Below are 57,671 nucleotides of genomic sequence, written 5' to 3'. Positions count from 1 at the left end.
GTTTCGCTCGGCATGCGGCTTTTCGGCAACATGTACGCCGGCGAACTGCTGTTCCTGCTGATCGCCCTTCTGGGCAGCATGTGGACGTTCGGTGCGGACGCTTCTGTGCTCGGCTTTATCGGCCACGTGGTCGCGGGCACGGTTTGGGCGATCTTCCACATTCTGATCGTGCTGTTGCAGGCGTTCATTTTCATGATGCTGACGCTGGTGTACATCGGCCAGGCGCATGACTCACACTGACGCGTTGCGGCACGTTCCGGAATCGTTCAGGTTTTAGGTTTTCGTTTTTTATAAATCCAGTTCCAAAGTCTTTAATCAAAGGAGTGATCATGCAAGCTTTCATCGCCAACATCCAGGGTCTGACCGCCATCGGTATCGGCATCATCATCGGCCTGGGTGCAATCGGCGCCTGTATCGGTATCGGTCTGATGGGCGGCAAGTACATTGAAGCGTGCGCCCGCCAGCCGGAACTGATGAACCCGCTGCAGACCAAGATGTTCCTGCTGGCTGGTCTGATCGACGCGGCGTTCCTGATCGGCGTTGGTGTGGCAATGCTGTTTGCGTTCGCGAACCCGCTGCTCTCGAAGCTCGCAGGCTGAGGTTCCTCGGAACTGTGCGTCTGACTTTTAAAGACGCCTGAACGGAACGGGTGAGGCGCTGATCGAGCTCAACAAGCCGATGAGCGCCTTTTAACCGTTTCACCTCCGATCAAGCAACGTTTAAGGAAACACCGTGAATCTCAACGCAACCCTGTTTGCGCAAATGGTCGTGTTTCTGATCCTCGCGTGGTTCACGATGAAGTTCGTGTGGCCGCCGTTGATCAACGCCCTCGACGAGCGCTCGAAGAAGATTGCCGACGGCCTCGCCGCCGCCGACAAGGGCAAAGCGGAACTCGAAGCAGCGCACAAGCGCGTCGACCAGGAACTCGCGCAAGCGCGCACCGATGGCCAGCAACGCATTGCCGACGCCGAAAAGCGCGCAGCCGCAGTCGCAGAAGAAATCAAGGCCAACGCTCAAGCCGAAGCCGCGCGCATCGTCGCGCAGGCCAAGGCGGACGCGGACCAGCAAGTCGTGAAGGCGCGTGAAACGCTGCGTGCCGAAGTCGCGGCGCTGGCCGTCAAGGGCGCCGAGCAAATTCTGAAACGCGAAGTCGATCAGAAAGCTCACGCCGATCTGCTGAATCAACTCAAAACCGAGCTCTGATCATGGCCGAACTTGCAACCATCGCTCGTCCTTACGCAGAAGCGCTGTTCCGCGTGGCCGAAACCGGCGATCTCGCGGGCTGGTCCACCTTCGTCGAGGAGCTGGCACAGGTTGCGCGTCTGCCCGAAGTGGAATCGGTCGCTTCGAGCCCGAAGGTGAGCCGACAGCAGATCGTCGATCTCCTGCTCGCCGCAGTGAACTCGCCGCTGGCTCTCGGCAACGCTCAGGCGAAGAATTTCGTCGGCATGCTGGTCGAGAACCATCGTCTGTCGCTGCTGCCGGAAATCGCCGTCCAGTTCGACGAACTGAAGAACGCCCGTGAAGGTGCTGCCGATGCTCACATCGTGAGCGCGTTCCCCCTCGAAGGCGAACAGTTGAACGACCTCGTTGCAAGCCTCGAACGCAAGTTCCAGCGCAAGCTGAAGCCGATCGTCGAAATCGACCAGTCGCTGATCGGCGGCGTTCGCGTGACGGTTGGCGACGAAGTGCTCGATACCTCGGTCCGCGCGCGCCTCGCCAGCATGCAGACGGCTCTGACCGCTTAAGCGATCAACCCGTGTCTCATGGCTGGCACGCAACAGAATTGACTATCAGGAGCGAATAATGCAACTCAATCCCTCTGAGATCAGCGAGCTGATCAAGAGCCGGATCCAGGGCCTTGAAGCGAGCGCGGATGTTCGCAACCAGGGCACCGTGATCTCCGTGACCGACGGTATCGTACGCATCCACGGCCTGTCGGACGTGATGCAGGGCGAAATGCTCGAATTTCCGGGCAACACCTTCGGCCTCGCGCTGAACCTCGAACGTGACTCGGTCGGCGCCGTTATTCTCGGTGAATACGAGCACATCTCGGAAGGCGATATCGTCAAGACGACGGGCCGCATTCTCGAAGTGCCGGTGGGTCCGGAACTCATCGGCCGCGTGGTCGACGCGCTCGGCAACCCGATCGACGGCAAGGGCCCGATCAACGCGAAGGCAACGGACGCAATCGAAAAGATCGCTCCGGGCGTAATCTGGCGTAAGTCGGTGTCGCAGCCGGTGCAAACGGGTCTGAAGTCGATCGACTCGATGGTGCCGATCGGCCGTGGCCAGCGCGAGCTGATCATCGGCGACCGTCAGTGCGGCAAGACCGCGGTGGCTGTCGACGCGATCATCAACCAGAAGGGCAAGGACCTCATCTGTATCTACGTCGCGATCGGCCAGAAGGCTTCGTCGATCATGAACGTGGTGCGCAAGCTCGAAGAAACCGGCGCGATGGCGTACACCATCGTCGTTGCGGCTTCGGCTTCGGAATCGGCCGCGATGCAATACCTCGCGCCGTACGCCGGCTGCACGATGGGCGAATACTTCCGCGATCGCGGCCAGGACGCGCTGATCGTTTACGACGACTTGACCAAGCAAGCGTGGGCATATCGCCAGATCTCGCTGCTGCTGCGTCGTCCGCCGGGCCGCGAAGCCTATCCGGGTGATGTGTTCTATCTGCACTCGCGTCTGCTCGAGCGCGCTGCGCGCGTCTCGGAAGAGTACGTCGAGAAGTTCACCAACGGCGAAGTCAAGGGCAAGAGCGGCTCGCTGACGGCATTGCCCGTCATCGAAACGCAAGCCGGCGACGTGACCGCGTTCGTTCCGACGAACGTGATCTCGATTACCGACGGTCAGATCTTCCTCGAAACCGACCTGTTCAACGCCGGTATCCGCCCCGCAATCAACGCGGGCGTGTCGGTGTCGCGCGTCGGTGGTGCGGCTCAGACCAAGGTCATCAAGAAGCTGTCGGGCGGTATCCGTACCGACCTCGCGCAGTATCGTGAACTGGCTGCGTTCGCGCAGTTCGCATCGGATCTCGACGAAGCCACCCGCAAGCAGCTCGAGCGCGGCCGCCGCGTGACGGAACTGTTGAAGCAGCCGCAGTATCAGCCGCTGCAGGTGTGGGAACTGGCTGTCGCGCTGTTCGCAGCCAACAACGGCTATCTGGACGATCTCGAAGTCTCGCAAGTTCTGCCGTTCGAAAAGGGCATGCGCGAATTCCTGAAGACCAGCCACGGCGATCTGATTAAGCGCATCGAAGACAATAAAGACTTGTCGAAGGACGACGAAGGCGCACTGCATGCCGCGCTGAAGGACTTCAAGAAGTCGGGCGCTTATTGATCGGGACTGAGGAGCAACGCGCGATGTCTTCGAACATCGCGCGGCTTCGATCAAGGAGTAAGCAATGGCTGGAATGAAGGAAATTCGCGGCAAGATCAAGAGCGTGCAAAACACGCGCAAGATCACGAAAGCGATGGAAATGGTCGCCGCATCCAAGATGCGCCGCGCCCAGGAGCGTATGCGTTCCGCCCGTCCGTATGCCGACAAGGTCCGCGCGATCGCATCGCACATGAGCAAGGCGAACCCGGAGTATCGCCATCCGTTCATGGTCGAGAACAAGGGCGCGAAGACGGCCGGCCTGATCCTCGTCACGACTGACAAGGGTCTGTGCGGCGGCATGAACACGAACATCCTGCGTGCGTCGCTGAACAAGATCAAGGAACTCGATCAGGGCGGTGTCAAGATCGAAGCTTCGGCGATCGGCGGCAAGGGTCTCGGGTTCCTGAATCGCCTGAAGGCCAATGTCGTGTCGCAAGTCACGCAACTGGGCGATACGCCGCATCTGGAAAAGCTGATCGGCGCGGTCAAGGTGCAGCTCGACCTGTATTCGGAAGGCAAGATCAACGCGGTGTACCTGGCGTACACGCGCTTCATCAACACGATGAAGCAGGAAGCGGTGATCGAGCAACTGCTGCCGTTGTCCGTGGATGATCTCGACGCGAAGGGCGAAGACGGCGACACGCCGAAGACCTCGTGGGACTACATCTACGAGCCGGACGCGCAAACCGTGGTGGACGAGTTGCTCGTGCGCTACGTCGAGGCGCTCGTGTATCAGGCGGTCGCGGAAAACATGGCGTCGGAGCAGTCGGCACGCATGGTCGCGATGAAAGCCGCGTCGGACAACGCGAAGACCGTGATCAACGAACTGCAGCTCGTCTACAACAAGAGCCGCCAGGCCGCGATTACGAAAGAATTGTCGGAAATCGTCGGCGGCGCCGCAGCGGTCTGATTTTGCTGACCGCTTGAAAGAACACAGTATCTAAAGGAAATGCGATGAGTACTACTGCTTTGGTAGAAGGCAAGATCGTACAGTGCATCGGCGCCGTTATCGACGTGGAATTCCCGCGTGCGCAAATGCCGAAGATCTACGACGCGCTCATTCTGGAAGGCACCGAACTGACGCTCGAAGTCCAGCAGCAACTGGGCGACGGCGTGGTGCGCACCATCTGTCTGGGTGCATCCGACGGTCTGCGCCGCGGCACGACGGTCAAGAACACGGGCAAGCCCATCAGCGTGCCGGTCGGCAAGCCGACTCTCGGCCGCATCATGGACGTGCTCGGCCGTCCGATCGACGAAGCGGGTCCGATCGACTCGACCACGCTGCGCTCGATTCACCAGCATGCACCGGCGTTCGACGAGCTGTCGCCGTCGACCGAACTGCTCGAAACCGGCATCAAGGTTATCGACCTGATCTGCCCGTTCGCAAAGGGCGGCAAGGTCGGTCTGTTCGGCGGTGCAGGCGTGGGCAAGACCGTGAACATGATGGAACTCATCAACAACATCGCGAAGGAGCACGGCGGTTACTCCGTGTTCGCGGGTGTGGGTGAGCGTACCCGTGAAGGGAACGACTTCTATCACGAAATGAAGGACTCGAACGTTCTCGACAAGGTCGCGCTGGTGTACGGCCAGATGAACGAGCCGCCGGGCAACCGTCTGCGCGTTGCGCTGACCGGTCTGACGATGGCCGAGCACTTCCGTGACGAAGGCCTCGACGTTCTCTTCTTCGTCGACAACATCTATCGTTTCACGCTGGCGGGTACGGAAGTGTCCGCTCTGCTCGGCCGTATGCCTTCGGCAGTGGGCTATCAGCCGACGCTCGCTGAAGAAATGGGCAAGCTGCAAGAGCGCATCACGTCCACCAAGACCGGCTCGATCACGTCGGTTCAGGCCGTGTACGTTCCTGCCGATGACTTGACCGACCCGTCGCCGGCTACGACCTTCGGCCACCTGGACGCAACGGTCGTGTTGTCGCGTGACATCGCATCGCTCGGTATTTATCCGGCAGTTGACCCGCTCGATTCGACCTCGCGTCAGATCGACCCGAACGTGATCGGCGAAGAGCACTATTCGATCACGCGCGGTGTGCAGCAAACGCTGCAGCGCTACAAGGAACTGCGCGACATCATCGCGATTCTGGGCATGGACGAACTGTCGCCGGAAGACAAGCTGTCGGTCGCGCGCGCGCGTAAGATTCAGCGCTTCCTGTCGCAGCCGTTCCACGTTGCAGAAGTGTTCACGGGCTCGCCGGGCAAGTACGTGCCGCTGAAGGAAACCATCCGCGGCTTCAAGATGATCGTCGAAGGTGAATGCGATCATCTGCCGGAGCAGGCGTTCTACATGGTCGGCACGATCGACGAAGCCTTCGAAAAGGCCAAGAAGATCCAGTAAAGGTCGGGTGTATCGATGCGGACGTCGGCCGGCAAGCCGACGTTCACCCATACACTGCCTCAGGAGTCGACATAAATGGCAACCATCAAGGTAGACGTCGTCAGCGCGGAAGAGCAGATCTTCTCGGGCCAGGCGAAGTTCGTCGCGCTGCCGGGCGAAGCGGGTGAGTTGGGCATTCTGCCCGGCCACACGCCGCTCATCACGCGCATTCGTCCGGGCGCGGTGCGCATCGAGGCGGAAGACGGCTCGGAAGAGTTCGTGTTCGTTGCAGGCGGGATTCTCGAAATCCAGCCGGGCCTCGTGACCGTACTCGCCGATACGGCGATCCGCGGCGCCGATCTCGACGAAGCGAAGGCCGAGCAGGCGAGGAAGCGTGCCGAGGAAGCGATTCAGAACAACACCTCGGAACTTGAATATGCGACCGCGCAAGCGGAACTCGCATATGCGACGGCTCAGCTCGCGGCGATCCAGCGTCTGCGCAAGGCGCACGCGAAGCATTAAGCGTGACGCGCCAAGCGGCGTTCAGCAGTTCAAGGAAAGCAGCCTTCGGGCTGCTTTTTTTATGCTCCAAATCGGCAAATCGCGCAGGCATAAGTGCATATCGGTTATGTGTCCTGCCGCAGGTTCTTCATAACTCGTTGATTCGGCTGAGCTTTGATTGACCTTCTCAGTGCGGCGTTGCGGGGAAACACTCAATGCCCGCGCGCGTCTTTGCGATGCACAATAGCCTCCAATTAGCCTTCATCGGGCGGCGACTCAAATTGGCGGAGACCATCGATGGCAACTGAACCGACGCAGGCCGGCGCGCAGATCGAACCGCGCGACGGCATTTCTTATGTTCACGGCGCGACCGACATTCCCCTGAGCGACGCGACCGTCGCGCGCTTTCTCCTCGAAACCGCGGGCCGCTTTCCTGATCGGCTTGCGGTGGTCTTTCGCGAGCAAAACATCCGCTGGACGTGGCGCGAGTTCGCAAACGAGGTCGATGTCCTTGCGAGCGGGCTGCTCGCGCTGGGCATTCAGGCGGGCGATCGCGTTGGCATCTGGTCGCCGAATCGCGTCGAATGGCTGCTCACGCAATTCGCCACCGCGCGCATGGGCGCGGTGCTGGTCAACATCAATCCGGCGTACCGACTGGCCGAGCTCGAATACGCGCTGCACAAGGTCGGCTGCAAGGCGATCATCGCGGCGGAACAGTTCAAGTCATCGAAATATCTGGAGATGCTGCAGGCGCTCGCGCCCGAACTCGCGGACGCTGCGCCGAATGCGCTCGACGCCGCAAAGCTGCCGGCACTGCGTGCTGTTATCCGCATGGGCGACAACAAAACGCCCGGCATGCTCAACTTCGACGATGTGATGCGTACGGGCCGCGACCAACTCGACACGTCGAAGCTCGACGCGCTCGAAGCGAAGCTGGGTCCGGACGACGCGATCAACATCCAGTTCACGAGCGGCACGACCGGCAACCCGAAGGGCGCGACGCTCACGCATCGGAACATCGTCAACAACGCGCGCTATATCGCGATGGCGATGCGGCTTACCGAGCAGGATTCGCTGTGTATCCCGGTGCCGCTCTATCACTGCTTCGGCATGGTACTGGCGGTGCTCGCGTGCGTGTCGACCGGCTGCACGATGGTCTTCCCAGGCGAGGCGTTCGATCCCGGCGCCACCCTCACCGCCGTCCACGAGGAAAAATGCACCGCGCTGCACGGTGTACCGACGATGTTCATCGCCGAACTCGATCACCCTGACTTCACGAAGTACGACCTGAGCCGCCTGCGCACCGGCATCATGGCAGGCTCGCCGTGCCCGATCGAAACGATGAAGCGGGTCGTTTCGAAGATGCATTTGAGCGAGATCACGATCGCCTATGGCATGACCGAGACGAGCCCGGTGTCGTTCCAGAGCTCCACGACTGATCCGCTCGACAAACGCACGACGACCGTCGGACGCATCCAGCCGCATCTCGAGGTGAAGATCGTCGATGCGCTGGGCAACATCGTGCCCGTGGGCGAGACTGGCGAGCTCTGCACGCGCGGTTACTCGGTGATGAAAGGCTACTGGGACGACGATGCCAAGACGCGCGAGGCAATCGTCGACGGCTGGATGCATACTGGCGACCTCGCGACGCTCGACGAAGAAGGCTACTGCAACATCGTCGGCCGTCTCAAGGACATGCTGATTCGCGGCGGCGAGAATATCTATCCGCGCGAGATCGAGGAATTCCTGTTCCGCCATCCGAAGGTCCAATCGGTGCAGGTGTTCGGCGTGCCGGATCAGAAGTACGGCGAGGAAGTGTGCGCGTGGATCGTGGTGCGCCCCGGCGAGCAGGCAAGCGAGGAGGAGATCCGCGACTTCTGCAAGGGGCAGATTGCGCATTACAAGATTCCGCGCTATATCCGCTTCGTCGACGAATTGCCGATGACTGTCACGGGCAAAGCGCAGAAGTTCGTGATGCGCGCACGGATGATCGACGAACTGAAGCTCGCTGAGGCCAAAACGGCCTGAAGCGCGCCGCAATCGAAATCACCACAACGACGAAGGGAGCGCCGCAGCGCTCCCTTCTGTCATTGGATCAAACGTTCGAGCTCTGAGGTTCTCGAAGAACGCAAACGTTTGTCCGGGCGAAAAAAAAGCGGGCCTGGAGCCCGCTAAAAACCACACGCTACGGGGTTAGCGCGAGGAGACCACACTTGGGATTATTTCGAATGGATTACATTCGAATAACGATCCCAACACCGATGCCCCAATTTGAGAGCTGGCCCACAGCCACCTATCAGACCGCCCGGCTTTCGCACAGCGCAGCCCAATACATCCGTGTTGAAACCGTTTGAACAGATTGTGGGCGAATTGATTAGGCGTCGCCGTAACAAAGTGTTTCAGGTTGTAACCCCCGTCGGATAAGGCGCGCAGGAAATTTTCGCGCGCGATTCTCCTGATTTTCAAGGATATATTGTCTGTTATTCGGATCGTTTATCCGATCGGCCCGATCTTGCCGATAAATGCCGATTTTAGGACCAGCGCAATATTTTGCGTTTTCCGCGAAAATCGAACGTGCGGCCGCATGAAATCGATGCGCATGCGCCCGTAAACCATCATCGAACAAGAGATCCCATGGAGACGCGCATGACGATCGACGCAGCCTTGCTCCGCTACTACCGCGCTGTGGACGAGGCATTTCCGCCTTTGACGCCCGGTGCGGACGCGCAGGCGGTACGAGACCGCTTCAGCAATATTGCCAAAGCTTACGCCCGAGAACGCGACAACGACGTGACTGCGGAAGATATCGAAATCGCTCTCGAAGGGCGCCTGCTCGTCGCGCGGGTCTACAAGCCGAAGGCCGTGCGCGGTCCGCTGCCGCTCATCGTGTACTTTCACGGCGGCGGCTGGGTGGTCGGCGACCTCGACACCCACGATGGGCTCGTCGCACGGCTCGCGCTGGATTCGCAATGCGCAGTGGCGAGCGTCGACTACCGGCTCGCGCCGGAGCACCCGTTTCCCGCGCCGTGCGAGGACGCGCTCGACGCGCTGATCTGGCTGGCGGAGCATCGCTCTCGGCTCGGTTTCGCGACCGACCGGCTGGCCGTCGGCGGTGACAGTGCAGGTGCGCATCTGGCGGTCGTCGCGGCGCGCGGCGCGAACGAACGCGTGGCCGGCCTCGTCGGCCTGCAGTTGCTGCTCTATCCAGTGATGCGGCGTCAGTTCGAAAGTCCCAGTTGCATTGCCAATGCGAACGGTCCCGGCCTCACGAACGATGAAATGAAGTGGTACTGGACTCAATTTCTCTCGGGCGAGGCGCCAGAAGAGCACGACGTGCGCGCGTTCCCGCTCTCCGAGCCGTTCGAGCGCACGCCAGCGCCCGCGCTGATTGTCGCGGCGGCCTACGATCCGCTCTACGACGACGCCTTTGAACTCAAGCGCTTCCTGGAAGCCAACGGAGGCCGCGTCGAGATGATCGACGCGCGCGACATGACGCACGGATTCGCGCGCATGCATGCCCAGTCGGAAGCGGCGCTCGGCTGGCTGGGCAAGATCGGCGCACGCACGGGCGAACTCGTGCGCGCCGAGCGTTGAGCGTTACTTCAACCATTTGTCATACACGGCCTGAAACTCGCCCGACGAACGGGCGAGATGCAGCCACTGATCGACATATTGCTGAAATGGCACGTCGCCGCGCGGCAGCAGATACGCCTTTTCGCCGAACTGGAACGGCTTGTCCGGATGCACCGAGCACAGACCGGGATTGAGCTTCTGCTGGAGCAGCGTTTCAGATGCGTCCGTGACCATCACGTCGGCTTTGCCTTCGAGGATCTGCTTGAAGATCGTCACGTTGTCCGGGTACTCGATCAACTGCGAGTGGGGAAAGAACTGCTTCGCGAAGCGCTCGTTCGTGCCGCCCGGATTGACGATCGTGCGCACGTTCGGCTGATCGATCTGCGCGACGGTCTGGTACTTGTCGACATCGTCGCAACGGACAATCGGCGTTTTTCCGTCTTCCATGTACGGCGCCGTGAAGAACGCGCGCTTCTGCCGCTCGAGCGTGGTCGAGACGCCCCCTACGGCGATATCGCACTTGGCGACGAAATCGTTCATCAGATTCGACCAGGACGTTTTCACGTACTCGGCCTTCGCGCCGAGCGACTTCGAGAGGCTCTCCGCCAGATCGATGTCGATCCCCTCGAATTGCCCGTCCGGGCGCAGGAAAGAGTACGGCTTGTAGTCGCCCGTCGTGCAGACGCGCAGCGTGTGACGCGCCAGGATTTCGTCGAGCCGGGAGGCCGCCGTGACGGGGGCGGGCGCGGCGGGCTTCGCGCCCGCCACGGTGCCGGCCTGAATGGTTTGAGCGTGCGCGACGCTCGTGAGCGCGACCGACAGTGCGAGTGCAGAGGCGGCAAGACTGACAGACGTGCGTTGCATCGATTCTCCTGGTTCTAGTTGTATGGTCCGTCGATGATACCGATGCCTTCGGTCTCCGGACACTCGTCCGAAAGGCATAGGCCGCGCTGCATGAGACATTCCGAATCGCCGGTCTCAGTCGGAGAACGCCTGGCCGGTCCGGTAGAATGAACGATTCTTTGCCTTCAGCATCGAGCGACGTGGCACACACTCTTCTGAACGACACCTTCCTGCGCGCGCTCCTGCGCCAGCCGACCGACTACACGCCGATCTGGCTGATGCGCCAGGCGGGGCGTTATCTGCCGGAGTACAACGCGACGCGCGCCCGCGCGGGCAGTTTTCTCGGCCTCGCGAAGAATCCCGATTACGCGACCGAAGTGACGCTTCAGCCGCTCGAACGCTTTCCGCTCGACGCCGCAATTCTCTTCTCCGACATTCTCACCGTCCCCGACGCGATGGGCCTCGGCCTGGACTTCGTGCAGGGCGAAGGTCCGCGTTTCGAGCGCACGGTGCGCACCGAGGACGACGTGAAGCGCCTCGCCGTGCCGGACATCGGCGGGACGCTGTCCTACGTCACCGATGCCGTGAGCCAGATCCGCCGCGCGCTCACCGATGCGCAAGGCCGCCAAAAGGTGCCGCTGATCGGCTTCTCCGGCAGCCCGTGGACGCTCGCTTGCTACATGGTCGAAGGTGGCGGATCGGACGATCATCGCACGGTCAAATCGATGGCTTATGCGCGTCCAGACTTGATGCACCGCATCCTCGATGTGAACGCACAAGCCGTGACGGCGTACCTGAACGCGCAGATCGAAGCGGGCGCGCAGGCCGTGATGATCTTCGACACCTGGGGCGGTGCGCTCGCGGATGGCGCGTATCAGCGCTTCTCGCTCGACTACATCGCGAAGGTGGTCGCCGGTCTGAAGCGCGAGCAAGAAGGCGTGCGCGTGCCCGTCATCACGTTCACGAAGGGCGGTGGATTGTGGATCGAAGAAATCGCCGCGACGGGTGTCGATGCCGTCGGGCTCGACTGGACCATGAATCTCGGCAAGGCGCGGGAAAAAGTCGGAACGCGCGTGGCGCTGCAAGGGAACATCGATCCGAACGTGCTCTTCGCGCCGCCTGCGGCCATCCGCACCGAAGCGCGTGCCGTGCTCGAGAGCTTCGGAAACTTTCCGGGCCACGTTTTCAATTTGGGCCACGGAATCTCGCAATTCACGCCGCCGGAGAACGTCGCGGAGCTCGTCGACGAGGTGCATCGTCACAGCCGCGCGATGCGCACGCGACAGACACCGTAATAAAAGGGCGTAGCAAAACCGGCGCCGCGACTTATGCTGCGGCGCAGCGTCCATGTGTCGGGGTAAGTAATCAGGGGCTGGAGCATCTCGCTCGGATCGCCCACCTCGGGCGGCGTTCCCCGATGTCAAGACTGACTTATGCACATTTTGTTCGCTGCGGCGCGCCATCAGACGTATGGCCCCCGGCAGCCAATAACATGTCTCTATGTATGCTTTAAGCTCATGATTTTTAAGGAATTCGGAGAGCTTTGCCCGAAATGTGGGCTAACGCACATAAGGCTTTCGTGACATTGTTTGCGGCGCCATCGAATGCACTTCTCAACAAAGTTATCCACAGGCCTGTGGAAAGCATCGGAAATCCAAAAATAATCGACGGTTTACAGGCGATTCTGATGTTTCACTTTAACTTCTCCCCGCTGGCGCACGTTGCAGTGTCAAACCGCCGTAGGCGGGGTCGCGCACGGTGACTGGCCTGTTCCTGCGCGTCGCGGTCGATCAGCCTATGCCCGGGCTGTTCGACTACCGCTATGCGCTGCCGGATGCGCCTGTCGTCGGCATGCTGGTGCAGGTGCCATTCGGGCGACGCGAGGTCGTCGGGCTGATCTGCGAAATCGCCGATTCGAGTGACGTGCCTGTCGTGAAACTGCGCGCGGTTACCGCAATCTGTGACGGTTGCGCGCCGCTTTCCGACGCGTGGATCGCGCTCGCCAGCTTCGCCGCCGATTACTATCAGCGCGGTCTGGGCGAAGTCGCGCTGCCGGCGCTGCCTCAGGCGTTGCGGGATGCCTCGCGCTGGAACCGACTTTTCGCCGCGGAGCCGCGCTATCGGCTTTTGCCGGAGGGGCGCGCGCAACTTCCCGACGCGCTGCCCGCGCGCGCCAGCGCCCTGCGCCGTCTGGCCGATGCGCTCGCCGAACAGCCATCGCTGGGCCTGTCCGACGCCCGCGCGCTGCATCCGAAAGCAAGCGTGACTTTCGACGATTGGCTCGCGCGCGGCTGGATCGAGACGGCGACGGCGCAGACCGATGACACCGTCGACGATGCGCAAGCGCTCCCGACCGGCGCCGCGCCGCTGCCGGTTCTGACCGACGAGCAACGCGATGCCGTCGATGCGATCTCCGGCGCACGAAGCTTCGCGCCCTTCTTGCTCCACGGCGTGACGGGCAGCGGCAAGACCGAGGTCTACCTGCACGCGCTCGCCGTATTACTCGCGGCGCGGCCGGACGCGCAAGCGCTCGTCCTCGTCCCGGAAATCAACCTGACGCCGCAGTTCGAAGCCGCGTTCCGCGCGCGGTTCGCGGCGCTCGCGGACGGTTCGATCGTCACGATGCACAGCGGCCTTGCAGAAGGCGAGCGTGCGCGCAACTGGCTGGCGGCGCACACGGGCAGCGCGCGCATCGTGCTCGGCACGCGCCTCGCGATTCTCGCGTCGATGCCGAAGCTCGCGTTCATCGTCGTCGACGAAGAGCACGATCCCGCTTACAAGCAGCAGGAAGGCTTGCGCTACTCGGCGCGCGATCTGGCGATCTATCGCGCGAAGCAGCTCGACATCCCCGTCGTGCTCGGCTCGGCGACGCCGTCGCTCGAAACCTGGTGGCAGGCCGAGCAGGGCCGCTACACACGGCTCACGCTCACGCGCCGGGCCGTCGCCGAAGCGGCATTACCGGCCGTGAAGCTCATCGACCTCGAAGAGGAAAGACGGCGCGGCCGCGCATCGGTCGACGGACTGGCGGGCCCGCTCATTGCCGCCCTGAAAACGCGCGTCGAGCGCGGCGAACAGAGTCTCGTGTTTCTGAATCGACGCGGCTATGCGCCGATTCTGTCGTGCGACGCCTGCGGATGGGTTGCGGGCTGTCCGCGCTGCAGCGCCTACGCTGTGCTGCACAAGCCGGAGCGCGCGCTGCGCTGCCATCACTGCGGTTGGGAATCGCGCATTCCGAAGTCGTGTCCGGACTGCGGCAACATCGACATCGCGCCGATGGGCCGCGGCACGCAGCGCGTCGAGGAAACGCTCGCGAGCGTGGTGCCGGGCGCGCGCGTGCTTCGCATCGACGCCGACAGCACGCGCCGCAAAGGCAGTGCGCAAGCGCTTTTCTCCGACGTTCATGCAGGCGAGGTCGATATTCTCGTCGGCACGCAGATGATCGCGAAGGGCCACGACTTCCGGCGCGTGACGCTCGTCGGCGTGCTCAACGCCGACACCGCGCTCTTCTCGCACGACTTTCGCGCGAGCGAGCGGCTCTTCGCTCAACTGACGCAGGTGAGCGGCCGGGCGGGTCGGGCGGGCTTGCCGGGCGAAGTGATGATTCAGACGCGCTATCCGCGTCACGCGCTCTATCAGGCGCTATCGCGGCAGGATTACGTGGGTTTCGCCAACTCGACGCTGGCCGAGCGGCGCGACGCGCGACTGCCGCCGTTCGTCTATCAGGCGATGTTGCGTGCCGAAGGCCGCACGCTCGAAGCGGCGCTCAAGTTTCTGGAGGACGCGGCGGCGGCGTTCGCGCCTTTGCCCGGCGCCGATCGCGTGACCGTCTACGATGCGGTGCCGCTCACCATCGTGAAAGTGTTCAATGTCCACCGCGCGCAACTGCTGCTGGAAAGTGCGTCACGGCCCGCCCTGCAAACGTCGTTGCGCGCGTGGCAACCGGCGCTGCGCTCGCTCAAGGGCGTACTGCGCTGGAACGTCGAGGTCGACCCGCTGGACGTTTGATCCGCGGCTCGACCGGCTTTTCAGACTTCGGCGCGGGAAACGTCGCCGGCTGCGCGGCCGCCCTGATCGGAAGCATCACCGGATCGATGCACATGCGGCGACGCGCCCCGCACGAACAGTACGACGCAGACTGCGAACATCGCCCAAACGCTGGCTACCACCACCCAAGTGCTCATGCTCGTTGCTCCCCGAGACCGCGGTGCCTTGATCGACCGCGAATGCCGCGCCGTGCTCGGCGCATTGCGTTTATATCGGCGGCGCTGGGGGATTTACTTAGGGGTTGTCCCAAAAATATCGGATTAGGGAAACTACTAGGCAACAACCGCCAGACACCGGCCGGCGGTGCATCGTCCAGAGCCTTGTGCCATAAGGGTTTCATTGTGGTGCAACCCTAGCGAAAATCTCGGTTGCACCTTTTAAATCAGCGGAGTACGATTCGCCAACTTTTTAGTCATGGCCGGGTTCTGCACGACCGGCAAACGAAGGAAATATGGCGAGCACAACCCTAGGCGTCAAAGTCGACGATCTGCTGCGTTCCCGGCTCAAAGACGCCGCGACGCGCCTCGAGCGCACTCCTCACTGGCTGATCAAGCAGGCGATCTTCGCGTATCTGGAGCGTATCGAGCACGGCCAGCTCCCGCCGGAGCTGTCGGGTGCGAACGGTGCGTCCGAAATGGCCGATGCCGCACCCGTCGACGGCGACGAAGAAGGCGCGCCGCATCCCTTCCTCGACTTTGCGCAGAACGTGCAGCCGCAATCCGTGCTGCGCGCGGCGATCACGGCCGCGTATCGCAGGCCGGAGCCGGAGTGCGTGCCGTTTCTGATCGGCCAGGCGCGCCTGCCCGCGAACGTCGCTGCCGAAACGGAAAAGCTCGCGACGAAGCTCGTCGAAGCGCTGAGGGCGAAAAGCTCGGGCGGCGGCGTGGAAGGGCTGATCCACGAGTTCTCGCTGTCGAGCCAGGAAGGCGTCGCGCTGATGTGTCTCGCCGAAGCGCTCCTGCGTATTCCCGACCGCGCCACGCGCGACGCGCTGATTCGCGACAAGATCAGCAAGGGCGACTGGAGATCGCACATGGGCCAGGCGCCGTCGCTGTTCGTGAACGCGGCGACGTGGGGCTTGATGATCACCGGCAAGCTCGTGACGACGAACAGCGAAGCAGGCCTGTCCTCCGCGCTGACGCGTCTCATCGGCAAGGGCGGCGAGCCGCTGATCCGCAAGGGCGTCGACATGGCGATGCGCCTGATGGGCGAACAGTTCGTCACCGGCGAGACCATTTCCGAAGCGCTCGCGAACAGCCGCAAGTACGAGGCGCGCGGTTTCCGCTATTCCTACGACATGCTCGGCGAAGCCGCGACGACCGAGGAAGACGCGCAACGCTACTACGCGTCCTACGAGCAGGCGATTCACGCGATCGGCAAGGCTGCGGGCGGGCGCGGCATCTACGAAGGCCCGGGAATTTCGATCAAGCTGTCCGCGCTGCATCCGCGCTACTCGCGCGCGCAGCAGGAACGCACGATGAACGAGCTGCTTCCGCGCGTGCGGTCGCTCGCGCAACTGGCGCGGCGTTACGACATTGGTTTGAACATCGACGCCGAAGAAGCCGATCGCCTCGAAATCTCGCTCGATCTGCTCGAAGCGCTGTGCTTCGATCCTGAACTGGCCGGCTGGAACGGTATCGGTTTCGTGGTGCAGGGGTATCAGAAGCGCTGCCCGTTCGTGATCGACTATCTGATCGATCTCGCGCGCCGCAGCCGTCATCGCTTGATGATTCGCCTCGTCAAAGGCGCGTACTGGGATACGGAAATCAAGCGCGCGCAAGTCGATGGCCTCGAAGGCTATCCGGTCTACACGCGCAAGATCTACACGGACATCTCGTATCTCGCGTGCGCGAAGAAGCTGCTCGGTGCGCCGGATGCCGTTTATCCGCAATTCGCGACGCACAACGCGTTCACGCTGTCGGCGATCTATCACCTCGCGGGACAGAACTACTATCCCGGCCAGTACGAGTTCCAGTGCCTGCACGGCATGGGCGAGCCGCTCTACGAAGAAGTCACCGGCCGCGACAAGCTCAACCGCCCGTGCCGCGTGTATGCGCCGGTCGGCACGCACGAGACGCTGCTCGCGTATCTCGTGCGGCGTTTGCTGGAAAACGGCGCGAACACGTCGTTCGTGAACCGCATCGCCGATGAATCCATTCCGGTGAAGGAACTCGTGCGCGATCCGATCGACGAAGCGCAGCAGATCACGCCGCTCGGCGCGCCGCACGCGAAGATTCCGCTGCCGCGTCAGTTGTACGGCAACGAGCGCTTCAACTCGATGGGCCTCGATCTCTCGAACGAGCATCGTCTGGCGTCGCTGTCGTCGGCGTTGCTGGCGAGCGCGCATCATCCGTGGCGCGCGGAACCGATGCTCGAAGGCGGCACCATCATCGAGAACGGCATGCCGGCGCGCGACGTGCGCAATCCGTCGGATCTGCGCGATCTCGTCGGCACGGTCGTGGAGGCATCGCCGGAACAGGTGAGCGCCGCGATCGCCAACGCGGTGGCCGCCGCGCCGATCTGGCAGGCCACCCCCGTCGAAGATCGCGCCGATTGCCTCGCGCGCGCCGCGGACCTGCTCGAAGCGCAGATGCACACGCTGATGGGCCTCGTCGTGCGCGAAGCGGGCAAGTCCTTGCCGAACGCCATCGCCGAGATTCGCGAGGCCATCGATTTCCTGCGTTACTACGCGTCGCAAATTCGCGCCGAGTTCTCGAACGATACGCATCGTCCGCTCGGTCCGGTTGTGTGTATCAGCCCGTGGAACTTCCCGCTCGCGATCTTCATGGGCCAGGTCGCCGCCGCGCTCGCGGCCGGCAATCCGGTGCTCGCGAAGCCCGCCGAGCAAACGCCGCTGATCGCCGCGCAAGCCGTGCGCATCCTGCGCGAAGCGGGCGTGCCCGCCGGCGCGGTGCAACTGCTGCCGGGCAATGGCGAAACGGTCGGCGCGGCGCTGGTAGCCGACCCGCGCACGCGCGCCGTCATGTTCACCGGCTCGACGGAAGTCGCGCGCCTCATCAACAAGACGCTGTCCGAGCGCCTCGACCCGGACGGCCGTCCGATTCCGCTGATCGCCGAAACCGGCGGCCAGAATGCGATGATCGTCGATTCGTCGGCGCTCGCGGAGCAGGTGGTCGCGGACGTGCTGCAGTCGTCGTTCGACTCGGCCGGGCAGCGCTGCTCCGCACTGCGCGTGCTGTGCCTGCAGGACGATGTCGCCGATCGCACGCTCGAAATGCTGACGGGCGCGATGAATCAGCTTGCGGTCGGCAATCCGGATCGCCTGTCGACGGACGTCGGTCCCGTGATCGACGCCGACGCGAAGAGCGGCATCGACGCGCACATCGCCGGCATGCGCGACAAGGGCCGCAACGTCACGCAGCTGCCACTGCCCGACAACTGCGCGCAGGGCACGTTCGTGCCGCCGACGCTCATCGAACTGGACAGCATCGACGAACTGAAACGCGAAGTGTTCGGCCCGGTGCTGCATGTGGTGCGTTACCGCCGTTCGAACCTTGATAAACTCCTCGACCAAATTCGCTCGACGGGTTATGGCCTCACGCTCGGCATCCATACGCGTATCGACGAAACCATCGCGCATGTGATCGCGCGGGCGCATGTGGGCAACATCTATGTGAACCGGAACGTGATCGGCGCGGTGGTCGGCGTTCAGCCGTTCGGCGGCGAAGGTCTGTCGGGCACGGGCCCGAAGGCGGGCGGCGCGCTGTACTTGCAGCGCCTGCTGGCGAAGCGTCCGACCGGTCTGCCGAAGTCGCTCGCGAGCACGCTCGTCGTCGATCAGGCTGCATCGAAGGACACGCCCGCCGCGGCGCTCACCGCGTTGCGCGACTGGGCGATCGGCGAACGCGATCCGCAGACGGCCGCACGCTGCGACGGCTATCTGCAACACGTGATGGCTGGCGCGACGGCGGTTCTGAACGGCCCGACGGGCGAGCGCAACACCTACACGCTCGGCGCGCGCGGCACGGTGCTGTGCGTGGCCGCGACGGCGAGTGGCGCGCGCGCGCAACTGGCCGCCGCGCTCGCGACGGGCAACAAGGCGTTGTTCTCGGGCTCGGCGGGTGAGCAACTGGTGGCGTCGCTGCCGGCATCGCTCAAGCCGTTCGCTTTCGTGAAGAAGGCGGGCGATGCCGCCGCCGACTTCGACGCCGTTTTGTTCGAAGGCGACAGCGATGAATTGCTGGCGCTCGTGAAAGAAGTCGCGAAGCGCCCGGGACCGATCGTATCGGTGCAGGGCGTGGCTGCGGGAGCGTTCGCCGACGCTGGCCACGACGGCGAGGACTACGCGCTCGAACGTCTGCTGACGGAACGCTCGGTGAGCGTGAACACGGCGGCGGCGGGCGGTAATGCGAATTTGATGACGATCGGTTGAGACACCCCTCGAGCGCTCGATTCAAACGAATTCAAACAAGCGGCAGCAGGCACGGCGATCCCGGCACAGGCTGCCATCCACACTGGAACCAGGAGAAGCTATGAAGCACACGATGACCAAGCTGGCAGCAGCCATGACGCTCGCCGGCCTGTCGTTCGCGGGGACCGCATTTGCGCAGCAAGCCGAGGACGTGAAGGTCGGTTACGCCGGACCGCTGACCGGCGCGCAGGCGCACTACGGCAAGGACATGCAGAACGGCATCACGCTCGCTGTCGAAGATTTCAACGCCACGAAGCCGGTGATCGGCGGCAAGCCGGTTCGCATCGTGCTGAACTCGGCCGACGATCAGGCCGACCCGCGCACCGGTACGACCGTCGCACAGCGCCTCGTCGACGACGGCATCAAGGGCATGCTCGGCCACTTCAATTCGGGCACGACGATCCCGGCGTCGCGCATCTACGCGAACGCGGGCATCCCCGAAATCGCGATGGCGACGGCGCCCGAGTACACGACGCAAGGCTTCAAGACGGCCTTCCGCATGATGACCTCCGACACGCAGCAAGGCTCGGTCGCGGGCGAGTTCGCGGTGAAGAACCTGAAGGTCAAGAAGATCGCGATCGTCGATGACCGCACGGCTTATGGCCAGGGTCTCGCCGACCAGTTCGAGAAGGCGGCGAAGGCGGCCGGTGGCACGATCGTCGACCGTGAATTCACGAACGACAAGGCTGTCGACTTCAAGGCGATTCTGACCAAGATCAAGTCGATGAACCCGGACCTCGTGTACTACGGCGGCGCGGATTCGCAAGCCGGCCCGATGGTCAAGCAGATGAAGACGCTCGGCTTCCGCGCACCGCTGATGGCGGGCGAAATGGTGAAGACCGACACGTTCGTCAAGATCGCGGGTGACGCGGCCGAGGGCACGGTGGCATCGCTCGCCGGCCTGCCGATGAACGAAATGCCGGGCGGCGCCGAATACGAAGCGAAGTACAAGAAGCGCTTCAACGAAGACGTGCAGACCTACTCGCCGTACGCCTACGACGGCGCGATGGCGATGTTCAACGCGATGAAGGCGGCCAACTCGACGGACCCGGCGAAGTACCTGCCGTTCCTCGCGAAGACCGACATGCAGGGCGTGACGGCGAAGCACCTCTCGTACGACTCGAAGGGCGACCTGAAGAACGGCGGTATTACGCTGTACAAGGTCGTTGGCGGGAAGTGGACGACGTTGCAGAGCGTGGGCGGGAAGTAAGCGCTCGCGGTCGAGCCAGAAGAAAGCCTCGTGATTCAGGTCACGAGGCTTTTTTGTTTTCCGCGCCGCGCTTATCCCCCGTCACCATCGCTCGGACAAGATTCTCCCGCGTCCACACGCTCATCAGCACCGCGGCCGCGACATGCACGCAAACGCAGACCTCGATCGCAACGGACAGCCACGCATGAACCTCCTGCGGCCAGTCCTCGCCCCAGAACGCATCGAGCCTCATGATCCAGCCGGACACCGCGAGCGCCAGGATGAGCAACCAGAGAAAGAGCGCCATCAACCCGCCGAGCGGATTGTGTGAAACATGGCGCACCGGCTGGCCCTTCGCAAGCGATTGCAGATAGTCGAAGAGATGCGAACGCGTCGGCCACCACGCTGAAAATCGCGCGTGACGCGATCCGATGAAACCCCACACGATGCGCGCGACAACGAGCCCGGCCGCGACATATCCGAGCATGCGATGCGTGGAATCCGTCGGCCCGAACAGATTCCACAAGACGATGCCCGCGACGGCCCAATGCGTGAGCCGCACCCACGCGTCCCAGACTCGCACGCGTGCCACGGACATGACGCTTACTCGACTTCCGACTTCACGACAGCCAGCGTCTTCGTGTCGTAATAAATCTCGACTTTCTTGCCGTTCTTGTCGTGGCCGTAAATCTCGTAGCAGTTGCCATCGACCTTGAATTTGCGAATCTTGTAGCCTTGCGCTTCGAGTTGCGCCTTGGCATCCGATTCCTTCATCCATTCGCTTTTCGGATGCGCGGTGCAATCAGCCTTCGCGAAGGCCGCGCCCGAAAAGCCCAATGCCAATGACAACGCCAGAATCTTAAGCATCGCTAACTCCCAGTGTTTTTGAACTGGCTACTCTACTGCCACCGGGAGTGCGCTGCAAGAAGATTGAAAGTTTGTCTCTTACCGCTGTCCATGCTGGCGAATTTGTTCGAGTGTCGCGCCCGGCGTGCTCTGTTCTTGCGGAATGCGGATCTCGATCACCGCGGGCAAGCCGGAATTTCGCGCGCGTTCGAATGCCGGCATGAACTGGTCCGTCGTTTCGACGAGTTCCCCATGCGCGCCGAACGCGCGCGCATACGCGGCGAAGTCCGGATTCGTGAGCCCCGTCCCATGCACGCGATTCGGATAATGCCGCTCCTGATGCATGCGGATCGTTCCGTACTGCGCGTTGTTCACGACGATGAAAATCACCGGCAATTCATATTGCATGGCTGTGGCGATTTCATGACTCGACATCATGAAGCAGCCGTCGCCTGCGAACGCGATCACCGTGCGTTCCGGATACAGCGACTTCGCGGCGATCGCGGCGGGCACACCGTAACCCATCGCCCCGCTCGTCGGCGCGCACTGCGACCGGAAATGCCGATATGAATAGTGCCGATGCAGCCACGTCGCGTAATTTCCCGCGCCGTTCGTGAGGATCGAATCGGCGGGAATCGTTTCGGCGAGCTGGCGCATGATTTCGCCGAGCTGGACATCGCCAAGCATCGGGCGCGGCTTGCGCCATTCGAGATACGCGGCGTGCGCGGCTTCGGCCTCGCCATGCCACGCGATGTTCGCGGGCGGCGTCAGCGCCGCGAGCATCGACGCGATTTCCGGCATGCCCGAGACGATCGGAAGATCGGCGCTGTAGACGCGCCCGAGTTCCTCCGCGCCCTGATGCACGTGAATGAGCGTCTGCTTCGTCTTCGGGATGTCGAGCAGTGTGTAGCCGCCCGTCGTCGATTCGCCCATGCGCGGGCCGAGCACGAAGAGCACGTCGGCATCGCGCACGCGCGCGGCGAGTGCCGGATTGATGCCGAGGCCGACATCGCCGGCATAGTTCGGATGCTCGTTCGAGAGCGTGTCCTGATAGCGGAATGCGCAGCCCACCGGCAACTGCCATTGCTCGACGAAGCGTGCGAAGTCCTGCGTCGCCTCGAGCGTCCAGCCGCTGCCGCCCGCGATCACGAACGGCTTCTTCGCGTGGGCAAGCAACTCGCGCAACCGCTCGATTTGCGCCGCCGACGGCGATGCCGCCACGCGCTGATAACGCGGCGCCGGCGGCGCGGCTGCGACCGTTTCCGTCAGCATGTCTTCCGGCAGCGCGAGCACGACCGGCCCCGGACGGCCCGACGTCGCGGTGTGGAACGCGTGGCTCATGTATTCCGGCACGCGGCGCGGATCGTCGATCTGCGCGACCCATTTCGCCATCTGCCCGAACATCCGGCGATAGTCGATTTCCTGAAACGCCTCGCGGTCCATGTGTTCCCGCGCGCATTGGCCAATGAGCAGGATCATCGGCGTCGAATCCTGAAACGCGGTGTGCACGCCGATCGACGCGTGCGTCGCGCCCGGCCCGCGCGTGACGATCGCGACGCCCGGCTTGCCCGTCAGCTTGCCGACCGCCTCGGCCATGTTCGCCGCGCCCGCCTCGTGGCGGCAGACGATCGTCTGAATGTGCGAGGTCTCGTCGTGCAGGGAATCGAGCACGGCGAGAAAGCTCTCGCCGGGCACGCAGAACACGCGCTCGACGCCGTGATGCACGAGCGCATCGACGACGAGACGCGCGCCGGTGGTTTGACTTTCGGGAAAAACGGACTGCGCGGAGGGGACAGCGGACGCCATGCGAAGAAGTCTCCTGTGAGTGTCCGGACGCTCGTACAGGCGAGCCGGACGGTGAGCGAACTGCCCTAAAGCTTACGCCGTCGGGCGAGCGTTCGGACAGAAGCAAAGCGGAATCTTTTTCCGGCGCGCGCAACCTTCGCGCGCCCGGCGCCGCATTTCCATCAGCCGAAATACCCCTTTTTCTCACCCTTTATCCAGCGATGGACGAAGGGTGAAGTTCGCAATAATGGCCTCACTGAAAAGCGGACACGGCAATGAGCCAAGTGGGTCCGCTTGCTAAAGATCGCAGTTACACCTCATCGGGGGCAAGTTTGAATATTCGTAAATTCATTGGCGCGAACAGCCGCGACGCATTGCGCCAGGTTCGTGAAGCGCTCGGCCCCGATGCCGTGGTGTTGTCGAATCGAACGCTGGATGACGGCTCCGTCGAGATCGTCGGCGTCGCGGACAGCGATATCGCGTCGATCTCGCCGGCCGCGAAGGAACAGGCAGTGCGTTCGACGAGCACGCCGCGCGCCGCTCTGGCGGCTGCGGCGGCCGCGATGCCGGCAAAACAATCCGCCGCGAATCCCTACGCGAGCGGCGACGTGTTCTCGTCGGTCTTCGGCGCGAACACCGACGCCGACGATGAAGACGAGTTCGCGCACGAACACGACGCGACGTCCGGCGAAGAAGCGCCGCGCACGATGGCCGAATCGAACCCGTGGCTGATCGAGCACGCGAAGCGCATCGCGCAGCAGGCGACGATGCCGTCGAACCGTCCGCTCACGGCGTCCGCCGCGATCGCACGCGGCATGGGCGTGCCGGTGCCGGTCGCCGCGCATGAGACGCGCGCCGACAAGATGCCGGAAGCCGGCAAGTACGCGATTCGCCAGCAAGCGCAGGCGCAGGCTCAAACGAGCCGCGTCGAGGCCGCCGGTCAGACGCGCGCTCAATCGAAGGTCGAAACGCCTGACTGGGCACGCGAGGCCGCGCAGGTCGCCGCACGCCGTGCCGCGCAGAAGATCAACGCGAGCGCGCCGCACGCCGACGCACCGGCGGCAAGCACCGCGACGGCCGCGCCCGAAGGCGCCTTCGAAGGTCTGCCGGCGAACGCGGCGGCCGTCGTGACCGAAGCGATCCGCGCGCGCATGGAGCAAGTCGTCAACGAAACGGTGATGAACGAGCTTTCGTCGATGCGCACGATGATGGAAGAGCAGTTCTCCGGTCTGTTGTGGGGCGAGCGCCAGCGCCGCAACCCGACCGGGGGCCTGCTGACCAAGCGTCTTTTCGCCGCCGGTTTTTCCGCGCAGCTCGTCCGCATGATGGTGGAGAACATGCCGGAAATGGAAAACGTGGAAGGCGCGCTCGAATGGGTGCAGCAGGTGCTCGAATCGAATATCCCGGTGATGGATAGCGAAGACGCGCTGATGGAGCGCGGCGGCGTGTTCGCGCTGATGGGCCCGACGGGCGTCGGCAAGACGACGACCACGGCGAAGCTCGCGGCGCGCTGCGTGATGCGCTTCGGCGCGAGCAAGGTCGCGCTGCTCACGACCGACAGCTACCGGATCGGCGCGCACGAGCAGTTGCGCATCTTCGGCAAGATCCTCGGCGTGTCGGTGCACGCGGTGAAGGACGCCGCCGACCTGCAGCTCGCGCTTTCCGAGCTGCGCAACAAACATATCGTGCTGATCGACACGATCGGCATGAGCCAGCGCGACCGCATGGTCTCGGACCAGATCGCGATGCTGTGCGGCGCGGGCCATCCGGTGCAGCGCATCCTGCTGCTCAACGCGACGAGCCACGGCGACACGCTCAACGAAGTCGTGCAGGCATACAAGAGCGCGGCGGATCAGCCGCCGCTCGCGGGCTGCATCCTGACCAAGCTCGACGAAGCGACGAATCTCGGCGGCGTGCTCGATACCGTCATCCGCTACAAGCTGCCGGTGCATTACGTGTCGACCGGCCAGAAGGTACCGGAGAACCTGTACGTCGCGACCAAGCGTTTCCTCATCAAGAGCGCGTTCTGCATTCCGCGCGACGGCTCGCCGTTCGTGCCGCAGGACGAAGAAGTGCCGGCGCTGCTCTCCGCACTGTCCGCGCGCGCCACGACCGAACTGCATGAGGTGCACTTTGGATAAGTTCGTGCTCGACCAGGCGGAAGGTCTGCGACGGCTGCTCACGCGCGCCGGTTCGCGCGTGGTGGCGGTGGCGGGCGGGCCGGCGGGCATCGGATGCACGTCGGCGGTGGTGAATCTCGGCGCGGCGCTGTCCGTGCACGGCAAGGATGTGCTCGTCATCGACGAGCATCGGGGCGCGGGCTCGGCGAGCCGCATGCTGGGCCTCTCCGATGCAGGCGCGCTCGCCGCTGTGATGTCGGGCCGCCGCGCGCTCGCCGATGTCGTCGAGCGCACGCCGTTCGGCTTCTCGCAGATCGCCGCGCCGCGCGACGAGCGCATCAGTCACGACGCCGCGCAGTGCCGCGCATTGCTCGATGGTCCGGCGGACATCGTTCTCATCGACGCGCAACTGGACCGTCACGGCGCACTGTCGACGCTCGCGGCGCAGGCGCATGACTTTCTCATCGTGACGCGGGTGGCTGCGTCGGCGATCACCGAGGCGTATGCGTGCATGAAGCGCCTGCACTACGCCCATGCGATCGGCCAGTTCCGCGTGCTCATCAATCACGTGCAGAACCCGGCCGACGCGGCGGTCGCGTTCGACAACCTGTCGGGCGTCGCGAGCCGGTATCTGGCCGTGTCGCTCGTGCAGGCAGGGTATGTGTCCGAGGATGCGCGCGTCGCTCGGGCGAAGGAGCTTTCACGCTGCGCAGTCGAAGCGTTCCCGGCTACGGCCGCGGCGCGCGACTACCGCGCGATTGCGGCGGAGCTCCTGCACTGGCCGATGCGCCCCGCGCCGTACATGCGCGCGGCGAACGGTCAGCCAGACGCGCGAATTCCGGTTGGCGACTCTGAACAGGGCGGGCGGGAGGCGGCGCATCGTGTGGCCGCGCTTCACGACTTTGCAATGACCAGCACGGCGTCGATGTGATCAAGATAGGTGACCAAGATGTATAACGCCCAAGGCAAACTCTCACAGTCGGACGTCCTGACGAAATATGCGCCGCTCGTTCGCCGACTGGGGCTTCAGCTCGTCGCCAAGATGCCGGCGAGCGTCGATCTCGACGATCTCATCCAGGCCGGCATGATCGGACTCATGGACGCGGCGAGCCGCTACAAGGAAGATCAGGGCGCGCAATTCGAAACCTACGCGAGCCAGCGCATTCGCGGCGCGATGCTCGACGAGCTGCGCGCGAACGACTGGCTGCCGCGCAGCATGCGCAAGACGTCGCGCGAAGTGGAATCGGCGGTGCACAAGGTCGAGCAGAACCTCGGCCGCTCCGCAAGCGAGACGGAGATCGCCGAGCACATGAACATGCCGCTCGACGAATATCAGTCGATGCTCCAGGATCTGCACGGCAGCCAGCTGATCTACTACGAAGACTTCGACCGCTCCGCCGACGACGAGCCGTTCCTCGACCGCTATTGCGTCGATCGCTCGGACCCGCTTTCGGCGCTGCTCGACGACAGCCTGCGCGGTGCGTTGATCGAAGCGATCGACAAGCTGCCCGAGCGCGAGAAGCTGCTGATGAGCCTCTACTACGAACGCGGTCTGAACCTGCGCGAAATCGGCGCGGTGATGGAAGTCAGCGAATCGCGTGTGTGCCAGTTGCACAGCCAGGCGGTCGCGCGTCTGCGCACGAAGCTGCGCGAGCAGGCGTGGACGAGCGTCGAGGCGTGATCCGGCCTTGAGCCGGGGTGCCCGCCTGCATGCGGGCACGTCGATTCAATTCGCTTCGAAGTCGCGCGTTTCGGCGAAGACGGTTTTCCCTTCGCCGAGACTTTTTGCGCGATACATCGCACGGTCGGCGGCGCGCAGCACGGCGGTGATGCCGGATTGTTGCGCGGCCGTCGCGCTGGAAAGCAGACACGCGCCGATGCTCGCCGATACCGACACCGGCCGCTCCTGCACCGAGGTCATCGCGCCGAGCACCGAGTGAATGCTGTCGGCCACCGACAGCACCGCCGCGCGATCGCGTACCTGATGCGCGAGCACGACGAACTCGTCGCCGCCCAGACGCGCGATCGTGTCCGTCTTGCGCATGCGCTTCGCGAGCGATTGCGCGAAGGCTTGCAGCAGCATGTCGCCGACGGCGTGACCGTAGGTATCGTTCACTTCCTTGAAGCCGTCGAGGTCGATGAGGAGGAGCGCGGCGGCGTGGTCGCCATCGGCATCGCGCGTGCTCATCGCGCGATCGACGACCCGCTCGAGCGCGTATCGGTTGGACAGACCGGTGAGCGGATCGGTCGATGCCTGACGTGCGAGATCGCGATTCGCGTTGCCGAGCCGATCGACGAGCACGCTCAAATACACCGATGCGCCCAGCACGCTCAAGCCCAGCCCGATCGCGGCGGGAAGATTGGCGCGCCACCACGGCTGCCAGATACCGAGCGCGATCACGATGATGAGCGCCGTCGCGCACGACACGGCGAGCGTGCGCTTGCCGTATCGGCATCCCGAGCCGATCAGAAACCAGAACATCACCCAGATGAGCGGTAGCGCGATCGCACCGCCCGCCGCGAGCGCGAGCCCGAGCAGGGTTTGATCGGCGATGGTCGTGACGGTGAGACGCTTCTCCGAAGGCGAACTCATGCGGCTCACGATCAGGAGCGTCACCGCGCCGTAAGACACATAGAGCGCGACGAGGCGTGCAACCAGCAGTGCATCGTATGAAGGGCGTAGCCAGGCGAAGACGCCGTAGGCCAGAAGAACCGCCGCTCCCATCCAGACCCGCAGCGTGGCCTGCTCGCGTTCGGGATTCCGGTGTTCGGACCATGCGAAGGCATAAGTCCGGCGTGCCGGTTGATGCGCCTGCTCCATACTGAACCCCTGGATGGTGATTTCTTTCTTTTATCTTGCTGTCATGTACTGCGGCCCCGTCGCGTGGCATCGGCTGGATGGAGTGGCATCGAATTGCGCCGAGCGAGCGATCCGCTATTTTGCAACGTTTTGTGAAGACGCTGTGTTTCGTGTAATAACGGCTTTCGGACTTCTATTTCTGATTCACTGTGATGCGCGACGAATCTCTTTCTCTGGCTGGCGAATGGCTGCCGGTTTGCAATAGCGAAGACGTTCCCGAAGGCGCTGCGCGCGGGTTCGTCGTCGCCGATGAGCGGATCGTCGTGTGGCGTGACAGTGTCGGCGCGGCGCATGTGTGGCGCGATTACTGTCCGCATCGGGGCGCGCAGTTGTCGCTCGGACATGTGATGCGCGATCAGATCGTGTGCCCTTATCACGGCTGGCGTTACGACATCGAAGGGCAGTGTCTGCACATTCCGTCGAATCCGTCGCTGCGTCCTTCGAAGCGTGCCTGCGCGACGACCTTCGTCAGCGAGGAGAAGTACGGCGTCGTGTGGATGTGCTTGAGCGAACCGGCTTACGCGCTCGATTTCTTTCCCGAAGCCGCGATTCCCGGGGGGCGGCGCATCAATCTCGCGCCGCAGACTGTGAGGTCGTCGGCGCCGCGCGTCGTCGAGAATTTTCTCGATATGGCGCACTTTTCGTTCGTGCATGTGGGGATTCTGGGCGAAGAGACGCATACGGAAGTGCCGGACTATGAAGTCGTGCAGACTTCCGATGGCGGACTCGAAGCGCGGCAGTGTCGATACTGGCAGCCCGCGGGGATTCCGGGGCAGGGCGGCGGCGCGATGATCGACTATGTGTATCGCGTCAAGCGGCCGTTGATCGCGAGTCTCACGAAGATGGCATCGGGCGGGCAGGGCGCGCTGCATATCATGCTGGCGGCGTCGCCGGTGACGCAGACGGAGACGCGCGCGTGGCTCGTGTCGATTCATGAGGACGACACGACGCATTCCGATCAGGCGCTCTACGACTTCAATATGGAGATCCTGATGCAGGACACGCCGATCGTCGAGTCGCAATGGCCTCGGCGTCTGCCGCTCGATCTCGATGCGGAGCTGCATCAGCGGTGTGATCGGATGGCGGTGGCGTATCGGAGGTGGTTGGCGGGGATGGGGTTTGGGTGGGGGACGATGGTGGGCGAATCGGGAGCGTTTTCCGGCGAGCGCTAGTTCAGCCGGGCCGGCGGAATCGCGGACAGAAACAACCAACGAACGACAACCGGATCGAGGGGGAATTCATTGGCGCGCCCGGCTGGGATCGAACCAGCAACCCCTGCCTTCGGAGGGCAGTACTCTATCCATTGAGCTACGGGCGCATCGGAGAAAGGCCTTGCGTGAGGGAGCGCCCGAAAACAAAAGGCGCCTACAAGGCCCATGCGAATCCGAGAGAATACCTGTTTTCCATGACTTCGTCCATCGCACGGGCCTGGACGCATCGCGCGAAGCATCACACGATTCGGGTAAACGCCCGCACCGCCGCCCCGGCCACCTCGCGCCGACAGTTAAGCGTTCCGTCTATAATCGACCGTGCCTTTCCCCAAGGCCCGCGCAAGCGCAATGCGGTAGCTGTCACGCTGTCACTGAACCGACTCACACCAAAAAACGGGAGACGAGACAAGCATGAGCGAAGCACCCCACGGAGCCCCGATCAAGACACCCGGCCAACTCATCGCCGCGGTCATCGCGGGATTCGGCATCCCGGTCGCCATCATCATTCTGCTCGCGGTGTATGTGAACAACTCGACGCGTACCGGCGCGGGCACGGACATCGAGCAGTCGGTGAAGGAGCGCATCGCGCCCGCCGCGCAGGTCGATATCCGCGATGCCAACGCACCGCGCGTCTACAAGACCGGCGAAGAAGTTTTCAAGGCCGTCTGCTCGGCCTGTCACGCAGCGGGCACCGCTGGCGCACCGAAGTTCGGCGATGCCGGCGCGTGGGCCCCGCGCATCGGCGAAGGCTACGACACGCTCCTGCACAACGCGCTCAACGGCAAGGGCGCGATGCCCGCACGCGGCGGCGCCAGCCCCGACGATTACAGCGACTTCGAAATTGCGCGCGCGGTTGTCTATATGGCGAACGGCAGCGGCGGCAAACTGGCCGAACCGGCGCAACCCGCGTCGGGCCCAGCGGCGAGCGCGGGCGCATCAGGTGCGGCAGCGGCTTCGGGCGCGGCGGCTCCGGCGGGAGCGAGCGCGAATGAGAACGCGCAGGCGGCGGCAGCCGTCGCGGCGCTGGCATCGGTGCCGCAGGCTGCATCGGCTGCGCCGGCGGCCGGCGGTCAAAGCGCGGATGCCGCGCAGGCCGGCAAGGCACTCTACGAGCAAGTCTGCCAGGCGTGTCACGCGGCCGGCGTGCTCAACGCGCCGAAGTTCGGCGACAAGGCCGCATGGGCGCCGCGCCTGAAGGAGCCGATGGACACCGTCTATAACTACGCGCTGCACGGCAAAGGCGCGATGCCGCCGAAGGGCGGATCGAACGCGCCGGATGCGGACGTGAAGGCGGCCGTCGATTACATGGTGAACGCGGCGAAGTAACCTTCTCGAGTGCAATGAGAAAAACCCTGCGTCTTGCGGCGCAGGGTTTTTTGTTTGGAGCACGAAGAAGGCATCAAGGTTTCTGCAGCATCGCCTTGAGCATCGCCATACGATCCTTCGGCGACAGCGGCTTTTCCTCGGCGGTCGGTGGCGGCGCATCGTCGAGCAGCATCTCGGGGATGAAGCGCGAGGGCTCGCACACCACCGTCTCCCGCGCGCGCTTTCTCTTCTTGCACCAGTTCAGATGCAGACTGCGCTGCGCGCGCGTGATCGCGACATACATCAGCCGGCGCTCTTCCTCGATGCGCGAATCGTCGACGGGCGCGTCGTCGTCCGAGCTGCCGCGATGCGGCATGATCCCTTCTTCGACGCCCACCAGAAACACGTGCGGATACTCCAGTCCCTTCGACGCATGCACCGTCGACAACCGCACCGCATCCGGATCTTCCTCCTTGCCTTCGAGCATCGACATCAGCGCGACGGTCTGGATCAGGCCGAGCAGGTTCTTGCCTTCATCGGCGAACCCGTCGGCGGTGTCGTAGCCTGTCTGCTCCGTTCCCGGCGCGGCTTCGGGCTTCGTGCCCTTGCGCTTGAGCCATTCGAGAAACTCGAGCACGTTCTGCCATTTCGACTGCGCCTGGCGCTCGTCGTACGCATCGTAGAGATACGACTCGTAGTGGATGGCTTCCATCATGTCGTCGAGCACTTCGGTCGCGGGATCGCGTGCCGCGCGGTCCGACAGCCGGCGAATCCATTCGCAGAAGGTGCGTAGCGGCTCGACCTGCCGCGCAGACAGACGCGCCTCGATGCCGCCCATGAACACCGCCTCGAAGAGCGACACCTTCGCCGCGCCCGCGAACGCGCCGAGCGCTTCGAGCGTGGTATTGCCGACGCCTCGCCGCGGAGTCGTGATCGCGCGAATGAACGCGGGATCGTCGTCGGGATTGGCGATCAGGCGCAGATACGCGATGAGATCCTTGATCTCCGCCTTGTCGAAAAACGACTGCCCGCCCGACAGCACATAAGGAATGCGCTCGCGCCGCAGCACTTGCTCGAAGATGCGCGCCTGAAAATTGCCGCGATAAAGAATCGCGTAGTCGCGGAACTGCGTGCGCCGCTCGAACTTGTGCGCCGATAGCCGGAACACGACGGATTCCGCCTCGTGCTCCTCGTCGTTGCAGCCGGTGACGGTGATCGTGTCGCCCATGCCGTGCTCGGACCACAGTTTCTTTTCGAACAGCTTCGGATTGTTCGCGATGACATTGTTCGCCGCCGTCAGGATGCGCACCGTCGAGCGATAGTTCTGCTCCAGCTTGACGACGTGCAGCTTCGCAAAATCCTTGCCGAGCTGCGCGAGGTTTTCGAGCGTTGCGCCGCGCCAGCCGTAGATGGCCTGATCGTCGTCGCCGACCGCCGTGAACGCCGCGCGCGGGCCGGCGAGCTGCTTCAGCAATTCGTACTGACAGGCGTTGGTGTCCTGATACTCGTCGATCAGCAGATAACGCAGGCGGTTCTGCCACTTGTCGCGCACCTGCTCGTTCTCGGCGAAAAGCTGCGCGGGACGCAGGATCAGATCGTCGAAATCGAGCGCCTGATACGCGTGCAGCGTCGCCGCATAGCTGCGATACACGATCGCTGCCTGGTGCTCGTCGTCGTTGCTCGCGAGCACGGACGCCTGATCCGGCGACACCATCGCGTTCTTCCACAGCGAGATGATCGACTGGATCTTGCGGATCAGCCCCTTGTCGGTCGTGCCGAGTTGTTCCTGGACCATGCCGAAACAGTCGTCCGAATCCATGATCGAGAACTGCGGCTTCAGCCCGACGTGCTCCGCTTCCTGCCGCATGATCTGCACGCCGAGCGAGTGGAAGGTGCAGATCGTCAATTGATTGACGGGAATCTTGCGGCCTTCCTTGCCGGGCGTCGTGAGCGTCTTGCCTTCGAGCAGCTTCGCGGTGCGCTCGCGCATTTCGAGCGCGGCCTTGTTCGTGAACGTGAGCGCGGCGATGTGCTTCGGCTCGAAGCCGCGTCCTTCGATCAGATGCGCGATCTTCTGTGTGATCACGCGCGTCTTGCCGCTGCCCGCGCCGGCGAGCACGAGACAGGGACCATCGAGATAGCGCACGGCTTCGCTTTGCGCGGCGTTGAGACCAGCGGACATCGTATTGGGCTTCTGGAGTTCGGGGCGCGCTTGCTGAAACCCGCGCGCGGAGGAGAGCGCGATGTTAACACGATAGCGGCGGCGCGGTTCCGGCCCTCGTTCGTGCCACAATATCCGATCGAATTTACGACAGGACGATGCCCGCATGAGCACAGCACTGAAAGTCGGCGTGATGGGCTACGGCCTCGCCGGCGCGACATTTCACGCACCCGTCATCGAGCACTGCGGCCGGGCGGAAGTGACGGCCATCGCGACGAGCCAGGCCGAACGCGCGACGGCGGATTATCCGAACGCGCGGATCGTCGCGGACTTCGAGGCGCTGCTCGCCGTCGACGGGCTCGAATGTGTCGTCGTGGCGACGCCGAACGACACGCACTTCGATCTCGCGCATCGCGCGTTGTCGGCGGGCAAGCATGTGGTCGTCGACAAGCCGGTCACGCTTTCCGCGCGCGACGCACGCACGCTCGCCGATCTCGCCGCGCAAGGCGGTCTCGTGTTCGCGCCGTTTCACAACCGCCGCTGGGACGGCGACTTCATGACGGTGCGCGCGCTCGTCGAAAGCGGGCGGCTCGGGCGCATCACGCATTACGAATCGCATTTCGACCGTTTTCGCCCGAAAGTGCCGCAGCGCTGGCGCGAGGAAGCCGAGCGCGGCGGCGGCCTGCTGTTCGATCTGGGGCCGCATCTGATCGATCAGGCGCTGACGCTCTTCGGCGCGCCGCAGACGGTGACGGCGTTCGTGAAGGCGCATCGCGATCACGCGCACGCGCCGGATTACGTGCATCTCGTGCTCGGTTACGACGACAAGGAAGTGATCCTGCACGCCAGCGCGCTCGCGGCGCTGGAACCGCCACGTTTCGCGATCCACGGCACGCGGGGCAGCTATGTGAAAAACGGGCTCGATACGCAGGAAGACCAGTTGCGTTCCGGCATGCGGCCCGGCAATCCGGAGTTTGCGAAGAATCCGCCGGGCGTGCTGCGCGAAGTCGATGGCGATCTCGACCTGCGCCATGAATTCGCCACGAAGGACGGCGCGTATATCGAGTTTTATCGCGCGCTGGCGGCGTCGATTCAGGACGGCAAGCCGTTTCCCATTTCGCCGCAGGACGCGGTCGATACGATGACGATCATCGAACTGGCGATTCAGAGTGACCGGGAAGGGCGGCGCGTGCCGTTTCGGCAACTCGACTGAACATCGTTCAGCGGACGTGTTCGGTGTCCATCGAACGCGCCCGAATCCGTTTGACAAGCCCTATTCGGTCGCGTAAATTCTGCCGCACGCGTCGGGAGAGCGCGTGGTTTCGTTCATGCAGCGAAGACCGCGCCGCCGAAGGGGCATACCCGCAAACTCTCAGGCAAAAGGACCGACGGCGTCGAGGAATTCGTTTCCTCGCACTCTGGAGAGCGGCAGCGGCTTCCTCATGAAGCCAGTTGCCCACCGAAGGGGCGCGCGATGAACCGCAGCACGACCGTGCACGGTTCGCGCAATCTCTCAGGTACCGAGGACAGAGGGGTCACGCATCGCATCCGCTACGGGGCATGAGCCTTGCGCGCTGCTTTCGGCAGCACGAAAAGGCATCGGCCGGGCGAAATGTGCGCGGCGTGGCCTTTTTTGTTTCGCGAACCGAGGCCCCGATGACCGAACTTCAACACACGCCCCTGCACGCCGCCCACCTCGCGCTGAACGCGCGCATGGTCGATTTCGGCGGCTGGGACATGCCCGTCAACTACGGTTCGCAGATCGACGAGCATCGCGCCGTGCGCACCGACGCCGGCATGTTCGACGTGTCGCATATGCGCGTCGTCGATTTCGAGGGCGACGCCGTCCGCGAATTCTTCAGGTACGCCATCGCCAATAACGTCGACAAGCTCACGACGCCCGGCCGTGCGCTCTACTCGTGCCTGCTCAACGGCAACGGCGGCGTGATCGACGATCTGATCGTCTACTACTTTTCCGAAACGAGTTTCCGCGTGGTCGTGAACGCGGGGACGGCGGAAAAGGACATCGCCTGGTTCGGCCAGTTGAATGCCGAAGGCGAATTCAATCTTTCCATCACGCCGCGCCGCGATCTCGCGATCATCGCCGTTCAGGGCCCGACCGCGCGCGAAAAGACCTGGCAAGTGCTGCCGGACACGCGCGCGCAAACTCAGGACATCAAGCCATTCAACGCGGCCGTTTTCCCGTCGACGCAATATGGCGAGCTGATGCTCGCGCGCACCGGCTATACCGGCGAGGACGGCTTCGAGATCGTCGTTCCGGCGACACAAGTCGAAGCGTTGTGGAACGCGCTCGCCGCCGTGGGCGTGAAGCCCGCCGGCCTCGGTGCGCGCGACACGCTGCGTCTCGAAGCCGGCATGAACCTGTACGGTCAGGACATGGACGAGACGGTTTCGCCGCTCGACGCCGGCCTCGCATGGACCGTCGATCTGAAAACGCAGCGCGATTTCGTTGGCCGCAGCGCGCTCGAGGCGCACGGCTCCAAGGCCAATTTCGTCGGGCTCGTGCTGATCAAGGAAAACGGCAAGGCGGGCGGCGTGCTGCGCGCCCATCAGAAAGTCGTCACGCCGCACGGCGACGGCGAGATCACGAGCGGCACCTTTTCGCCGTCGATGCAGGAATCCATCGCCTTCGCGCGCGTGCCGGCGGCTGTCGCCGTCGGAGACACGGTGCAGGTCGTCATCCGCGACAAGCAACTTCCGGCGCGCGTGGTAAAACTTCCGTTCGTGCGCAACGGCAAGGTTCTCGTCGAGCTGTCGTAACGCCGTCGCGCCCGTTTCCTCGAATCAAGAACCTCACGAAAGCACACGCAAGGAGCATCCAATGAGCATCCCGGCCGATCTGAAATACACCGAATCGCACGAATGGGTCCGCACCGAATCCGATGGCACGCTGACCGTCGGCATCACCGATCACGCGCAGGAAGCGCTCGGTGACATCGTCTTCGTCGAGTTGCCCGCGGCGGGCAAGACCGTGACCGCGGGCGATGCGATCGCCGTCATCGAATCGGTGAAAGCGGCATCGGACATCTACGCGCCGGTCTCGGGCGAAATCGTCGCATCGAACGACGCGCTCACGTCGGCGCCCGATCAGGTGAACGGCGCGCCGTACGAAAGCTGGCTCTTCAAGATCAAGCCGGCGGGCGACGCCGGCCTGGACAAGCTGCTCGACGCCGAAGGCTACGGCAAGTCGATCGGCGAATAACTCATCTCAATGACGATTGCGGCTCAACGGTGAGCCGCATCGCAGGAACTCACATGAAGCTCGAACACCCGGATCGCCTGATGAACCGCACTTCCCTGTCACTCGCCGCGCTCGAATGCCACGACGCATTCGTCGAGCGGCACATCGGCCCCGATGAAGCGGACCAGCGCGCGATGCTCGAAGCGCTCGGTTTCGCGTCGCGCGCGGCCTTCATCGACGCGGTGATTCCTGAATCGATCCGCCGCAACGAAACGCTGCCGCTCGGTGCGTTCACGCAGCCGAAGAGCGAAGCGGAAGCGCTCGCGTCGCTGCGCCGGCTGGCGGACGAGAATCTGGTGTTTCGAACCTACATCGGCCAGGGTTACTACGGCACGCACACGCCGGCGGTGATCCTGCGCAACGTGCTCGAAAATCCGGCGTGGTACACGGCTTACACGCCGTATCAGCCGGAGATTTCGCAAGGCCGTCTGGAGGCGCTGCTCAATTTCCAGCAGATGGTGATGGACCTGACCGGCCTCGCGATGGCGAACGCCTCGCTGCTCGACGAAGCCACGGCCGCAGCCGAAGCGATGACGCTCCTGCAGCGCGTCGGCAAGCCGAAATCGAACGTGTTCTACGTCGCCGATGACGTGCTGCCGCAGACCATCGAAGTGGTGAAGACGCGCGCGAAGCCCGCGGGCATCGAAGTGAAGGTCGGCCCGGCCGCGGATGCTGCGAGCGCGAACGCGTTCGGCGTGCTGCTGCAATACCCCGGCGCGAATGGCGATGTGCGCGACTATCGCGCGCTCGCGGAAGCAATCCACGCGGCGGGCGGCCATGTCGTCGCGGCGGCGGATCTGCTCGCGCTGACGCTCATCACGCCGCCGGGCGAATGGGGCGCGGATGTCGCAATCGGCAATACGCAGCGTTTCGGCGTGCCGGTCGGCTTCGGCGGGCCGCATGCGGCGTACATGGCCGTGCGCGACGAATTCAAGCGCCAGATGCCCGGGCGTCTCGTCGGCGTGACCGTCGATGCGCAAGGCAATTCCGCGCTGCGCCTCGCGCTGCAAACGCGTGAACAGCACATTCGCCGCGAAAAGGCGACGTCGAACGTCTGCACGGCGCAAGCGCTGCTCGCGATCATGGCCAGCATGTATGCCGTCTATCATGGCCCGCGCGGCCTGAAGACGATCGCGTTGCGCGTGAACCGCGTGGCGTCCATTTTTGCGGCCGGCGTGAAGAAGCTCGGCTATGCAATCGCCAACGACACGTTCTTCGACACGATCACGATCGACAGCGGCGCGAGCACGACCGCGCTGCATCAGGCTGCGTACGCCGCGCATATCAACCTGCGCCACGTGAGCGCGACGCAAGTCGGCGTATCGCTCGATGAAACCACCACGCGCGACGACCTGCTCAAGCTCTTCGCGCTGTTCGCCGAAGTCGCGGGCAAGACCGAAACGTTCGATATCGACGCGCTCGATCAGGCCGCAGCCGATCCGCTGCCGGCGCAACTGCATCGCACGAGCGCGTACCTCACGCATCCGGTCTTCAATCGCCACCACTCCGAACACGAAATGCTGCGCTATCTGCGCAGCCTCGCCGACAAGGATCTCGCGCTCGACCGCACGATGATCCCGCTCGGCTCCTGCACGATGAAGCTCAACGCGACATCCGAAATGCTGCCCGTCACGTGGCCCGAGTTCGCGCAGATTCACCCGTTTGCGCCCGCCGAGCAAACGGTCGGCTATCGCACGATGATCGATCAGCTCGAACAGATGCTCGTCGCGTGCACGGGTTACGCGGCTGTTTCGCTGCAGCCGAACGCCGGCTCACAAGGCGAATACGCGGGGCTGCTCATCATCCACGCGTATCACGAATCGCGCGGCGAAGGGCATCGCAATGTGTGCCTGATTCCGGCGTCCGCGCACGGCACGAATCCGGCGTCGGCGCAGATGGCGGGCATGCAGGTCGTCGTCGTTGCGTGCGATTCGAACGGCAACGTCGATATCGAAGATCTGAAGGCGAAGGCCGAAAAGCATTCCGCGAATCTCGCGGCGATCATGATCACGTATCCGTCGACGCACGGCGTATTCGAGCGCAACGTCCGCGAGATTTGCGACATCGTGCATTCGCACGGCGGCCAGGTGTATGTCGACGGCGCGAACATGAACGCCATGGTCGGCCTGTGCGCGCCTGGCCAGTTCGGCGGCGACGTGTCGCACCTGAACCTGCACAAGACGTTCTGCATTCCGCACGGCGGCGGCGGGCCGGGTGTCGGTCCGGTTGCAGTCGGCGCGCATCTGGCGAAGTTCCTGCCGAATCAGGCATCCACGGGTTACAAGCGCGACGACGCGGGCATCGGCGCGGTGTCGTCGGCGCCTTACGGCTCGGCCGCGATCCTGCCGATCTCGTGGATGTACATCGCGATGATGGGCGCGCAAGGTCTCACTGCCGCCACCGAAAGCGCGATCCTCGCGGCGAACTATGTCGCCAAGCGTCTCGCGCCGCACTATCCGGTGCTGTACAGCGGCGCGGGCGGACTCGTTGCGCACGAGTGCATTCTCGACGTTCGGCCGATCAAGGAATCGAGCGGCATCTCGGTGGAAGACGTGGCGAAGCGCCTGATCGACTACGGCTTCCACGCGCCGACGATGAGCTTCCCCGTGCCCGGCACGCTCATGGTCGAGCCGACGGAATCGGAATCGAAGGAAGAGCTCGACCGCTTCATCGACGCGATGATCGCGATCCGCGAGGAAATCCGTGCGGTGGAAGAAGGCCGCGCCGATCGCGAGGACAACGTGCTGAAGAACGCGCCGCACACGGCGACGGTCGTCGCGGCGGATGACTGGACGCACACGTACACGCGCGAGGCGGCGGCGTATCCGGTGAAGTCGCTGGTGGCGCGCAAGTACTGGTCGCCGGTCGGACGCGCGGATAACGCGTATGGCGACCGCAATCTGATGTGCTCGTGCGTGCCCGTATCGGAGTACGCGGACGACTAAGGCATCGCGAAGGACCTGAGAGGGCGCCGCCCGGAAGCGTAAAGCATTGTCGGGCGGTTTTGCGGCGCGTTCCAGAACAGCTAACATCTCACCCCGGACCAAAAAGCCAAACCAGGGAGTTCACATGGCGTTCAAGGTGCGAGAGGTGAAAGGGACGATCCGCGCGCGCGCGGCGCGAGCGATGCTCGGCGCGCTGCTCGTCGCCGCGTCGTCCGCGCAGGCCGCGATGAATTTCTGCGCCGCGCCCGCGATGCAGACGAGCGAACGCACCAATGCCGATCCCGGTGTGAAGGCGCTGGTGAAGATGGTGCAATCGCACGTGAACGATCAGCCGAAGGCGCGCGCGAAGCTGCACACCGAAGGCACGCTGCCGCACGAGGGCATCTACGACGAAAGCGTCGAAGCGGAGAAAGACCTCGGCCTCATGCGCGATGCCGCACTCGCGTGGCGCGCGACCGGCGACGAGCGCTATCTGCGGCTCGTCGACCGCTTCCTGTTCGCGTGGACGACGACCTATCAGCCGAGCTTCAATCCAATCGACGAGACGAACTTCGAATCGTTGATCCTGGCGTACGACCTCACGGCGAGCGCCCTGCCGGTCAAGACGCGCAACGCGGCGAACGCGTTCATCACGAAAATGGTGAACGGCTACATCGCCGACATGGACAAGCAGCCCCGGCCGCTCACCGGCAATTACCGGAACAACTGGCAGAGCCATCGCGTGAAGCTGGTGGCGATGGGCGCGTTCACCATCGACGACCGCAAGCTCATCAATGCGGCGCAGCGGCTTTTCGTCGAGCATATCGGCGACAACATCGCGCCGGACGGATCGACGGTCGATTTCGCCGAACGCGATGCGCTTCGCTACGTGACGTACGATCTTCAGCCGCTCGTGACGGCGGCGCTCGCCGCGCGGCGGCACAACCGCAACTGGCTGCCGGAGCGCGCGCAGTCGGGCGCGACGCTCGCCGAGGCGCTCAACTGGCTCACGCCCTACGCGCTCGGCACGAAGACGCACGATGAATTCGTGAAGTCGTCCGTGCCGTTCGACGCCAAGCGTCGCGAGGCGGGCTTGCCGGGTTTCTCGGGTCAGTGGGATCCGAAGAACGCGGCGGAACTCTTTCATCTGGCGGCGCGGCTTGACGGCCGCTACGCGCCGGTCGCGCTGCGGCTTGCACCGACCCCGCCCGCCTGGCTCGCGGTGTGTCTGCCGCTGCCGGCGCGCTAACTCTTACACGCGGGAGCAGTCATGGCAGTCAGCGTATTCGACCTCTTCAAAGTCGGCATCGGACCTTCGAGCTCGCACACTGTCGGACCGATGCGCGCAGCATTAATGTTCGCGCAGGGGCTCGAGCGCGACGGGCTGCTGGAACCGACCGCATCGGTGAAATGCGAGTTGTACGGCTCGCTCGGCGCGACGGGCAAGGGCCACGGCACGGACCGCGGCGTGATGCTCGGCCTGATGGGGGATGCGCCCGATACCGTCGATGCTTCGAGCATCGTTCCGCGACTCGAAGCGGTGCGTGCGTCGAAGACGCTCGCGTTGCTCAACAAGCGCAAGATTCCGTTCACGATCAAGGAAAACATCGCGTTCTATCGGCAGGCGCTGCCGGAGCATCCGAACGGCATGAAGCTCTACGCGTTCGATGCGGACGGCGCGTTGCTGCGCGAAGCGACGTACCTGTCGGTGGGCGGCGGATTCGTCGTGACGGCAGGCGCGGCGAACACGGCGGTGCTGACGGCGCACGAGCAGTTGCCGTATCCGTTCCATACCGGCGACGAGCTGATGAAGATGTGCGCTGAATCGGGCAAGTCGATCGCGCAGTTGATGTGGGAAAACGAGCGCGTCTGGCGAAGCGAGGACGAGATTCGCACGGGCCTTTTGCGCATCTGGGACGTGATGCAGGATTGCGTCGCGCGCGGCTGCGGTATCGGCAATCCGGATGCGGAAGGGCACTTGCCGGGACCGTTTCAGGTGAAGCGGCGCGCGCCGCAGTTGTACAAGGCGCTGGCGGGCAAACCGGAGCAGGCCTTGCGCGATCCGCTTTCAATGATCGACTGGATCAATCTCTACGCGATCGCGGTGAATGAAGAGAACGCGATCGGCGGACGCGTCGTCACGGCGCCGACCAACGGCGCGGCGGGGATCATTCCGGCGGTGCTGCATTACTACGACCGGTTCGTGCCGGGGTCGAACACGCAGGGCGTCATCGATTTTCTGCTGACGGCGGCCGCGATCGGCATTCTGTACAAGATGAATGCTTCCATCTCCGGCGCGGAAGTGGGATGTCAGGGGGAAGTCGGCGTCGCCTGTTCGATGGCGGCGGGGGCGTTGGCCGCGGTGCAAGGTGGAACACCGGCGCAGGTGGAGAACGCAGCCGAAATCGGCATGGAGCATAACCTCGGGCTGACTTGCGATCCGGTCGGCGGGATGGTGCAGATTCCGTGCATCGAGCGCAATGCGATGGGTTCCGTGAAAGCCGTCAACGCCGCGCGCATGGCGATGCGCGGGGACGGGTCGCATTACGTTTCGCTCGATTCGGTCATCAAGACGATGCGGGAAACCGGCGCGGATATGAAGACCAAATACAAGGAAACTTCGCGCGGTGGGTTGGCGGTGAATATTGTGGAGTGTTGAGTTAGCTCGCTGCCTCGACTCAGCTTTCTCTGACGCAGTTTGAAATATTCGTTAAACGAAGGATTGCGTGCCGGCGGTTGCGGTTAGCATCGGTTCCGAAGGGGGAATTGATCGGCCGCTCACGTCCTGAATCGCGCACAGCGTTGCCCGATGCGGTCGCTCGAAACAACTGAGAGAGCCGCATCGTGAATCCGAAAGACCTTGCCAGACACAAAAGCGCGATCAAGTACCTTACGGGAACGCCCCAATTCACTAAGCTGGTCAGGAACAAACTTCCTAAGCCCTTCAACAAGATAGGGCGGCAGGGCAGTCAGGCTACCGACCTTATCCCGGTATCGGACGAGCATCGTGTGATCTTCATTTGGCACGACGGCCCCGAGCGCACCGACCGCTCGTTTTACGCTTACTTGCTCTGCGTCGTTCGCAGCGGCGATTTATACCCACTCTTCGAGTTCCACTATCATCCCAGTCACAAGGACTTGCATTGCAAGCTGCCTTGCAGCACAACGGTCGATTACCGGAATCGCTTGCTGCCACGCGCGCCCGAGCTTAACCTTAAGCCTCATCGTGACTTCGATCCAAGGCTGGAACCGGACCGAGCCGAACTGATCAAGATCTTTTGCAAAGCCGTCGGCATCGAGACGCCGATCAGAATAAATCGCCAAGGTGACCTATGGAGTTGACCGAATCGCTGAAGCGGACCATCTGTTCTCTATTCGAAGTGCACTCCGACACCAATGGCACGCATCGAATCGTCACGCCACTTGAATATCCTGGGACCGGAGACCGCGTCGTGGTGCGCGTGCGTCCAAAGAACGGCTCGTACGTGATCGACGAAAATGGAGAAGCATGCTTGTACGCGAGCATGGTAGGCGGTGACGTGGAGTCGGCAGCGCTTGGGCGATGGTCGCGCGAATTCGCCGAGCTGAGCCCGGCCCGCCTTTGCGACGACGAAGTGATACGCGCCATGACACACGACGAGGGAAGTATCGCGTCCTACGTTTTCCGCGTCGCCGAGGCTGCCCAGCAACTCTACGGAATTGCGACGTCGCAGGCAGAACGGCAGTCGAACAGCGACTTCAAAGAACGGCTATCGAGCGTCCTCGGGGAAATAGCAAATGAAATCGGCATTCCGCTTCGCTCGGACGTCCAGCTTCCGATTCCCGGCGGTTTGGTAGCTGATCACGTTCTCGAGGCGCGCAAGCCCTTGATCATCATCGGTGCCTCGAATTCCACCCATCTGCTTGAAGCAGAGGTGATCTATATGCAGTACAAGGTGCAGAAGATCAGCGGCTACATTCTGGCGATTGCGGAGAGCCAGAAGGCAGTGACGAAGAAGCAATTCGAGCGGGCGAACTATTACACGGATAAGACCGTGGCCTTCGACGCGAAAAACCTCAAAGGGATGATTGCTGCATCGCTTCATTAGGCAGACGCCTCACGCCCCGATCAAATTCACCACCTTCACATTCCTGGTATCCGGCACTTCCGCATAAGACAGCACCTTCAACTGCGGCAGGCTCCTGCGCAGAAACCTCGCCAGCATCGCGCGCAGCGAGTGCTGCACGAGCAACACCGGCGGCAATCCCAGATTCTGCTGACGCATGATCGCGTTCTGCGTCGAGTTCATCAGCGTCTGTGCGAGGCCCGGCTCGAGCCCGGGATTGGTCCCCGTCGACAAAGCCTGCGACAACACCCGTTCCAGCGTCGGATCGAGGCCCATCACCTGTAGATCGTCGGTGCCCGGATACCACTGCTGCGTGATCGCGCGGCCGAGCGCGAGACGCACCGCCGCCGTGAGATCGTATGGATCGGACATGCGCGGCGCATGCTCCTGCAACGCGTCCAGGATCGTGCGCATGTCGCGGATCGGCACACTTTCGTCGAGCAGATTCTGCAACACCTTCTGCAGCGTCGTGAGCGACAGCACCTTCGGCACCAGATCGTCCGTGAGCGACGGCGTGTCCTTGCCGATTCGCTCCAGCAGCGCCTGCACTTCCTGTCGCCCGAGCAACTCGGCCGCATGCGTTACCACGAGATGATTCAAATGCGTCGCGACGACCGTGCTCGCATCGACGACCGTGTAGCCGTACACCTGCGCCTGCTCGCGCAGATTCGTGTCGATCCACACCGCCGGCAGGCCGAATGCCGGATCCTGCGTCTGCGCGCCCGGCAGGGCAGCCGATACCTGACCCGGATTGATCGCGAGCCACTGGCCCGGGAAGGCTTCGCCAACACCGACCTCGACGCCCTTCAGCGCAATGCGATAGCCATTCGGCCGAAGTTCGAGATTGTCGCGAATGTGAATGACCGGCGGCAGAAAGCCGATTTCCTGCGCGAACTTCTTGCGAATTCCCTTGATACGCTTGAGCAACTCGCCGTCGCTGTTGCGATCGACGAGCGGAATCAGCCGATACCCCACTTCCAGCCCGAGCGGATCGATGAGCGATACATCCTCCCAGCTCGCCTCCGCATTCTCCGCCGACGCGGCTGCGGCGCTTGCCGCGAGCGGCGTGACATCGGTGACGGCGCTCGCTTTCTTCTTCGCCTCGGCGCGCTTGTTCATCGAGCGCGCGGCGTAGATGAGACCGCCGCCGAGCAGCATGAACGCGAAGTGCGGCATGCCCGGAATCAATCCCATGACGCCGATGATCACGCCCGTGATCATCAGCACGCGCGGATTCTGGAACAACTGGCCGGTAAGCTGCGTGCCGATGTCCTCTTCCGTCGCGACACGCGACACGATCACGCCCGCCGCCGTCGAGATGATGAGCGACGGAATCTGCGCGACGAGGCCGTCGCCGATGGTCAGCAGCGTGTAGTTGGTCGCCGCGTGCGCGAAGTCCATGTCGTGCTGAAGCATGCCGACGATCAGCCCGCCCACCACGTTGATCACCATGATCAGAAGACCGGCGATCGCATCGCCGCGCACGAACTTGCTCGCACCATCCATCGAGCCGTAGAACTCGGCTTCCTGCGCCACGCCTTGCCGGCGCTTCTTCGCGGTTTCCTCGTTGATGAGGCCGGCGTTCAGGTCGGCGTCGATGGCCATCTGCTTGCCGGGCATCGCGTCGAGGGTGAAGCGCGCGCCCACTTCCGCGATACGCCCCGCGCCCTTCGTGATCACCATGAAGTTGATGATCATCAGGATCACGAACACGACGATACCGACCGCGAAGTTTCCGCCGACGAGAAAGTGCCCGAACGATTCGATCACCTGGCCCGCGGCGTCGGGACCGGTGTGGCCTTCGAGCAGCACGATACGCGTCGACGCGACGTTCAGCGACAGCCGCAGCAGCGTCGAGAACAGCAGCACGCTCGGGAATGCCGCGAAGTCGAGCGGCTTTTGCGTGTACATGCTGACGAGCAGCACCATCACCGCCAGCGCGATGTTGAAGGTGAACAGCAGGTCGAGCAGGAACGCCGGCAAGGGCAGAATCATCATGCCCAAAATCATGCAGATCAGGATCGGGCCGGCGAGCGCCCGAAGGTTCTGCGACCCCAGCGCGTCGGGCCGTTTGGCGAAAAATCCAGCGCGCGCGTTCATGCGGCGGCTCCCTTGTCAGTGTTGTCGCCGGCCAGGGCCTCTGCGGCTTCCTGTTCGGCCTCGGCGTCGGTTACGCCGCCTTTGTCGAGTTCCTTCGGCACGTCGAGATCGGACGGTTCGTCCGGCGCGATGCCGCCATCTTCCTTGTAGCGCTTGAGCTGATAGACCCACGCCAGCACCTGCGCGACCGCGCCATAGAGCGCGCCCGGAATCTCGCGATTGATCTCGACGTTGTGATACAGCGCACGCGCGAGCGGCGGCGCTTCGAGCAGCGGCACGTTGTGCTCGCGGCCCAGTTCGCGGATGCGCGCCGCGACCAGATTCACGCCCTTCGCGACGACTTTCGGCGCGCGCATCTGGCCGTCCGTGTACTTCAGCGCGACGGCGAAGTGCGTCGGGTTCGTGACGATCACATCGGCGGTCGGAATCGCCTGCATCATGCGGCGGCGGGCGGCCGCGCGCTGCTGTGCGCGAATCTTGCCCTTGATGTGCGGATCGCCTTCGTTTTCCTTGTGCTCGCGCTTCACTTCTTCCTTGCTCATGCGCAGCTTCTTCGCGTGCGAGTAGAGCTGGTACGGCACGTCGATGGCCGCGACGAGAAAGAGCCCGCCGATCGCCATGCCGCAGCACACGAAGATCAGGTGCATAGCGTCGGCGAGCGCGAGATCGAGCGGCTTCGTCAGCAGGCCGAGCACTTCGGCCTTGCGGCTCCATATCGCCGAGCCCGCCATGCCGCCGACGACGATCGTCTTCAATACCGACATGCCGAGCTGAACCGGCCCTTGCATCGAAAAGATCTTGCCGAGGCCGCTGACCGGATTCAGGCGCCCGAAGTTCGGCGCAAGCGGCTTCGTCGTGATGAGCCAGCCGCCGAGGGCCATCGGCGCGGCGAGCGCGGCGAAAGCCGTCAGCAGCAGAACCGGCAGCACCGCGAACAGACCTTCCTTGCTCGCGTTTGCCGCGCCGATCATCATCTGGCGCGAGTCGAGCACGGTCGCGTGATCGAAGGTGAACGCGCCGCGCAGGATCGACTGCAAATGCTGGCTCATTGCTCCCGACAAACCCCACACGCCGAAAAATCCCGCCGAAAGGAGAGCGAACGACGCGAGTTCCCGCGAACGCGCAACCTGGCCTTCCTCCCGCGCCTTTTCCAGGCGCTTGGGAGTGGCTGATTCGGTTTTTTCGAGATCGCTTTCTTCTGCCACCGGGCCTTACTCCGTTGCTTCCATCGTTTGCACGTGCGAGCGGCGCGAAGCCGCTTTTTGATGAAAGCGATTATTGCGGAAGGCGTCGAGCGGCCATCGGCGGATAAAGCCGGGGAAAAGGGGGTTATTCGCTAGATGAAAGCGCGGGAAACGAAAGCGGCGCGTGCCTCGCGGGAAGCACGCGCCGTTCGGCAAAGCGAAAAAAAGCGGCGGTCAGGCGCCGGGCACGCGGCCATCCGGGCCGTAGAAACCGCTCTTCGACGGCGCGACCTGCAAGGCGGCGAGCGCCTTGCGGTTGTATTCCATGCGCGTGCGGATCAGCACGCCGTTGTTGTTGTTGCCCTGTTTCGCGCGTCGAGCGGCGGCGGTGAGCAGCGCCCATTGCGCGGCGATCGCGCTGTCGTCCGCGGCGGCGGCTTCCATGCCGACGAAGCCGCCGGGAAAACCGAGCGCCTTCAACTGCTCGTCGCGCGCCTTTTCGAGTGCGGAGATGCGCTCGGTGAGCGCGGTCTTGTTCTCGATGATTTCAGGCAGCGCCGGAAGCGGCTGCGCGGCGATCAGCGCCTTTTCCTCATCGACGAGGAGGGATTCGAAAGCCTGAACAGCGGCGACTTCTTCGGTGACAGTGGCAAGCAGGGCGTCTCTCATTGCATCGCTCGAATAGCGGTTTCACAAAAGCCGCCGGCGCAAGAACGCCGCTCGCCGCCGCGCGCCTGTTTCGCACAGACGCGCAAGGGTCACTACGTTCAGCCGCCGGTCGGCGGGGTTCTCGTTTGCAGCAGGTCGCGGGCGGTGCTGAGAATGCCGTCGGCGATCTTGCTCGTGTCCATCTTCAGGCTGCCGTCGCGGATCGCGGCCTTGATCGACTCGACTTTCGCCGTGTCGATGTCCGAGCCGTTCGATGCGCGCAGGTCCGTCGACAGCGGCGACAAGCTCACCGTCGAATTCGTCGCCGTGCCCGTGCCCGATTGCTGCACGGTGCCAGCGGCGCCCTTCGCGTCGTTTTGCGACGCGCGCTGCAGGTTGTCTTGAAGGCCTGCCAGAGTGGTGTTGCTATTCGATTCGATTTTCACGATGTCCATTCCCGAACGTGTTGAGTCCTTTATCGGCGAGGGTGCTTGAAAACTTTACCCTGCCGGGGGACTGCCAACTGCCGTTCGGCGCGCTCATCGCCCTGAAAGCCTTGTCTGGCGGGCATTCAGCGCATTTGCAACAAAATGAAACAAACGTGGGGAACCGAACATAGCCCGCTTCAGAGGGCGATTTCCACCGTCTGACTGTCCTTCACGATGCCGGTGATGATCTGACCGCCGGCCGTTTTTACGCGCACTTGCTGGCCGGGCGCCGCGTTGTTCATCGCGGTGCCTTCGGCCGAAATCGAAAAGCCGGAGCCGCCGGCGACGACGTGCACGTTCTGGCCGATGGCGACCGAGCTTGCCGCGCGCAGCATGTCCGTGCGCAGCGGCAGGCCTGCGGGCACGCGCGACAGCGCGACCGCGCCGACAGCCTGCGCCGGATCGGTGACGATGGCCTGCGGCATCGCGGTGATGTCGCCTTCGCGGGCGACGAGATCGGCGTTGCCCAGCACCTCGCCTGGCGCGATTGCGCGCGCCGCTGTATAGAACGTGGCGTTGATCGACACGCGCGCCTGCACATAGAGTGTCCACGGGCGCTCGCCGACGCAGCGCACGCCGACGGTCATGCGGCCCCAGAGGCGCGCGCCGGTCGGCATGAACGGATCGAGCGCGGAGCAGGCGGCGAGGCCGCGCGGGAAAACGGGCGTGACGGTGATCTCGACCTTGCCCGGCAAGCCGGCCGCCTGCTGCTGCAGAAAGTTGAACGCGGCGACGCGGATCGATTCGCCGTCCTGCATCGCGGCGGGCGCTTGCGGCGATGCGGCGGCGGGCGCGGCTGCTGCCGCGGTCGACGGATTGAAGCTCACGCGTCGCATCGGCGAAGCGGCGCCGACGGGCGTCGCGGGACTCGCCGCGACAGGCTTTGAATTCGCGCCGCGGGCGACGCCATCGTCGCGTGTCACGACAACGGGCATCACATCGCGCGAAACCGAAACCGATGCGGCGGGCGCTCTCGCGAGCGCGGGAGCCGCGACCGGCGCGCGCGCGGGCTTCGCTTCGCCCGGTCCGGGAATGACGATCATGCCGCTCGCGTCGTTCATCGAGTCGTCGGCGGCGTCGGCGCGGGCGTCCAGTTCGAGCGCGGCGTTGCGCATCGCGGCGTCGGCGGCTTTCGTCGCGGCGCGATAGCCGCTCGAACGCGCGATTTCGGGTGCGGCGGGCGCCGCGACGGGAACCGCGGCACGCGAAACGGGCGCATTCAGGTTCTTCGCCATGTCGGCCGCCGCGGCCGGATTGGTCTCGGCGTTGCCGGGAATGACGATCGGGCCGTCGCTCTGCTGCGCAAACGCGCCCGCCGCGACGCTCATGAACAGCGACACGCCGGCCAGAGCGCGCAGCGTGCGGCGCGCGAGCGTCATAGCGACGCGAGCCGTAGGGTTCGATGCACGCTTCGCCGACCTGCTCATCAACTTTCTCCGTACCTGATCCGAATCGAGCCGCAAACACGCGGCGGCTCCTAACGAAACGAATTCTAGATATCGGCCGCCGCGGGCAAGCGTCGAATAGAGGCCCCGTTTCCCGGTTATTCGTCGGATTAGTTATTGCGCGCCGCTCCTAAGATGCGTGTCATGCAAAAAGGCCTCGGCGCTGCCGACAGGAGAAACCGGAATGCTAGACAGACTCGACAAGGAATTCGCTTTTGGCCGTGAGGCGCTCGATGTGCGCGCGTATCGGCAGGAATTGCTGTCGTCGAATATCGCCAACGCCGACACGCCCGGCTACAAGGCGCGCGACGTCGATTTCTCGAGCGCGCTCGCGGGCGCGCTCAAGCAGGGCGGCGGCGCCACGAACAATTCGACGCTGAAGATGGCGCAGCCCGTGAGCGTGAGCGCGAGCGGCGGCCTGGCGACGACGGCCAAAGGCCACATGAGCGGCACGTCGACGCTGTCCGCATCAGGCGGTTCGAGCGACGACTACGGCAAGCTCGCGTACCGCGTGCCGAGCCAGCCGTCGCTCGACGGCAACACGGTCGACCTCGACGCCGAGCGCGTGCAGTTCGCGGACAACGCGCTGCACTTCGAGGCGGGCATGACGGTGCTGTCGTCGCAGATCAAGTCGATGCTCTCGGCGATCACATCGAACAGTTAACGCCGTGGCTCCAGCCCGGCATGGGGCCGGAGCCACGGCGCCGAAGCGCCGACTCCACCCGGAAAAGGATTAGCGATGCCCTCTTTGATGAGCATTTTCAACGTCGCCGGCTCGGCGATGTCCGCCCAGGCGCAGCGCCTGAACGTCACCGCGTCGAACCTCGCGAACGCGGACAGCACGACCGGCCCGGACGGTCAGCCGTACAAGGCGAAACAGGTCGTCTTCGCGGTCGATCCGCTCGGCGGCGCGCGCACCGCGTCGGGCCAGCAGGTCGGCGGCGTGCAGGTGACCGGCGTGATCGACGATCCGAGCCCGATGAAAACCAGCTACGACCCGAGCAACCCGGCGGCAAACGCGGACGGCTACGTGACGCTGCCCAACGTGGATCCGGTGCAGGAGATGGTCAACATGATTTCCGCTTCGCGTTCCTATCAGGCGAACGTCGAAACGCTGAACACCGCCAAGCAATTGATGCTCAAGACCCTGACCATCGGAACCTGATCAAGACTTCAAGGAACACAACGTGAGCTCCTCCAGCACCACTATCGGCAGCAACGGCACGACCGTCTCGCAGACGCTGCTCGACACCATGAACGGCGCGTCGTCGAGTTCGTCGGCGTCTTCGTCGAGCTCGGCGACCGGCGCGCAGTCGGCGTCGGATCTGCAGAACACCTTTCTCACGCTGCTCGTGACGCAGCTCAAGAATCAGGATCCGACCAACCCCGCCGACAGCTCGCAGATGACCTCGCAGCTCGCGCAGATCAACACGGTGACGGGCATCGGCCAGTTGAACACGTCGCTGTCCTCGCTCGCGACGCAGCTTTCCGCCGGCCAGCAGACGCAGGCCGCGCTGCTCATCGGCTCGAACGTGCTCGCGGCGGGCAACAGCGTGACCGTGTCGAAGGGCGCGTCGTCGAGCTTCGGCGTGCAACTGGCAAACGACGTGAGCGACCTGCAGATCGTCGTGAAGAATTCGTCAGGCCAGATCGTCAACACGCTCGATCTAGGCGCGCAGGGCGCTGGCGTCGTGCCGGTAACAGGCTGGACGCCGGTCGATTCGAAGGGCGCCACGCTCGCCGACGGCAGCTACACGATCACCGCGCAAGGCACGATCAACGGCCAGCAGGCGACCGCGACGACGCTGTCGGCTTCGCAGGTGCAAAGCGTCGTGCAGATGTCGGGCGGTGCGCCGGGTCTGAAGCTCGCGAACGGTTCGACGGTTGCGTTGACGAGCGTCGCTTCGATTCTCTGATTCCCCATTCATTTAGGGCGAGCGTGGTCTCGTCACGGAGATACATCAAATGAGTTACCAACAAGCACTGAGCGGTCTGGGCGCCGCATCGAGCGACCTCGACGTGATCGGCAACAACATCGCGAACGCGAACACGGTCGGCTTCAAGCAAGGCGCGGCGCAGTTCGCCGACATGTATGCAAGCTCGATGGCCACGGCCGTCAGCAACCAGATCGGCATCGGCACGCGTCTCGCCGAAGTGCAGCAGCAGTTCTCGCAGGGCACGATCACCACGACCAACCAGGCGCTCGACGTCGCGATCAACGGCAACGGTTTCTATCAGTTGTCGAACAACGGCTCGATCGTGTACTCGCGCAACGGCGTGTTCCATCTCGACAACAACGGCAACATCGTCAATTCGTCGGGGCTGCAACTCATGGGCTACGCGGCGGATTCGGGCGGCGTCGTCAACAGCGCGAGCACGGTGCCGCTCACGGTGCCGACGGCGAACATCGCGCCGACCGCAACCAAGACGATCACCGCCGCGTTCAACCTGAATTCGCAGGACGACGTCAAGGCAGCCGCCGACTTCGATCCGACCAACGGCAACACCTACAACGCGTCGACGTCCGTCGATGCGTACGACTCGCTCGGCGGCACGCAGAAGGTGTCGGTGTATTTCACGAAGTCGAGCACCAACACGTGGGAAGCGTTCGCGGGCTATGGCGATCCGGTCACGCAGAAGACGGACCTCGGCCCCGTCACGTTCGACGCATCGGGCAACATGACCTCGGGCAAGACGTTCACGTTCACCATCCCGAACGGCGCCGATCCGACGCCCGGCGCGACGCAGACGCTGACGCTCGATCTCTCCGGCACGACGCAGTACGGCGCGAAGAGCGGTCTCACGAACCTGCATCAGGACGGCAACAGCACGGGCGAACTGACGGGCTTCACGGTCGGCACCGACGGCATGCTGACCGGCAACTACTCGAACGGCGAAACCAAGGCGCTCGGCCAGATCGCGATCGCGAACTTCAACAACCAGAACGGCCTGCAGAACCTCGGCGGCAACGTGTACGCGCAGACGGCGGCGTCGGGCGCGGCGCAAGTCTCGGTGCCGGGCTCGACCAACCACGGCACGCTGCAGGGCGGCGCGGTGGAGAACTCGAACGTCGACCTGACGAGCGAGCTCGTGAATCTGATCACCGCGCAGCGCAACTATCAGGCGAACGCGCAGACCATCAAGACACAGCAGACCGTCGATCAGACGCTGATCAATCTGTAAGCATCGTTCGCACGCACTAGACGCATCAGGAAAGAAGGAAGCGATTCATGGACCGTCTGATCTACACCGCGATGACTGGCGCAAGCCAGGCGCTCGAGCAGCAAGCCGTCGTGGCGAACAACCTCGCGAACGCGTCGACCACGGGTTTCAAGGCGCAGCTCGCGGCGTTCCGCCAGGTGCCGATGTCGTTCGAGAACCAGTCCGCCGATGGCACGACGCGCACTTTCGTGCTGTCGTCCACGCCGAACGCGGACTACTCGGCGGGGCCGGTGCAGCAGACCGGCAATCCGCTCGATGTCGCAATTCAAGGACCCGGCTGGCTGTCCGTGCAGGCGGCGGACGGCAGCGAGGCTTACACGCGCGCGGGCAACCTGCACGTGGATCAGAACGGCCAGCTCGTCACGGCGAACAACCTGCCGGTGCTCGGCGGCGGCGGCCCGCTGTCGATTCCGCCGGGCGCTGAAGTCACGATCGGCAAGGACGGCACGATCTCCGCGCTGATTCCGGGCGACCCGCCGACGGCAATCGCGGTCGTGGATCAGCTGAAGCTCGTCAATCCCGATCCGGCGACGCTCACGCGCGGCGACGATGGCCTCTTCCGGACCGCGACCGGCGACCCCGCCGATGCGGACCCGAGCGTGGTCGTCGCGGGCGGCGCGCTCGAAGGCAGCAACGTGAACCCGGTCTCCGCGATGGTCTCGATGATCACCAACGCGCGGCAGTTCCAGATGCAGACCAAGCTGATGGAATCGGCCGATCAGAACGAACAGTCGGCCAACAAGCTGCTCAACTTCTCTTGAGCGGCGAACGCAAGCTACACAGGACACGAAAGACATGAATCGCTCTCTCTACATCGCCGCGACCGGCATGAACGCGCAACAGGCGCAAATGGACGTGATCTCCAACAACCTCGCCAACGTGGGCACGAACGGCTTCAAGGGCTCGCGTGCGGTGTTCGAGGATCTGCTGTACCAGACCACGCGCCAGCCGGGTGCGAACTCTACGCAGCAAACCGAGTTGGCATCGGGCGTCCAGCTCGGCACCGGCGTGCAACAGGTCGCAACGGAGCGCCTCTACACGCAGGGCAACCTGCAGCAGACCGGCAACTCGAAGGACGTCGCGATCAACGGCCAGGGCTTCTTTCAGGTGACGATGCCCGACGGCACGACCGCCTACACGCGCGACGGCTCGTTCCAGACCAACGCGCAAGGCCAGCTCGTCACATCGAGCGGATATCAGCTGAACCCGGCCATCACGATTCCGCAAAACGCGACGGCGATCACCATCGGCTCGGACGGCACGGTGTCGATCACGCAGCCGAACAGCACGGCCAGCACGACGGTCGGCTCGATCCAGCTCGCGACCTTCATCAACCCGGCCGGTCTCGAAGCGCGCGGTGAAAACCTGTTCTCCGAAACGGGCAGCTCGGGCGCGCCGAACGTCTCCCAGCCGGGCCTGAACGGCGCGGGCTCGCTGCAGCAAGGTTACGTTGAAGCGTCGAACGTGAATGTCGTGCAGGAACTGGTGAACATGATCCAGACGCAGCGTGCCTACGAGATCAACAGCAAGGCCGTGACCACGTCCGACCAGATGCTGCAGACGCTCTCGCAGATGCAGGTTTAACGCTTCATACGAGTCACCAAGATGTCGCCTACTCAAATCCTCTCGCGTGCAACGATTGCCGCGCTCATTGCAGCGCTCGGCGCGTGCGGCCTCGTGCCGAAAGAGCCGATCGTCCAGCAGCCGATGACCGCGCGTCCGCCGCAACCGCCCGTCGGCACGCGTTCGCCGGGCGCGATCTACAACGCGGGCTACGCGGGCCGGCCGTTGTTCGAAGACCAGCGGCCGCGCAACGTGGGCGACATCCTGACCATCGTGATCTCGGAAAACGTCAACGCGACGAAGTCGTCGGCGGCGAACACCAACCGCGCCGGCAACGGCTCGTTCGCCGTGCCGACGACGCCGGGCATCTTCGGCGGCCTCTTCAACAACACGAACCTGTCGGCCACCGGCGCCAACAAGTTCACGGCGGCGGGCGGCGCGAGCGCGGCCAACACGTTCAGCGGCACGCTCACCGTGACGGTCACGGAAGTGATGTCGAACGGCAACCTCATGGTGAGCGGTGAAAAGCAGATGCTCATCAACCAGGGCAACGAATTCGTGCGCTTCTCCGGCGTCGTCAACCCGACGACGATCTCGGGCAGCAACACCGTCTTCTCCACGCAAGTCGCCGACGCGAAGATCGAATATTCGGCGAAGGGTTATATCGACGAAGCTCAAAACATGGGCTGGCTCCAACGCTTCTTCCTCAACGTCGCGCCGTTCTGATCATGAATCCGTTTCTCCGTTTCGTTTCGTTCTCGCTCGCGGCCGCGCTCGTCGCCATCGGCTCTGCGCAGCACGCCCACGCCGAGCGTCTGAAAGACCTCGTCTCGTTCCAGGGCGTGCGTGACAATCCGCTGATCGGCTACGGTCTCGTCGTCGGCCTCGACGGCACCGGCGACCAGACCATGCAGACGCCGTTCACGACGCAGTCGCTCACCAACATGCTCGGCAACCTCGGCATCACGGTGAACCCGGCGACGACGCAGAACATGCAGTTGAAGAACGTCGCCGCCGTGATGGTGACGGCGACGCTGCCGCCGTTCGCGCGCCCCGGCGAAGCGATCGACGTGACCGTGTCCTCGCTCGGCAACGCGAAAAGCCTGCGCGGCGGCACGCTGCTGATGTCGCCGCTGAAGGGTGCGGACGGCCAGGTCTATGCAATGGCGCAGGGCAACCTCGTCGTCGGCGGCGCGGGCGCGAGCGCGAACGGCAGCAAGGTGCAGGTGAACCAGCTCGCGGTCGGGCGCATCTCGGCCGGCGCGATCGTCGAGCGCGCGGTGCCGTCGGCGTTGCAGCAGCAGGGCGGCGTCATGCAGATGGAACTGCGCGAGATGGATTTCGACACGACGCAGCGCATCGTCGCGGCGGTGAACAACCAGTTCGGCATGGGCACGGCGCTCGCGCTCGACGGCCGCACGATTCAACTGCGCGCGCCGCAGGATGCGAGCGAGCAGGTGTCGTTCATGGCGCAGTTGCAGAACATCGACGTGCGTCCGGCGCAGGCCGCCGCGAAGGTGATCCTGAACGCGCGCACCGGCTCGATCGTGATGAACCAGATGGTCACGCTGCAGAACTGCGCGGTCGCACACGGCAACCTGTCGGTGGTCATCAACACGAAGACGGCGGTGAGCCAGCCGGGCGCGTTCTCGAACGGGCAGACGGTCGCGGCGAAGGAATCCTCGATTCAACTGAAGCAGGACAGCGGCGCGCTCAAGATGCTGAGCGCGGGCGCGAACCTCGCGGATGTCGTGAAGGCGCTCAACGCGCTCGGCGCGACGCCGGCGGATCTCATCTCGATCCTTCAGTCGATGAAGGCCGCGGGCGCACTGCGCGCAGACCTCGAAATCATCTAAGGAACGAAGCCTCATGAACTCGAACACGACCGGCATCGCCAGCACCGCGCTGGCATCGACCGATACGACGAGCGGCTTTTCGAGCCTGTCGAACCGTTTCGCGCTCGACACGCAGGGCTTCGACGCGCTGCGCGCGCAGGCCGGCGCGAATCCGCAGCAGGGACTCAAGGAAGCGGCCAGGCAATTCGACGCGGTTTTCACGCAGATGATGCTCAAGAGCATGCGCGACGCGACGCCTTCGGACAGCCCGTTCGAATCGAACGATACGAAGTCGTTCACGTCGATGCTCGATCAGCAGCTTTCGCAGCAGATGTCGTCGAAGGGCATTGGCGTCGCGGACATGATGCTGAAGCAGCTCATGCGCAACGCGGGCGGCCAGGCCGGCGCGGACGCCAGGAACGGCGCAGGCGCGATGAACGCGATGCAGACGCTCGGCGGCATGTCGGGCGGCGGCGACCTCGACGCGAACGCGGGCAACCTCGCCGCGATGAACGCGATGGCGAAGGCGTACGCGGCGGCGCAGGCCAACAAGAGCAGCGCGTCGCTCGCGGGCAAGGGCTACACGGCGGCGGATTCGCTCGAAGCACCGGCGCGCGGCAACGGATCGGACAAGGTCAACGCGTTCGTCGACCGCCTCGCGGTGCCGGCGCAGGCCGCGAGCGCGGCGACCGGCATTCCGGCGCGTTTCATCATCGGGCAGGCGGCGCTCGAATCGGGCTGGGGCAAGCGCGAGATCAAGCACGCGAACGGTTCGACGAGCCACAACATTTTCGGGATCAAGGCGTCGAGCAACTGGACCGGCAAGACCGTCAATTCGGTCACGACCGAGTACGTCAACGGCCGGCCGCAGAAGGTCGTCGAAAAGTTCCGCGCCTACGATTCGTACGAGGAAGCGCTGACCGATTACGCGAGCGTCATCAAGAACAATCCGCGCTATGCGCCGGTGATTCAGGCTTCGCGCGATGTCGCGGGCTTCGCGCACGGCATGCAGAAGGCGGGCTACGCGACCGATCCGCAATACGCGAAGAAGCTCATCTCGATCATGCGCCAGATCGTCTGACGCAATCAGCCGATGTATGCGGCCGTCTTCTTGCTAGGAAGACGTCGTACGCGCGAATTACCGAGCGCGAAAAGCGCGATTGTTCGGATCTTTTTCGGCAGCAAACGTTTTACGTTCGTAGGGACGGCGCACCACATACATTTTTCGCCGGGCACCCCTAAACTTTTGAAGACGTGTGCCGCTAACCTGAATAACCGAAGTGCCGGACCGATTCGGGTTCGGATCGACGCGCGACGTTCGGATGTCCGACCGGCGCGCGAGCACAATGAACACGGCTAGCCCCATGAACACCAATTACATGCATGACGTTGCCGACGAGGACATCGCGCCCAACGTGGATTTCGGCCGGCGCAATCCGCTCGAAATCGGCGTGGCGCTGCGCAATCTCGCCAATCGCGGCGACTTTCTGACGGCGCAATACGGCGACGGGCAAATCGTCACACGGTTGCTCGATGTTGATGTAACCGCGCATCGCTTCACGTTCGACTGGGGCGGCGTGGCGGAGCAGAACCGCGGCGTGCTCGCGTCGCAGAGGCTCGTTTTCAACGCGGCGCCGGAAGGCGTGCGCGTCGAGTTCACGACGCCGCCGGCGCGCGAGACGGTGTTCGACGGCCGACCGGCGTTCGAGGCCGAGTTTCCGATGGTCTTGTATTACATGCAGCGGCGCGAATATTTCCGCGTCGAGGCGCCGGTGCTCGATCCTTATATCTGCACGGGTTCGCTGCCAGAGGGAGAGCGGTTCCGCTTCGAGGTGCATGACCTGTCGCTGGGGGGGGTCGCGTTGCGCACGACAGATGAGCGCGTTGCCAATCTCGAGATGGGCATCGTGATTCAGGATGCCGAGCTGCATTTCAGCGCCAATGGCAAGGTTACGGTGGATATGAAGCTGGTTTCGAAGCGGGAATCGACAACGGCGAAGGGGGATTGCCGATATACCATCGGGTTCAAGTTTGTTTCGATGCCGGGGTCGGCGGAGAATACGCTGCAGCGGCTCATTACTCAGTTGGAGATGAAGCGGCGTTCTTTGGTGAAGTGAATTTTTTTCGCTGGATCCCGTTTTCTTGTTGGTTTATTAGCGTTGCCCCTGTGCGGGACGGCAGTCACTTTCTTTGCTGCTGCAAAGAAAGTAACCAAAGAAAGCAGCTCGATACGCCCGCGGTCACACGCAGTTTGGCCATGCTTGCCAGGTGACCGTGGGCTGCCTAAGTGTCGCCCTCATAGGACTAAC

At 63.7% G+C, this 57,671-nt stretch carries 48 protein-coding genes, 1 tRNA gene and 2 riboswitches (1 of these 51 running past the window's edge); of the genes, 37 read left to right on the top strand and 12 right to left on the bottom strand.

The window, feature by feature from the left end; translation table 11 throughout:
* The 10 genes from atpB to NCR38_RS13265 all read left to right on the top strand — a co-directional run.
* Positions 1 to 240, top strand: partial view of a F0F1 ATP synthase subunit A gene (gene atpB / locus NCR38_RS13310; RefSeq protein ID WP_061116590.1) — the 3' portion only. 612 nt of this gene lie to the left of the window's left edge; only the last 240 of its 852 coding nucleotides appear in the window; the start codon falls outside the window, past its left edge; the stop codon is at positions 238 to 240.
* An 89-nt stretch (positions 241 to 329) separates the two neighbouring features.
* Positions 330 to 599, top strand: a complete 270-nt coding sequence (atpE, locus tag NCR38_RS13305; protein WP_007180033.1) for a F0F1 ATP synthase subunit C — start codon at positions 330 to 332, stop codon at positions 597 to 599.
* Between the two features lie 133 nt (positions 600 to 732).
* Positions 733 to 1,203, top strand: coding sequence for a F0F1 ATP synthase subunit B (locus NCR38_RS13300; protein WP_061116589.1), 471 nt, complete (start codon positions 733 to 735; stop codon positions 1,201 to 1,203).
* 2 nt (positions 1,204 to 1,205) lie between these two features.
* Positions 1,206 to 1,748: a F0F1 ATP synthase subunit delta gene (locus NCR38_RS13295; protein ID WP_061116588.1), complete on the top strand. Its 543-nt coding sequence runs from the start codon at positions 1,206 to 1,208 to the stop codon at positions 1,746 to 1,748.
* Between the two features lie 58 nt (positions 1,749 to 1,806).
* Positions 1,807 to 3,348, top strand: coding sequence for a F0F1 ATP synthase subunit alpha (gene atpA / locus NCR38_RS13290; RefSeq protein WP_061116587.1), 1,542 nt, complete (start codon positions 1,807 to 1,809; stop codon positions 3,346 to 3,348).
* A gap of 64 nt (positions 3,349 to 3,412) precedes the next feature.
* The gene (gene atpG, locus NCR38_RS13285) at positions 3,413 to 4,297 is read left to right on the top strand and encodes a F0F1 ATP synthase subunit gamma (RefSeq protein ID WP_061116586.1); all 885 of its coding nucleotides are present in this window, start codon (positions 3,413 to 3,415) and stop codon (positions 4,295 to 4,297) included.
* A 44-nt stretch (positions 4,298 to 4,341) separates the two neighbouring features.
* On the top strand, positions 4,342 to 5,736 hold the full coding sequence (atpD, locus tag NCR38_RS13280) for a F0F1 ATP synthase subunit beta (RefSeq protein ID WP_061116585.1): 1,395 nt from the start codon (positions 4,342 to 4,344) through the stop codon (positions 5,734 to 5,736).
* Between the two features lie 75 nt (positions 5,737 to 5,811).
* Complete coding sequence (locus tag NCR38_RS13275) at positions 5,812 to 6,237, top strand: F0F1 ATP synthase subunit epsilon (RefSeq protein ID WP_061116584.1); 426 nt, start codon at positions 5,812 to 5,814, stop codon at positions 6,235 to 6,237.
* A gap of 276 nt (positions 6,238 to 6,513) precedes the next feature.
* Positions 6,514 to 8,244 (top strand): AMP-binding protein, encoded by a 1,731-nt coding sequence (locus tag NCR38_RS13270; protein ID WP_250477227.1) that lies wholly within the window; start codon positions 6,514 to 6,516, stop codon positions 8,242 to 8,244.
* Between the two features lie 618 nt (positions 8,245 to 8,862).
* Positions 8,863 to 9,810, top strand: a complete 948-nt coding sequence (locus tag NCR38_RS13265) for an alpha/beta hydrolase (protein WP_250477226.1) — start codon at positions 8,863 to 8,865, stop codon at positions 9,808 to 9,810.
* A gap of 3 nt (positions 9,811 to 9,813) precedes the next feature.
* On the opposite strand, the gene NCR38_RS13260 is transcribed toward NCR38_RS13265, so the two are convergent.
* Positions 9,814 to 10,653 carry a transporter substrate-binding domain-containing protein gene (locus NCR38_RS13260; protein ID WP_061116582.1) on the bottom strand — a complete coding sequence of 280 codons (840 nt, stop codon included), beginning with the start codon at positions 10,651 to 10,653 and terminating at the stop codon, positions 9,814 to 9,816.
* A 179-nt stretch (positions 10,654 to 10,832) separates the two neighbouring features.
* Here NCR38_RS13260 and hemE point away from each other — a divergent pair, with 179 nt between their 5' ends.
* The 4 genes from hemE (at position 10,833) to NCR38_RS13240 (ending at position 20,318) form a co-directional block, all read left to right on the top strand.
* Positions 10,833 to 11,927 carry a uroporphyrinogen decarboxylase gene (gene hemE, locus NCR38_RS13255; protein ID WP_250477225.1) on the top strand — a complete coding sequence of 365 codons (1,095 nt, stop codon included), beginning with the start codon at positions 10,833 to 10,835 and terminating at the stop codon, positions 11,925 to 11,927.
* Between the two features lie 463 nt (positions 11,928 to 12,390).
* Entirely contained in the window at positions 12,391 to 14,637 is a 2,247-nt protein-coding gene (locus NCR38_RS13250) for a primosomal protein N' (RefSeq protein WP_250477224.1), read from the top strand.
* A gap of 490 nt (positions 14,638 to 15,127) precedes the next feature.
* Positions 15,128 to 19,069, top strand: coding sequence for a trifunctional transcriptional regulator/proline dehydrogenase/L-glutamate gamma-semialdehyde dehydrogenase (putA, locus tag NCR38_RS13245; protein ID WP_061116579.1), 3,942 nt, complete (start codon positions 15,128 to 15,130; stop codon positions 19,067 to 19,069).
* Between the two features lie 100 nt (positions 19,070 to 19,169).
* Positions 19,170 to 20,318 carry a branched-chain amino acid ABC transporter substrate-binding protein gene (locus tag NCR38_RS13240; protein WP_061116578.1) on the top strand — a complete coding sequence of 383 codons (1,149 nt, stop codon included), beginning with the start codon at positions 19,170 to 19,172 and terminating at the stop codon, positions 20,316 to 20,318.
* Between the two features lie 40 nt (positions 20,319 to 20,358).
* Here NCR38_RS13240 and NCR38_RS13235 read toward each other — a convergent pair whose 3' ends face one another.
* The 3 genes from NCR38_RS13235 to NCR38_RS13225 all read right to left on the bottom strand — a co-directional run bounded on the left by NCR38_RS13235 (position 20,359) and on the right by NCR38_RS13225 (position 22,949).
* On the bottom strand, positions 20,359 to 20,895 hold the full coding sequence (locus NCR38_RS13235) for a cytochrome b/b6 domain-containing protein (protein ID WP_061116577.1): 537 nt from the start codon (positions 20,893 to 20,895) through the stop codon (positions 20,359 to 20,361).
* A 5-nt stretch (positions 20,896 to 20,900) separates the two neighbouring features.
* Positions 20,901 to 21,164 (bottom strand): PepSY domain-containing protein, encoded by a 264-nt coding sequence (locus NCR38_RS13230; RefSeq protein ID WP_044041758.1) that lies wholly within the window; start codon positions 21,162 to 21,164, stop codon positions 20,901 to 20,903.
* A gap of 78 nt (positions 21,165 to 21,242) precedes the next feature.
* Complete coding sequence (locus tag NCR38_RS13225; protein ID WP_250477223.1) at positions 21,243 to 22,949, bottom strand: thiamine pyrophosphate-binding protein; 1,707 nt, start codon at positions 22,947 to 22,949, stop codon at positions 21,243 to 21,245.
* Positions 22,950 to 23,260: 311 nt separating this feature from the next.
* Here NCR38_RS13225 and flhF point away from each other — a divergent pair, with 311 nt between their 5' ends.
* The 3 genes from flhF to NCR38_RS13210 are packed head-to-tail and all read left to right on the top strand — an operon-like array spanning position 23,261 to position 26,729.
* On the top strand, positions 23,261 to 25,069 hold the full coding sequence (gene flhF / locus NCR38_RS13220; protein WP_061116575.1) for a flagellar biosynthesis protein FlhF: 1,809 nt from the start codon (positions 23,261 to 23,263) through the stop codon (positions 25,067 to 25,069).
* Positions 25,062 to 25,979 carry a hypothetical protein gene (locus NCR38_RS13215; RefSeq protein WP_061116574.1) on the top strand — a complete coding sequence of 306 codons (918 nt, stop codon included), beginning with the start codon at positions 25,062 to 25,064 and terminating at the stop codon, positions 25,977 to 25,979. Before flhF ends, NCR38_RS13215 begins: the two co-directional genes overlap by 8 nt.
* Before the next feature lie 18 nt (positions 25,980 to 25,997).
* Positions 25,998 to 26,729 (top strand): RNA polymerase sigma factor FliA, encoded by a 732-nt coding sequence (locus tag NCR38_RS13210; protein ID WP_061116573.1) that lies wholly within the window; start codon positions 25,998 to 26,000, stop codon positions 26,727 to 26,729.
* Positions 26,730 to 26,774: 45 nt separating this feature from the next.
* Here NCR38_RS13210 and NCR38_RS13205 read toward each other — a convergent pair whose 3' ends face one another.
* Entirely contained in the window at positions 26,775 to 27,869 is a 1,095-nt protein-coding gene (locus tag NCR38_RS13205; protein WP_250477222.1) for a GGDEF domain-containing protein, read from the bottom strand.
* A gap of 191 nt (positions 27,870 to 28,060) precedes the next feature.
* On the opposite strand from NCR38_RS13205, the gene NCR38_RS13200 reads away from it, so the two are divergent.
* Positions 28,061 to 29,080, top strand: coding sequence for an aromatic ring-hydroxylating dioxygenase subunit alpha (locus NCR38_RS13200; protein ID WP_250477221.1), 1,020 nt, complete (start codon positions 28,061 to 28,063; stop codon positions 29,078 to 29,080).
* A 70-nt stretch (positions 29,081 to 29,150) separates the two neighbouring features.
* On the opposite strand, the gene NCR38_RS13195 is transcribed toward NCR38_RS13200, so the two are convergent.
* Positions 29,151 to 29,226 (bottom strand) — tRNA-Arg (locus tag NCR38_RS13195).
* Positions 29,227 to 29,530: 304 nt separating this feature from the next.
* Here NCR38_RS13195 and NCR38_RS13190 point away from each other — a divergent pair.
* A complete protein-coding gene (locus tag NCR38_RS13190) occupies positions 29,531 to 30,445 on the top strand; it encodes a cytochrome c5 family protein (RefSeq protein WP_250477220.1) in 915 nt (304 codons plus the stop codon).
* A 73-nt stretch (positions 30,446 to 30,518) separates the two neighbouring features.
* Here NCR38_RS13190 and NCR38_RS13185 read toward each other — a convergent pair whose 3' ends face one another.
* Complete coding sequence (locus tag NCR38_RS13185) at positions 30,519 to 32,606, bottom strand: UvrD-helicase domain-containing protein (protein WP_250477219.1); 2,088 nt, start codon at positions 32,604 to 32,606, stop codon at positions 30,519 to 30,521.
* Between the two features lie 145 nt (positions 32,607 to 32,751).
* On the opposite strand from NCR38_RS13185, the gene NCR38_RS13180 reads away from it, so the two are divergent.
* The 8 genes from NCR38_RS13180 (at position 32,752) to NCR38_RS13145 (ending at position 42,859) form a co-directional block, all read left to right on the top strand.
* Entirely contained in the window at positions 32,752 to 33,798 is a 1,047-nt protein-coding gene (locus tag NCR38_RS13180; protein ID WP_250477218.1) for an oxidoreductase, read from the top strand.
* An 82-nt stretch (positions 33,799 to 33,880) separates the two neighbouring features.
* A riboswitch (glycine riboswitch) is annotated at positions 33,881 to 33,983 on the top strand.
* A gap of 10 nt (positions 33,984 to 33,993) precedes the next feature.
* Positions 33,994 to 34,125: riboswitch (glycine riboswitch) on the top strand.
* A 116-nt stretch (positions 34,126 to 34,241) separates the two neighbouring features.
* On the top strand, positions 34,242 to 35,366 hold the full coding sequence (gene gcvT / locus NCR38_RS13175) for a glycine cleavage system aminomethyltransferase GcvT (RefSeq protein WP_250477217.1): 1,125 nt from the start codon (positions 34,242 to 34,244) through the stop codon (positions 35,364 to 35,366).
* Positions 35,367 to 35,427: 61 nt separating this feature from the next.
* Positions 35,428 to 35,808 carry a glycine cleavage system protein GcvH gene (gcvH, locus tag NCR38_RS13170; RefSeq protein WP_061116567.1) on the top strand — a complete coding sequence of 127 codons (381 nt, stop codon included), beginning with the start codon at positions 35,428 to 35,430 and terminating at the stop codon, positions 35,806 to 35,808.
* 53 nt (positions 35,809 to 35,861) lie between these two features.
* Positions 35,862 to 38,792: an aminomethyl-transferring glycine dehydrogenase gene (gcvP, locus tag NCR38_RS13165; RefSeq protein ID WP_250477216.1), complete on the top strand. Its 2,931-nt coding sequence runs from the start codon at positions 35,862 to 35,864 to the stop codon at positions 38,790 to 38,792.
* Between the two features lie 124 nt (positions 38,793 to 38,916).
* Positions 38,917 to 40,020: an alginate lyase family protein gene (locus NCR38_RS13160; RefSeq protein ID WP_061116565.1), complete on the top strand. Its 1,104-nt coding sequence runs from the start codon at positions 38,917 to 38,919 to the stop codon at positions 40,018 to 40,020.
* Positions 40,021 to 40,041: 21 nt separating this feature from the next.
* Positions 40,042 to 41,430 (top strand): L-serine ammonia-lyase, encoded by a 1,389-nt coding sequence (locus NCR38_RS13155; protein WP_061116564.1) that lies wholly within the window; start codon positions 40,042 to 40,044, stop codon positions 41,428 to 41,430.
* Positions 41,431 to 41,615: 185 nt separating this feature from the next.
* Positions 41,616 to 42,113: a hypothetical protein gene (locus NCR38_RS13150; RefSeq protein WP_250477215.1), complete on the top strand. Its 498-nt coding sequence runs from the start codon at positions 41,616 to 41,618 to the stop codon at positions 42,111 to 42,113.
* Entirely contained in the window at positions 42,104 to 42,859 is a 756-nt protein-coding gene (locus tag NCR38_RS13145) for a hypothetical protein (protein WP_250477214.1), read from the top strand. The genes NCR38_RS13150 and NCR38_RS13145 overlap by 10 nt, the downstream gene beginning before the upstream one ends.
* 9 nt (positions 42,860 to 42,868) lie before the next feature.
* Here the strand turns inward: NCR38_RS13145 and flhA are convergent, their stop codons facing one another.
* The 5 genes from flhA to flgA form a co-directional block, all read right to left on the bottom strand.
* The gene (gene flhA / locus NCR38_RS13140; RefSeq protein ID WP_061116563.1) at positions 42,869 to 44,977 is read right to left on the bottom strand and encodes a flagellar biosynthesis protein FlhA; all 2,109 of its coding nucleotides are present in this window, start codon (positions 44,975 to 44,977) and stop codon (positions 42,869 to 42,871) included.
* Complete coding sequence (gene flhB, locus NCR38_RS13135; protein ID WP_061116562.1) at positions 44,974 to 46,182, bottom strand: flagellar biosynthesis protein FlhB; 1,209 nt, start codon at positions 46,180 to 46,182, stop codon at positions 44,974 to 44,976. The genes flhA and flhB overlap by 4 nt, the downstream gene beginning before the upstream one ends.
* A gap of 213 nt (positions 46,183 to 46,395) precedes the next feature.
* A complete protein-coding gene (locus tag NCR38_RS13130; RefSeq protein ID WP_061116561.1) occupies positions 46,396 to 46,830 on the bottom strand; it encodes a flagella synthesis protein FlgN in 435 nt (144 codons plus the stop codon).
* Positions 46,831 to 46,928: 98 nt separating this feature from the next.
* Entirely contained in the window at positions 46,929 to 47,255 is a 327-nt protein-coding gene (flgM, locus tag NCR38_RS13125; RefSeq protein WP_061116909.1) for a flagellar biosynthesis anti-sigma factor FlgM, read from the bottom strand.
* Between the two features lie 179 nt (positions 47,256 to 47,434).
* Positions 47,435 to 48,724: a flagellar basal body P-ring formation chaperone FlgA gene (gene flgA, locus NCR38_RS13120; protein ID WP_250477213.1), complete on the bottom strand. Its 1,290-nt coding sequence runs from the start codon at positions 48,722 to 48,724 to the stop codon at positions 47,435 to 47,437.
* Positions 48,725 to 48,926: 202 nt separating this feature from the next.
* On the opposite strand from flgA, the gene flgB reads away from it, so the two are divergent.
* The 10 genes from flgB to NCR38_RS13070 all read left to right on the top strand — a co-directional run bounded on the left by flgB (position 48,927) and on the right by NCR38_RS13070 (position 57,479).
* Entirely contained in the window at positions 48,927 to 49,406 is a 480-nt protein-coding gene (flgB, locus tag NCR38_RS13115; protein WP_061116559.1) for a flagellar basal body rod protein FlgB, read from the top strand.
* A 75-nt stretch (positions 49,407 to 49,481) separates the two neighbouring features.
* Complete coding sequence (gene flgC, locus NCR38_RS13110; RefSeq protein ID WP_250477212.1) at positions 49,482 to 49,907, top strand: flagellar basal body rod protein FlgC; 426 nt, start codon at positions 49,482 to 49,484, stop codon at positions 49,905 to 49,907.
* An 88-nt stretch (positions 49,908 to 49,995) separates the two neighbouring features.
* Positions 49,996 to 50,658, top strand: coding sequence for a flagellar hook assembly protein FlgD (locus NCR38_RS13105; RefSeq protein WP_284502085.1), 663 nt, complete (start codon positions 49,996 to 49,998; stop codon positions 50,656 to 50,658).
* A 49-nt stretch (positions 50,659 to 50,707) separates the two neighbouring features.
* Positions 50,708 to 51,925, top strand: coding sequence for a flagellar hook protein FlgE (gene flgE / locus NCR38_RS13100; protein ID WP_061116557.1), 1,218 nt, complete (start codon positions 50,708 to 50,710; stop codon positions 51,923 to 51,925).
* A 47-nt stretch (positions 51,926 to 51,972) separates the two neighbouring features.
* Positions 51,973 to 52,725: a flagellar basal-body rod protein FlgF gene (gene flgF / locus NCR38_RS13095; protein WP_061116556.1), complete on the top strand. Its 753-nt coding sequence runs from the start codon at positions 51,973 to 51,975 to the stop codon at positions 52,723 to 52,725.
* Positions 52,726 to 52,759: 34 nt separating this feature from the next.
* Entirely contained in the window at positions 52,760 to 53,548 is a 789-nt protein-coding gene (gene flgG, locus NCR38_RS13090) for a flagellar basal-body rod protein FlgG (protein ID WP_250477211.1), read from the top strand.
* A gap of 21 nt (positions 53,549 to 53,569) precedes the next feature.
* On the top strand, positions 53,570 to 54,253 hold the full coding sequence (locus NCR38_RS13085; protein WP_096031949.1) for a flagellar basal body L-ring protein FlgH: 684 nt from the start codon (positions 53,570 to 53,572) through the stop codon (positions 54,251 to 54,253).
* Positions 54,254 to 54,255: 2 nt separating this feature from the next.
* Complete coding sequence (locus NCR38_RS13080) at positions 54,256 to 55,383, top strand: flagellar basal body P-ring protein FlgI (RefSeq protein WP_061116553.1); 1,128 nt, start codon at positions 54,256 to 54,258, stop codon at positions 55,381 to 55,383.
* A 13-nt stretch (positions 55,384 to 55,396) separates the two neighbouring features.
* Positions 55,397 to 56,443 (top strand): flagellar assembly peptidoglycan hydrolase FlgJ, encoded by a 1,047-nt coding sequence (flgJ, locus tag NCR38_RS13075; protein WP_250477210.1) that lies wholly within the window; start codon positions 55,397 to 55,399, stop codon positions 56,441 to 56,443.
* 283 nt (positions 56,444 to 56,726) lie between these two features.
* Positions 56,727 to 57,479, top strand: coding sequence for a flagellar brake protein (locus NCR38_RS13070; RefSeq protein WP_061116907.1), 753 nt, complete (start codon positions 56,727 to 56,729; stop codon positions 57,477 to 57,479).
* Positions 57,480 to 57,671: the final 192 nt, after the last annotated feature.

This window comes from Caballeronia sp. INML1 (genome assembly GCF_023631085.1).
Lineage (GTDB): Bacteria > Pseudomonadota > Gammaproteobacteria > Burkholderiales > Burkholderiaceae > Caballeronia > Caballeronia turbans.
The sequence above is the reverse complement of the archived record's forward strand: the minus strand, read 5'-3'. Positions and strand labels throughout refer to the sequence as shown.

Coding starts and splice junctions, on each gene's coding strand:
- NCR38_RS13105 (WP_284502085.1), top strand. CDS start 49,996: ATGAACGGCGCGTCGTCGAGTTCGTCGGCGTCTTCGTCGAGCTCGGCG.
- NCR38_RS13210 (WP_061116573.1), top strand. CDS start 25,998: ATGTATAACGCCCAAGGCAAACTCTCACAGTCGGACGTCCTGACGAAA.
- NCR38_RS13260 (WP_061116582.1), bottom strand. CDS start 10,653: ATGCAACGCACGTCTGTCAGTCTTGCCGCCTCTGCACTCGCACTGTCG.
- gcvP (WP_250477216.1), top strand. CDS start 35,862: ATGAAGCTCGAACACCCGGATCGCCTGATGAACCGCACTTCCCTGTCA.
- NCR38_RS13160 (WP_061116565.1), top strand. CDS start 38,917: ATGGCGTTCAAGGTGCGAGAGGTGAAAGGGACGATCCGCGCGCGCGCG.
- NCR38_RS13145 (WP_250477214.1), top strand. CDS start 42,104: ATGGAGTTGACCGAATCGCTGAAGCGGACCATCTGTTCTCTATTCGAA.
- NCR38_RS13205 (WP_250477222.1), bottom strand. CDS start 27,869: ATGGAGCAGGCGCATCAACCGGCACGCCGGACTTATGCCTTCGCATGG.
- NCR38_RS13230 (WP_044041758.1), bottom strand. CDS start 21,164: ATGCTTAAGATTCTGGCGTTGTCATTGGCATTGGGCTTTTCGGGCGCG.
- NCR38_RS13070 (WP_061116907.1), top strand. CDS start 56,727: ATGAACACCAATTACATGCATGACGTTGCCGACGAGGACATCGCGCCC.
- NCR38_RS13265 (WP_250477226.1), top strand. CDS start 8,863: ATGACGATCGACGCAGCCTTGCTCCGCTACTACCGCGCTGTGGACGAG.
- NCR38_RS13085 (WP_096031949.1), top strand. CDS start 53,570: ATGTCGCCTACTCAAATCCTCTCGCGTGCAACGATTGCCGCGCTCATT.
- NCR38_RS13155 (WP_061116564.1), top strand. CDS start 40,042: ATGGCAGTCAGCGTATTCGACCTCTTCAAAGTCGGCATCGGACCTTCG.
- NCR38_RS13190 (WP_250477220.1), top strand. CDS start 29,531: ATGAGCGAAGCACCCCACGGAGCCCCGATCAAGACACCCGGCCAACTC.
- NCR38_RS13185 (WP_250477219.1), bottom strand. CDS start 32,606: ATGTCCGCTGGTCTCAACGCCGCGCAAAGCGAAGCCGTGCGCTATCTC.
- flgE (WP_061116557.1), top strand. CDS start 50,708: ATGAGTTACCAACAAGCACTGAGCGGTCTGGGCGCCGCATCGAGCGAC.
- flhA (WP_061116563.1), bottom strand. CDS start 44,977: ATGAACGCGCGCGCTGGATTTTTCGCCAAACGGCCCGACGCGCTGGGG.
- putA (WP_061116579.1), top strand. CDS start 15,128: ATGGCGAGCACAACCCTAGGCGTCAAAGTCGACGATCTGCTGCGTTCC.
- gcvH (WP_061116567.1), top strand. CDS start 35,428: ATGAGCATCCCGGCCGATCTGAAATACACCGAATCGCACGAATGGGTC.
- atpD (WP_061116585.1), top strand. CDS start 4,342: ATGAGTACTACTGCTTTGGTAGAAGGCAAGATCGTACAGTGCATCGGC.
- NCR38_RS13295 (WP_061116588.1), top strand. CDS start 1,206: ATGGCCGAACTTGCAACCATCGCTCGTCCTTACGCAGAAGCGCTGTTC.
- flgF (WP_061116556.1), top strand. CDS start 51,973: ATGGACCGTCTGATCTACACCGCGATGACTGGCGCAAGCCAGGCGCTC.
- flgB (WP_061116559.1), top strand. CDS start 48,927: ATGCTAGACAGACTCGACAAGGAATTCGCTTTTGGCCGTGAGGCGCTC.
- NCR38_RS13200 (WP_250477221.1), top strand. CDS start 28,061: ATGCGCGACGAATCTCTTTCTCTGGCTGGCGAATGGCTGCCGGTTTGC.
- NCR38_RS13235 (WP_061116577.1), bottom strand. CDS start 20,895: ATGTCCGTGGCACGCGTGCGAGTCTGGGACGCGTGGGTGCGGCTCACG.
- atpG (WP_061116586.1), top strand. CDS start 3,413: ATGGCTGGAATGAAGGAAATTCGCGGCAAGATCAAGAGCGTGCAAAAC.
- NCR38_RS13225 (WP_250477223.1), bottom strand. CDS start 22,949: ATGGCGTCCGCTGTCCCCTCCGCGCAGTCCGTTTTTCCCGAAAGTCAA.
- flgA (WP_250477213.1), bottom strand. CDS start 48,724: ATGAGCAGGTCGGCGAAGCGTGCATCGAACCCTACGGCTCGCGTCGCT.
- NCR38_RS13180 (WP_250477218.1), top strand. CDS start 32,752: ATGAGCACAGCACTGAAAGTCGGCGTGATGGGCTACGGCCTCGCCGGC.
- NCR38_RS13080 (WP_061116553.1), top strand. CDS start 54,256: ATGAATCCGTTTCTCCGTTTCGTTTCGTTCTCGCTCGCGGCCGCGCTC.
- flgJ (WP_250477210.1), top strand. CDS start 55,397: ATGAACTCGAACACGACCGGCATCGCCAGCACCGCGCTGGCATCGACC.
- NCR38_RS13275 (WP_061116584.1), top strand. CDS start 5,812: ATGGCAACCATCAAGGTAGACGTCGTCAGCGCGGAAGAGCAGATCTTC.
- atpE (WP_007180033.1), top strand. CDS start 330: ATGCAAGCTTTCATCGCCAACATCCAGGGTCTGACCGCCATCGGTATC.
- atpA (WP_061116587.1), top strand. CDS start 1,807: ATGCAACTCAATCCCTCTGAGATCAGCGAGCTGATCAAGAGCCGGATC.
- NCR38_RS13270 (WP_250477227.1), top strand. CDS start 6,514: ATGGCAACTGAACCGACGCAGGCCGGCGCGCAGATCGAACCGCGCGAC.
- NCR38_RS13240 (WP_061116578.1), top strand. CDS start 19,170: ATGAAGCACACGATGACCAAGCTGGCAGCAGCCATGACGCTCGCCGGC.
- NCR38_RS13130 (WP_061116561.1), bottom strand. CDS start 46,830: ATGAGAGACGCCCTGCTTGCCACTGTCACCGAAGAAGTCGCCGCTGTT.
- gcvT (WP_250477217.1), top strand. CDS start 34,242: ATGACCGAACTTCAACACACGCCCCTGCACGCCGCCCACCTCGCGCTG.
- flgC (WP_250477212.1), top strand. CDS start 49,482: ATGCCCTCTTTGATGAGCATTTTCAACGTCGCCGGCTCGGCGATGTCC.
- flgG (WP_250477211.1), top strand. CDS start 52,760: ATGAATCGCTCTCTCTACATCGCCGCGACCGGCATGAACGCGCAACAG.